The following is a 53,679-nucleotide window of genomic DNA, read 5'->3' as shown; positions in this document are numbered from 1 at the left end:
GCTCTGACCGTCTGCTGGAGGTGATCAATGCCATCAATAATCATTAAAACCGCCGATGAGCTCGCGCGCCAGCGCCATGCCGGCCAGCTGCTGGCATCGGTGTTTAACATGCTGGATACCTTTATCGTCCCCGGCGTGACGACGATGGAAATCAACGATCGAGTGGAAGATTTTATCGTCAACCAGCTGCACGCCCGCCCGGCCAGCAAGGGGCAATACGACTTTCCCTATGTGTTGAATACCTCGATTAACGATGTGGTCTGCCATGGGATCCCGAAGGCGACCGAGCATCTGCGCTCCGGGATGATCGTTAACGTCGATATCACCCTCGAGAAAGCGGGCATGATCGCTGACTCCAGTAAGATGTACCTGATAGGCGACGTTTCCCCGCTGGCTCGCCGGCTGGTAAAGACCACCTACGAAGCGATGTGGAAAGGCATTGAGGTGGTGAAACCCGGCGCGACGCTGGGCGATATTGGCCACGCTATTCAGCGCTGGGTCGAGGACCATGGCTACAGCGTGGTCAGAGAATACTGCGGTCACGGCGTCGGTCAGGAAATGCATGAAGAGCCGCAGGTGCTGCACTACGGCAGGCCCGGTGAAGGCGAGGTGCTGCGGGAAGGCATGGTATTCACTATTGAACCGATGGTGAACCAGGGCGACAGTCGTATCAAGACCAAAAAGGATGGCTGGACGGTGGTCACCCGCGATAAAAAACTCTCCGCGCAGTGGGAACACACCGTGGCCGTCACCGCCAACGGATTTGAGGTGCTGACGCTGCGCGACGACGAGCAGTCGCGGATCCGCTGAGTTTTCTTCTCCCGGTATATCGGCATAGCCGACATTTCTCGCTGGCGAGTACCGCCCTTCGTCAGCGCACTTTATCCCCTGGCCTCTATTGCCCCCCGCGTTCTCCACACCGCGCCGGGTGTGTCTGCTTTACTGCTCATAAAGTTAATCATAAAACGATAAAAATTTATTGTAAAACGATAAACACCAGGCTAACCTGCGCTCACTCTAACACCAGGGAGAAACGGTATTCCCTCACCTGGATGTCGTACCGCGTTAAGGAGAAAACATGCGCTGGAACAGCTATCGCCGGGACAGACAGATCATTGCCGCCGTGCTGGTTTTTACCGTCATCGTGGCGGCGGGGATCGCCCTGCAGCCCGGCTTTCATCCCCCCAGCTCCCGGACGACGGGGGATAAACAGCTGGTCTCGATATTAACGCCTCTGCTTAACGGCGCCCGCGGACAGGTCGCCGCCGCGCTGATTACCCCTCAGGGGGTGCGCTACGGCCTGTGGGGGAGCGAGTATACGACGCAGTATGAGATCGCCAGCCTGAGCAAAACCATGACCGCCAGCCTGCTGCTGGAGGCTATTCGCCGCGGCGAAGTCACCGCGCAGACGCCGGTGTCGGCGCTGGTCCCGGAGATTGTCAGCCCGGTGCGGGACGTTACCCTGGAGCAACTGGTTTCTCACCGTTCAGGACTGCCACCGCTCACCGCGTCGGTTGGGCAGCGGCTGGCTATTCTGAGCGACATTGCCCGGCGGCAGAATCCCTGGCGCTACGATCGACCCGCGCTGATCGCGATGATGAACCAGGCCACTCTGCAGCCGACGAAATGGTTTGATTATTCCAACGCCGGGTTTGCCCTGCTCGGACTGGCGCTGGAGCGGGCGTCTCATCGCGATTTTGCCACACTGATGGCGCAACGGGTCTTTGCCCCCGCCGGAATGCAGGACGCGGAAGTGGCCCGGCACAATACTCCAGCCTCGCCGACGTTTACCGTGGGCTGGTCAGCCTCTGGTTTCCCTCAGCAGCCATGGGTGATGGACGCCTTCGCCCCCGCCGGCGGCGTACGCGCCACGATTGTCGATATGGCGAAATATGCCCAGGCGCTGCTGGCAGGAAACCTGGCGGGCAGTGAAGGCATGCCCCCCCTGTTCGCCACCGATGATCCCGATTCCCGGGTGGGTTATGCCTGGTTCACTACCCGCGTCCGCGGACGGGAGATCGTCTGGCATGACGGGCAGAGTGGCGGCTTTGCGGCAATGATGGCCTTCGACCGACAGCGACAGACCGCGGTAGTGCTCCTCTCCGATACCGCCTGGCCGGTGATCGGGCCTGCCATCAAGCTCTTACTGGCTGCCACCCCTGATGAACAGGAGGCGCGTAATGAACGGAATTGATATCGTCTGGGCGCTGTTAACGCTGTTGTCGGTGATCCTGTTTATTTCCGGCGACTGGCTGGCGCAGCGAAAAATACGCCTGCTCAATTATGTTTTGCTGGTGACCGGGGTTATTTATCTCGCCGAGGTTTTCCAGACCCTGCAGAATCTCGGCAAAATGGGCTACCTGTTTCGGATGCTGACCTGGACCATCCAGGCATCGTTCATCACCCTCAGCCTCTACCGCGTCTGGACCCGTCCGTGGTTTACCAGCCGTCGACGCGGCGTCCGGGCGATGAGCGTTGTCTTCGCCGTGGCCCTTATGTCATGCTTGACGCGGCTGGTGCTTTAATTATTCTCATCAATCAGGAAGGTAAATTGTGAAGCAATCCAGAACCCGGCTGAGTCTGGCTATTATTAGCGGCATACTGCCCCTCTTTTTTATGCTCGCCCTGATCGTGCCGCTGTGGATTTTCTTTACCGGCGAACGATATTTTCTTTCCACCCTGCTGCACTTTGCTGAAGTGCCGTTAACCGACAACCCGGCCCAGGCGCCTGGGATGGCGAGACGTTTGTTGCTGCTGGCCCTGCTGTATCTTCCGGCCGGGCTGTTCGCGTTCGCTATCTGGCAGGGCATGAAGGTAACCCGTAGCGTCCGCCAGCGCAGCGTGCTCAGCCTCTCCCTGGCGCACAGCGTTCGTTACATCGCTCTGGCCATGGTGGGGATGGGGATCTTACTGCCGGTCTGCCGCTTTCTCATCCCGCTGCTCGCCTGGTGGCCGCAGCCTTATTACCAGGTGGTGTTTCTGCTCAGCGACGGGGTGCTGCTTCTGACAGGAAGCTTGCTGTTTGTGACATTTCACGCCATGCTCCACGGGATCCGTGCGGAAGAAGAGAATAAGGAGTTTATTTAACGATGGCTGTGGTGGTGAATCTGGACAAACTGCTGGTGGAAAAAAAGATGACGTCCAGGGCGCTGGCGGCCTTTGTTGGCATTACCGAACAGAATTTGTCGCTGCTCAAGTCAGGTAAAGTCAAAGGCATCCGCTTTGATACCCTGTCGCGCATCTGCGAGGCGCTCGAGTGTCAGCCTGGCGATATTCTGGCGTGGGAGCCCGACTGACCTCTCCCACCTGATGTCAACAGTCCTGTCAAGGAATTGCTCTGGCCGGCGAATCGTAAGAGAATAGCCGCTACACGCGACGATCTGATTACACGGGAGTTCATCATCAGCCATTCTCGTCGATTCCCCCTAGCCAGCAAAGTGGCGCTGGCAGGCGCGGCGCTCATCGCCGCCGGCATGCTGTTCAGCTGCACCAGTAAGGCCCCCAAATCCCTCGTCACGCCGCCGAAAAGCGCGGCCGTTAAAGCCGGTCAGACGCACCGGGAGCCGGTACGCGGCGTCTGGCTGACCACCGTCTCGCGCCTTGACTGGCCGCCGGTCGGGTCAATTATCGCCAGTACGCCGGAAAGCCGCATCACCCAGCAGAAGCTGGCGCTGCTCGCCAAACTCGATAATCTGCAGCGCCTGGGGATCAACACCGTCTTTTTCCAGGTGAAACCGGACGGTACGGCGCTCTGGCGGTCGGATATTCTGCCGTGGTCCGATATGCTGACCGGCAAAATCGGCGAATACCCCGGCTACGATCCGCTGCAGTTTATGCTGGATGAAGCGCACAAGCGCGGCATGAAGGTCCACGCATGGTTTAACCCTTACCGCGTCTCGGTCAACACCAAACCGTCGACGATTGCCGAGCTGAACAACACCCTCACTCAGGTGCCGGCCAGCGTGTTCGTCCTGCACCGTAACTGGATCCGCACCGCCAGCGATCGCTTTGTTCTCGACCCGGGTATTCCCGAAGCGCGTGACTGGATCACCAGCATTGTCGCTGAAGTGGTGCAGAACTACCCGATTGACGGCGTGCAGTTCGATGACTATTTCTACACCGAAACCGCTTCTTCCCCGCTTAACGACAACGAGACCTTCCGTCGTTACGGGCAGGGCTATGCCTCGAAGGGCGACTGGCGGCGGCATAACACTCAGCAGCTTATTGCCCAGGTCTCCGCGACCATTAAAAAACTCAATCCGAACGTCGAGTTTGGCGTGAGCCCGGCCGGGGTGTGGCGCAACCGCTCCCACGATCCGGCGGGGTCTGATACCCGTGGCGCGGCCGCCTATGATGAATCCTATGCCGATACCCGCAGCTGGGTGCAGCAGGGACTGCTCGACTACATCGCCCCGCAGATTTACTGGCCGTTTGCCCGCGATGCGGCGCGCTACGATGTGCTGGCCAACTGGTGGGCCGAGGTGGTCAAGCCGACGCATACCCGGCTGTATATCGGCGTGGCCCTGTACAAGGTGGGTGAACCGTCCAAAAATGAACCTGACTGGACGGTGGATGGCGGCGTGCCGGAGCTGAAAAAACAGCTCGACCTCAATGAGTCCCTGCCGCAGATCCAGGGCACCATCCTGTTCCGCGAAAACAACCTCAATCAGCCGCAGACCCGCCAGGCGGTTAACTACCTGCGCAGCCGCTGGGGGCCGCCGCAGAGCTAACCGCCAGCCGGCTTCGCTATCCCGCCTGCAGCCCTTGCTGCAGGCGGGCGTGCAGTTTCAGCATGTTCTCCGTGATGGCCCGCCAGACGTGGGCGGAAAAGTCCGACGGCAGCGTCCGGCGGGCGCTTTCGATGGCCTGCGGCACGCGGTCGGCAAACTCGCCCAGGATCGCCAGCATCTGCTCCCGGGGGAAGTTAACCGCTTTGGCGGTCGCCAGAAAATGACGCGGATAGATAGCGTTAATCTCCGTTTTCCGCCCTTTTGTGGCATTGAGCCCCATCGACAGCTTCAGGTCGCGCAGATGCAGTCCCGTCCCGCCCAGCACCGGAAATGCCGAAATAATGTCGTAGAACGGCGTGAGCCGGTAGCTGCCGCCGGGCAGCAAAAAGAGCGAGAAGTTCTTCGCATGCCCGTCCGTTGCCCCGGTCAGCCACTGGAACACCATGAACTTCATAAAGTCATAGCGATCTTTCAGGGCCTCACTGGAACCCAGCAGAAAGGTCATGATCGCGGCGATACCCGGCCCGCCGTCAGACTCATATTTCATCGACGACGGTATGCCGAATGCCTGACACAGATCCTCCTGCGGCAGACGCAGCAGCACGCGCCCCTCCTGCGCCCAGCGCCGGTCGAAGCGGGTCACCGCCAGCGCACGGATCCGCGGCGTGTTGATAATCTCCGCCTCCGGCACCGCCAGGCCCAACGCCCTGGCCAGCGCCAGGCACAAATATTCGTTATCCACGCTTTCACGCAGATCCAGCGTCGCATTGGGCTGCTTTATCTCGCCGATAGGCAGTTTAATGATATGGGTGGTCGGGGTGGTGCCCTGCGGAATACACCAGTGCTCGCCCATTCGCAGCAGCGCGGTTTTCTCCTGAGCGCCGGCCACCGAGATACGAAAATCGTCCTGGCCGGTCACCATTCCGAGAGGAATATCCGACTGGTAGGCGGTCAGCAAAGCGGTCAGCTGCGCCTCATCCAGCGTCTGCCAGCGCAACGCGGCAAGATGCGCCTCTTCCCCCGGCGGCAGCAGCGTCACCGCCCCTACGCTGTCCCGCCCGACCTCGGCCAGCAGATCGAACGGCTGTTTCGAACGCGCCTGATAGCGCCTGACGATCCGCTCGCGGACCTGCGGGCTGTCGGGCAGCAGGTTATCAAAATAGTGATACACCGCGTCGGCGGTGATATTGCCATACTGCAGCGGCAGCGAGAGGGAGAGCGGTCTGGCGCGCGGGCTGCGCAGCCACTCCTCATCATAGCGGAAACTGTGCGCCCCGTTGGCCTGGCGGGTTAAGGTTCCCACGCGCGCATTGTTCATCCAGGTGGTGAGCGTCGCCATTACCAGTCAAGATCCGTGGTGTTATCGGGAATCATCGCCGTCTCTGCCGGTTTGGCGTTCAGGGTCATCACCACCCCCAGCGACTGGAGGATCTTAAACAGGGTGGTTAAGGTGGTTTTGTCGGGGTGATTTTCAAAATTGGACAGCGTCGCCTGTTTAATGCCGATCCGGCTGGCCAGCGCCTCCTGAGTCCAGTGATTTTGCTGGCGCAGCAGTTTCAGGTAATTGGCCAGCTGAACCGGACTGTATATCTGCGGGGAATTCATCGCCTTGTTCCTCACCATCATTTATCCCCCTATCGGGATAAAACTGGTTTTATACCCTACAAGGGATAATGTCAAGTTTATCCCCTGGTGGGGATAGATCAATGATTATCCTTACGTAGGGATAAAGCAGAAGGGATGGCAGCCGGAGCAACGTGGTCTGCCCGGTGGCGGCTGCGCCTTACCGGGCCTACGGGATGTCGCTACCAGTTTCATCATCATCCAGGCCGGGCAAGCGTAGCGCCGCCCGGCAATGGCTGTCACTCGGGCAACGCGCAGCCGGGCTTAGCTGCCGCGGTAGGTCGACCATCCGCCCGGGGCGATCAGAAACGGCAGATGGAAATGGTCCTCTGCCGCCTCGCCAATGACAAAATCAATCTGCGCCCGGGTAAAGACGCTCTCGCGCCCGGCACGGGCAAACCACGCCCCGGTTTCCGCGGTTAAACAGTAGCGCCCCGCCGGCAGCGGCGCGGCGCTGAAGGTGACGATACGCCCCTGGGCGTTGGTCACCAGGTTCGCCAGGGTCTCGCCCTCCCGGCTCAGGCTGACCGCGACGCCTTCAGCCGGCGTGCCGGTGGAAATATCCAGAATATGGGTGCTCAGGGTGCTCATTCGCCAATCGCTCCTTCCAGTCTTAACATCGTAATTTCCCGCAGCTGGGCAAGCGCCTCAGCCACTTCTTCGTCAGCGGTATGCTGCAGCCGGCGCGTCAGCGCCTGCAGAATCTCTTCGCCGCTGCGCCCTTTGGCGCGGATTAAAAACACCCGGCCAAAGCGGGCTTCGTAGCGGGCATTCCCCTCCCGCAGGGCCTGCGCCAGTCTTTCATTATCGCTGTCCACCGCCGACTGCTCCTGGCGTGACATCGTCGCGTGCGCCTGGCTGCCGCTCGGTTTTTCGCCGATCCGCGGATGGGCGCTGAGCGCCGCGTTCAGATCGTTCTCTCCCCAGTCGCCCATCGCTTCCCGGGCGACCTGCAGCAGCGCTTCACGGTTGGCGAAGGGGCGCAAGTTCACCAGCTTATCGCTCCAGGCCGGGATCGCCACACAGGGAGCCAGCAGCTCCCCTGCCTCATCGCCACTCAGGCTGTTAAACTGACTCAGCGCGATCATCCTGACTCCTTATCGTTTTCGTCGCCGCCTGCTCCTGCGGCAGAACAAGGTTCAGCGCTATCGCCACCAGCCCACCGCTGGTGGCCGCGGAACCGAACAGATCGCCGACCATCGGCGGAAAATGGCTGAGAAACGCCGGCACCGACTCCACGCCAAGACCCGCACCAAACGCCAGTCCCACGATCAGCACATCGCGTCGGGTGAGCGGGTTCTGGGTAATGATCCGGATCCCGGCCGCCACCACGCAGCCAAACATCACCATCGTAGCGCCCCCCAGCACCGGCGCCGGGATCTGCCGCAACAGTTCGCCCACCGGCGGGAACAGCCCGAGCAGGATCAGAATTACGCCAATGTAGCGTCCGACATAGCGGCTGGCCACCCCGGTCATCTGGATCACGCCGTTGTTCTGCGCGAAAGTCGTGTTTGGAAAGGCGCTGAGCATTGCGGCCACCATGCAGCTGACGCCATCCGCCAGGATACCGCCCTTCAGCCGGTTGCGGAAAGCGCGATCGTCAACAGACTGTTGTGAAATCAGCGAGTTGGCCGTCAGATCGCCCACCGCCTCCAGAATACACACCAGCGACACCAGCGCCACCGGCAGAAATATCGCGCTGTTAAACTGAAAGCCAAACGGGAACAGCGTTGGCAGGCGAAACAGGGTATCGCCCAGGCTGTGAAGATGGAACTGACCGCTCAGCCCTGCCGCCACACAGCCCACGGCAATGCCCACCACCACCGAGGAGAGCCGCAGCCAGCGGTTTTTGGCGCAGCTCAGCAGGACGATAACGCCAAGGGTACCCGCCCCGAGCGCGATATTGCTCATGCTGGCGAAATCCTGCGCCTTTTCCCCACCGCACCAGTTAATGACGCTGACCTTGATCAGGCTGATGCCTATCAGCGCAATCACGCTGCCGGTAATAATAGGGGTAAAGATTTTCTTCAGCGGTTCGATAAAGCGGCTGACAATCACCGGCACCAGGGCGGCGACAAAGTTAACGCCAAACAGCATCGCCATAATATCCTGCGGCCCGCCGCCCTGCGCTTTCACCCACATCCCTCCGGCTACCGCCACGCCCAGAAAGGCGAAGCTGGTGCCCTGCATGCAGATCATCCCGGCGCCAATGCCCCAGACCCGGTTGGACTGCAGAAAGGTACCGATACCCGAAGCCAGCAGCGACATACTGATGAGATACGGCAGCCAGTCGCCAAGTCCGAGGGTGGCGCCGATGATCAGCGGCGGCGTGATGATCCCCACCAGACCCGCCAGCACATGCTGGAGGGCGCTAAAAAAGGCAGGAAGCGGTGGGATCCGCTGTTCAAGGCCGTAAAGCAGGCCGCTGTGATGTTCGTCAGACATGGTGTTATCCCGTAGCAAAGAGAAGTGCATGGGCTACTGCACAAAGCAGGCCAGAGACGACAAAAGCGCACGAATAAATTTATTAACACTTCAAAATCATCAACTTAAATTATTCGAATGATGCATCATTTCCCTCCGCTGCTGAACCAGGCTTATGAAACGATAGATTCTTAATGCAACATACAGAAACTTTTGATTCATAAAAAGGCAACCAATGCATCACATTGCACCGAGGTGGTGCGCCATGACCTGCCGCTGTGCCTCTGGCGGGCGGTTTTCCTCTCTTCGGCGAACTGGTACGCAAATTGCTGTAGTCAGTGCCTACATCTGGAGAAGGAGAAAAAAATGAAAGCAATCGTGATTGGCGCGGGCATCGGCGGCTTAAGTGCGGCAGTGGCGCTCAAACAGTCGGGGATCGACTGCGACGTCTATGAGGCGGTGAAAGAGATCAAACCGGTCGGCGCGGCGATTTCCGTATGGCCCAACGGCGTGAAATGCATGGCCCACCTCGGCATGGGCGATATCATGGAAACCTTCGGCGGACCGCTGCGCCGCATGGCGTATCGCGATTTCCGCAGCGGCGAGAACATGACCCAGTTCAGCCTCGCGCCGCTGATCGAACGCACCGGCAGCCGCCCCTGCCCGGTATCCCGCGCAGAGCTGCAGCGGGAAATGCTGGATTTCTGGGGACGGGAGCGCGTGCAGTTCGGCAAACGCGTCACCCGCTGTGAAGAAAACGCCGACGGCGTGACGGTGTGGTTTACCGACGGCAGCAGCGCCAGCGGCGATCTGCTGATTGCCGCCGACGGCAGCCATTCCGCGCTGCGTCCGTGGGTGCTCGGCTTTACCCCGGAGCGCCGCTACGCCGGCTACGTCAACTGGAACGGTCTGGTGGAAATAGATGAAGCGCTGGCGCCCGGCGATCAGTGGACCACCTTTGTCGGCGAAGGCAAGCGCGTCTCGCTGATGCCGGTCTCCGCTGGCCGGTTCTACTTTTTCTTTGATGTGCCGCTGCCGGCGGGTCTGGCCGAGGATCGTGACACCTTGCGCGCTGACCTCAGCCGCTACTTTGCCGGCTGGGCGCCGCCGGTGCAGAAGCTGATCGCCGCCCTTGACCCGCAGACCACCAACCGTATTGAAATCCACGATATCGAACCGTTCAGCCGCCTGGTGCGCGGTCGCGTCGCGCTGCTGGGCGACGCCGGACACAGCACCACCCCGGATATTGGCCAGGGGGGATGTGCGGCGATGGAAGATGCGGTGGTGCTGGGCGCCGTTTTCCGCCAGACCCGCGATATTGACGCCGCCCTGCGCGAATATGAAGCCCAGCGCTGCGATCGGGTTCGCGATCTGGTGTTGAAGGCGCGCAAGCGCTGCGATATCACCCACGGTAAGGATATGCAGCTCACCGAAGCCTGGTACCAGGAGCTGCGGGAGGAGACCGGCGAACGGATTATCAACGGCATGTGCGACACCATCCTCAGCGGGCCGCTGGGCTGACGGTCGCCATGGACTCAATCACCGCGCTCAGCGTCTGAATGGCCATCTGCGCGGGACGCGATAGCTGACGCGAGGGCGCGGTGCACAGCGCCAGAGTCAGCGGCCGCAGCAGCGTACTGCGCAGCGGGATAAAGGCCAGCTGTCCGCGCTGAACCTCGTCCAGCACGTCGAGCAGGCTGAGGAGCGTCACGCCGCTGCCGCGCAGCACCAGCGACTTAATGAGTCGAATATCATTGCAGCTGATGGTATTCTCCGGCGCAAAGTCATGGTGGCGATAGAGGAGCGCAACACGCTCATGAACAATCAGCGGCGCGCCGGGCACGATGTGCCGCTCCAGGCTGAGCTCGCCCAGAGACAGGGCCTTCGCCCCCGCCAGAGGATGGTCCGGGCGCATCACAATCCCCACCTCCAGTTCGGCAAAGGCCAGTACGCTGAGTCCGGCCTGCCCCTGCGGATCGAGGATCAAACCGACGTCCAGATCCGCCTGACGCACTTTCTGGCTGACGGTGTGGCTGTCGGCCACCTGCAGATCCAGCTCCAGCCACGGCCAGCTGGCTATGATCTCCGCCAGCGCGGCGGCGAAGCCGCCTTCCGCCAGCGCCTGCACCATGCCGACACTGACGCTCCCGCGCTTCATCCCCTGCAGCTCATCAAATTTTTGCCGGGTCTGACGAAACTCCTTCTGCCAGCGCAACAGATTGTCATACAGCAGTTCACCCGCAGTGGTCATCCGTAGTCCCTCCGGCAGCCGCTCGAACAGCGGTGTCCCGAAGGCCTCCTCGGCCTGCAGGATCTGGCGGTTAATCGCCGAGGCCGAGATATGCAGCTGCTCGGCGGCCCGACGCAGGCTGCCGCAGCGAGCCACGGCGATGAAATAGTGGGCGAAACGGGAAAATGGACTCATGGTGCCCCTGTACTCTTTTTTGCAACAGCAGAGTGAATTAATGGTGATGGATGTGAACACCCTAATATGACAACAATAATCTCACAACAATAAAACAATCACCGATGTGAGCAGGAAGAGAAATCATGAAGACAACCACCCCCACGCCCCCCGCCCATTGCACCTTCGATCCGGAAGACTGGCTGCGGCTGGCCCGCTGCTGGCACCCGGTGGCCCGCGCCTGCGATATTGGCGGCGCTCCGGTGAAAGCCACCCTGCTGGACGAACAGCTGGTTATCTATCGCATTAAAGGCCAGGTGGTGGTCGCCCGCGACGTCTGCCCGCACCGCGGCGTCCCGCTGACCCTGGGGTTTCATGAAGAAGAAGGCATCGTCTGCCCCTATCATGGCCTGCGCTTTGGCGAGGATGGCCGCTGCAACCGCATCCCCTCCAGTCCGGGGCAACCCATTCCGGCCAAACTGCATCTTACCAGCTTCGCCGTGGAGGAGCGTTACGGGCTGATCTGGACCTGCCTGGCCTGCGATCCGGACAATCCGCCTCCGTTACCGACCATGCCGCACTGGGACGACGCCGGCTTTCAGCAAATCAACTGTCCGGCCTTTGAAGTGAAGGGCTTTGCCGGCCGCCAGGTCGAAGGCTTTCTCGATGTCGCCCACTTCGCGTGGATCCACACCGAGACCTTCGCCGATCCGGACAACCAACAGGTGCCGGACTACACCCCGCAGGAGACGCCGTTCGGCTTTGTTGCCGACTACTGGAGCTCGGTAGGCAATTACCCGGCCAGCTCCGATTTCCGCGCGCCGGAAGGGTTCCAGTGGCTGCGTCACTTTGAAATGCATCTGCCGTTCACCGCCACGCTGACCATCCATTTCCCTGCCGATGCGAAGCTGGTGATCATGAACGCCGCCTCGCCGGTGTCGTCGCGCGTGACGCGAATGTTTGCCCCTATCGCCCGCAATTTTGACCTGCATGTGCCGGTGGAAGACGTTCATGCGTTCAACCTGCGGGTGTTTGAGGAGGACCGCCTGATGGTTGAGACCCAGCGCCCGGAGCGGCTGCCGCTGGATCTGACCCTGGAGGCGCATATTCCGGCAGACCGCAGCTCTATCGCCTACCGGCGCGGGCTGAAGAAGATGGGCTTTGGCGATTTCTTTCTGGTATGAGTGGAGGTCTTATGCGCGACATACTCCCGGTGGTGGTCGATGGCCTGTGGCGCCAGGGCGCGAAAAATCTGGCCGTTCGTCTGGTGAGCGCCGATGGGCAACCGCTGCCGGCGTGGGCGCCCGGCGCCCATATCGACCTCCATCTCCCCTGCGGGCTGATCCGTCAGTATTCGCTGACCGGCAGCCCGGCCGGACGGGATCACTATCTGCTCTGCGTCGCCCGCGAGGCGCAGTCGCGAGGCGGCTCCCGTTATATTCATGACACCCTGCGTCCGGGGCAGCCCTTGCTGATCTCTGCTCCGCGCAACCACTTTCCCCTGCACGGGGGCGGCCACGTGGTGCTCCTCGCCGCCGGGATCGGCATTACGCCGCTGCTGGCGATGGCCCATGCGCGGGCGGCGTCCGGCGCCAGCTTTACGCTGCACTATTACGTCAGCCGCGCGCAGGAGGCCGCCTTCGCCACCGAGATCGCCAGCCAGCTCACCGGCGGAACCTGCCTGATCCACAGCTCTGCCGACGGGCAGAGTCCGCGCCTGCGGCTGGCGCAGGATCTGGGCGCGCCGGACGCCGACACCCGAGTCTATTTCTGCGGACCGCCGGGGTTTATGGCCCAGGTGCGCGACACCGCGCTGGCGGCCGGCTGGGCGGAAACGCAACTGCGCAGCGAAGCGTTCCAGCCGACCGTCCCGACGGCGGCGTCGGCGGAGGACGGCACCTTCACCATCACCCTCGCCTCCACCGGTGAGCGCTGGCCGGTCCCGGGGGACAAAACCATCGCCCGGGTGCTGCAGGAGCATGGCGTTGAGGTGCCGCTCTCCTGCGAGATGGGGATCTGCGGCGCCTGCCTGACGCCGGTGCGGGAGGGAACGGTAGACCACCGGGATACCGTGCAGTCGGAGGCGGAAAAACAGGCCGCGGAGCAGCATATCGCGCTGTGCTGCTCCCGCAGTCTGTCGGCCAATTTAGTTATCGATCTCGCGGGATAAGCGGCCGGTCTCCGGCTGCTCGGCGCTGGCGACCGGTTTCACCCGCACGGCGGTGAAGACCACGACCATCGCGGTCAACAGTAGCAAACCGCTGCCGGTGAAGACGCCGCTGGCGCCATGCAGATCGAACACCGCCCCGCCGCCGGCGGCGCCGGCGCTGATGGCCAGCTGAATAGAGGCCACCAGCAGACCGCCTGCGCTTTCCGCCTCATCCGGCACCCGGCACGGTGGTGGCCAGCCAGGTGGACCAGGCCACCGGCACCAGACCGAAGGCAAATCCCCACAGGGCGACCAGCAACCCGTCGAGCACGGACAGATGGCCAAACGTCACCATCAGCAGCGCCAGGACGCTCATCATCAGCGGCACCAGTGCCAGGGTCAGACGCAGGCTGCGGCTCAGCAGATAGCTCGCCACCGAGGTGCCGACAAAGTTAGCGACACCGAAGCCGAGCAAAATCAGCGAAACGCCTTCAACGCTGGCCTGCGCGACGGTCTCAAGGAACGGTCGCAGGTAGGTGAAGAAGGCAAAATGGCCGCTGAAAATCAGGATCGACGCCAGCATGCCCCCCAGCATACCGGGACGGCGCAGCACCCTGAACAGCGTGGAGAAGGTGCCAACGCTTTCCGGCCGCATGGAGGGCAGCACCCACAGCTGCCAGAGCAGCGCCAGCAGGCTGGGTATCGCGCAGAGAATAAACACGTTGCGCCAGCCGATCAGCTCTCCGAGGTAGCTGCCGAGCGGCGCGGCCACCACCGTGGCGACAGACACCGCGGAAAAGATGATCGCCAGCGCTTTCGGCACATGGGCCGCCGGCACCAGACGCATCGCCGTGGCGGTGGACATCGCCCAGAAACCACCGATGGCGATCCCCAACAGCAGACGACCGAGCAGGAGAAACGCCAGCGAACCGGCAAAAGCGACCATCAGGCTGGAGACAATCTGCAGCACGGAAAAGAACATCAGCACCCAGCGGCGGTCGATATTGCGGGTGGCGGTGGCGATCAGCAGGCCGGTGACTAACGCCACTAACGCCGTGGCGGTCACCGCCTGCCCGGCCATCCCTTCGCTGACGCCGAGGCTGCTGGCCATCGGCGTTAACAGGCTGGCGGGCAGAAATTCAGCCACGATCAGGCCGAACACCCCGAGGGCCAGGGCATAGACGGCGCGCCAGGCAGGCCTGACGGGTGACAGGCTCGCGTCAGCAGCTATGCAGGAAGTCATATACATCTCTCCAGGTTTATTAACATCCTGGTCATCTTAGGGGCTTACCCCTGGACGATATATGATGCATACTCTTCAGTTATTGATTATTCGTCCGGAATTACCATGAGCCAGCCCACTATCGACCTGACCAGCGAACTGCTGCGCGGTATGCGCCTCTCCGGCGTGAATTACCGGCGCATCGAGACCTCCCGCCCGTTTGGCGTCGGCTTTAGCGCCGTGGCGGGCAAAGCCCAGTTCCATTTCATCAGCCGCGGGCCGGTGCTGCTGCGCATGGCCAGCGGAGAACAGTTCACCCTGGAGAGCGGCGACGCGCTGTTTATTCCCAACGGCGACGGGCACGCCCTGCTCTCCGATCCGCAGGCCGCGGTGGTGAATGTGGCGCAGCTGAACAGCGAAACGGTGTGCAGCACGGTAAGTTGTATCAACGCTGGCGGCCAGCCTGACTGCCCGGAGCGCGCCGTGATTTTCAGCGGTTGTATGGACTTTGAACTCGGCGGCATGCAGCCGCTGGTGAAGGCCATGCCCGAAGTGATGCGGGTGAGCTGCCTGCTCAACACCTGGCCGGAGATCCAGCCGCTGCTGGCGGCGATGGAGCGGGAATCGCTCACCCGCCAGGCGGGCTATGCCGGGATCCTCGCCCGACTGGCAGACGTGGTGGCCGCGCTGATTGTCCGCGGCTGGGTGGCCTGCGGGTGCGGTAACGCCACCGGCTGGGTGCAGGTCCTGCGCGATCCCCGGCTGGCGAAAGCGATCTACGCCATGCATCAGCGTCCGGGCGTTAACTGGAAAGTGGAAGATCTGGCGCGGGAGGCGGGGCTGTCGCGCTCTCTCTTCGCCGAGCGTTTTCTTGCCGCCACCGGCACCACCCCCGCCCGCTATCTCACCGAGCTACGTATGCGGCTGGCGGTGCAGTACATCACCCACGAAGGCCAGGCGCTTGAAAAAGTCGCCTTCAGCCTCGGGTATCAGTCGCTGGCGGCCTTCAGCCGGGCGTTCAAACGCATCACCGGCCAGCCGCCGGGGGCCCTGCGCGCGACGGTACGCTAGCGTCAGCCGTTATATAAAGCGATACACGCCGTTGCCGACGCGAAAGCGTTGCCCCTTAAGCGCCGGGTTGGCGACGCGAAACACCAGCTCGGTCAGCTGGTTGGCGGGTCCCTGGCGGAAAGTAAACCACTGGCCGCCCGCGTCCAGCCCCTGCTCTCCCTGTGACGGGAAGCCCAGCAGTGCCTGCCAGCGGTCGCGCACCGCCTGCGGATTGTCCACCTCGAACACCGCCTGCTCGAGCACAATGTCGCCCAGCGGATGAGGCACGTCCAGCCCCTGAGCGCGCAGCCGCGCCAGCCGGGTCTCGTCGTCTTCTCCCCACTGCAGCACAAAAGGAAAGACCAGCCCGTCGGTGTCGCCATCGATGGTGAAGATCCGCCAGCGGATGACATTGCCCTGCGGATCGTGGCGCTGGCCATCGACAATCGGTGACACCGCCAGCCCCTTGCGACGCAAGTGGTCATGGGTGGCGTCGATGTCGTCGCTGCGCAGCGCGACGCGAAACAGCGCTTCGTTCTCCGGCAGCAACCGCGCGGCATCCCGCGAGAGCAGAAATCTGTCCGTCGCGGCGCGCAGTTCGTCCGGGTCGGAAATGGCGAGGAATTCGATATAGGTCAGACCAAAATAGCTCAGCGCATTGCGGGTTCCCCACCCCGGATGGCGCCCGCCGACCGCCGCCAGCAGCTGCTGCCCGGCAAAGACTTCAATCGCCGCTTCCGGCTGATTCACAAACTGTACTGCGTGATCCCACTGCAAGGTGGCCATGATCTCTCCCGCGGTTGTGCCTGTTAAGACGTCTGCGGCAAAAGATAGTGCTGGGGTGAAGGCAATGGCAAACAAGAATTATGTATATTGAAAGCTGGATAAGTGATTTATATCAACGCGGTATGTTGAGTCTGACAGGCGATGAAACGGCGGGCTAACGAATTGCCCGCCGGCGGGATCAGACCGACCCTTCTTTCTCAATCACCAGAATACGCGCCGCCCCCTGGGGATGGGCGACATGCTCGCATCCCACCTCGGCGTAAAAGATATCTCCGGCGTTCAGCATGATCACCTGTTCCTCGCCGTCGACCTTCACATGCATCGCCACCTGACCATCCATCACGGCAAACACCTCCTGACCGTCGTTGATGTGCCAGATATAGGGTTGGTCGGTCCAGTGCAGGCGCACGGTGGTGCCGGAAAAATTGGCAATGTCCAGCGCGCCCCACGCGCGGTCGGCGGTGAAATCTTTACTGCTCCAGCTCTGCATGATGTTGTCCGGTGGTAAGGGTTATTTTTTCTGCCAGTTTGCCCAGGGATCCGCTTTCTCCGCCGGCGCATCGTCGTCGAGCGAAGCCAGATACATCGCCTCCACCTCTTTGCGCGCCCACGGCGTCCGGCGGAGAAATTTCAGGCTGGACTTAATGCTGGGATCGCTTTTAAAGCAGTTAATGTTGACCTGGCGGGCCATTTCCACCCAGCCGTAGCGCGCCACCAGGGCATTGAGCAGCGCTTCCAGCGTCACGCCGTGCAGGGGATCTTTTGAGCTGTGCATGAGGATACATCCGTTCCGCATTAAAAAAGTGCGCCCACCTTACTGACTCTCGGTGACGGGCGCAACGGCTTCAGTTCGCCCTTACGCCTTTATCTATTTAACGCAAAAGCATAGAACCCCGCGCGGACATAAATTAGAAAATAACGTTATTGGTTGCTTATCTGGCCCTGAGGCAAGCTGTGCTCAGCCCCGGACAGAGGAAATCACCATGCGCTGCTGTTGTGCCAGAACCCTGAACCTGAATCGACCCATAACTTATTATCCCGTTTTCGGAGAACACAATGAACGCGACCACCCTGCCGATTCTCGATCTGGCCCGCTACGCGGACCCCGCGGATAAAGCGGCCTTCCTGACCGACCTGCGTCACGCCGCCCGCGACATCGGCTTCTTTTATCTGATCAACCACGGTGTCGACGACGCGCTTCAATATGAAGTTCAGCGCCAGTCCCAGCGCTTTTTTGCGCTTGATGAGGCGCAAAAACAGCAGGTGGCGATGATCCACTCCCCCCATTTTCGCGGCTATAACCGCGCGGCTTCTGAGCTGACGCGCGGCCAGCCTGACTGGCGAGAGCAGTTTGATATCGGCGCCGAACGTCCGGCGCTGACCCTCAGCGACGACGCGCCGCGCTGGCAGCGCCTGCAGGGTCCGAATCTGTGGCCTGCCGCGCTGCCATCGCTAAAACCGGTATTACTTCACTGGCAACAGCAGATGACTCAGGTGGGGATCCGCCTGCTGCGCGCCTTTGCCGAAGCGCTGCAGCTCCCGGAGAATGCCTTTGACCGGCTTTACGGCGACCAACCCAACGAGCATATCAAGCTGATCCGTTATCCCGGCCAGCAGGAGACCCAGAGCAGCCAGGGCGTTGGCGCCCATAAAGATTCCGGTTTTCTCAGCTTCCTGCTGCAGGACGAGCAGAAAGGGCTGCAGGTTGAGGTGGCGCCCGGGCAGTGGATCGACGCCGTACCGCTGGCCGGCAGCTTTGTGGTCAATATTGGCGAATTGCTGGAGCTGGCCACCAACGGCTATCTGCGCGCTACCGTTCACCGGGTGGTGTCACCGCCGGCTCAGCAGCAGCGCCTCTCCATCGCTTTCTTCCTTGGCGCCCAGCTTGACGCGGTGGTGCCGGTTTATACCCTGCCGCCCGAGCTGGCGCGTGAAGCGCGCGGTCCGGACAGCGACCCGCACAATCCGCTGCTGCGCGATGTCGGCTGGAATTATCTCAAGGGCCGTCTGCGTTCCCATCCGGACGTGGCGGAACGCTACTATCAGGACGTTTTTCGCGAACGCGCCGAGCAATTGATCGTTTAACCATAACTAAAAAGGAACACACCATGAAATATGCTGCTTTTAAACTGGCAGGGGTCGCACTGTCTCTTTCTCTGGCATGGACGTCTGCCCAGGCCGCCGCGCTGCGCGTCGCCGCGGACCCGGTTCCCCACGCGGAGATCCTCAACTACATCAAAAAAATCGATCCCAGTCTCGATCTCAAGGTGGTGGAGCTGACCAGCGGGGTCAACGCCAATGAACTGCTGGCCAGTGGCGATGTGGATGCCAACTACTTCCAGCATGTCCCCTACCTGAAGGATCAGGAGAAAGCGCTGGGTAAAACCTTTGCCGTCGCGGCCACGGTTCATATTGAGCCGCTGGGGATCTACTCGCATAAGCATAAAGATTTCTCGTCGCTGCCGGAAAACGCCACGGTGGCGGTACCGAATAACACCACCAACCTGAGCCGGGCGCTGTTCCTGCTGCAGGCGCAGAAGCTTATTAAGCTGGACCCCAAATTTACCGACCCGGCCACCACCCTGGCGACGCCGAAGGATATTGTTGAGAACCCGAAACACCTGAAGATCCTGGAGATTGAATCGCCGCAGATCCCGCGCTCCCTCGACGATGTCGACCTGGCGGTGATTAACGGTAACTACGCGCTGGAAGCCGGTCTGGTGCCAGCGAAAGATGCCCTGGGGCTGGAAAGCGCCGAGCATAACCCCTACGCCAATATCCTGGTGACCACCCCGGCCCTGGCGAATGACCCGCGTATTAAGGCGCTGGCGAAAGACCTGACGTCGCCGCAGGTGGCGGAGTTTATCCGTAAAAACTACAACGGCTCGGTGATCCCGGTGGCCCCTCAGTCATGATCACCATCGAAGGGCTGAGCAAAACCTACGCCGGAACCGGCCGACCGGCGCTGAACGATATCGCGTTACAGATCCCGAAAGGGGCGATATACGGCATTCTCGGGCGCAGCGGCGCCGGCAAAAGTACGCTCATCCGCTGTCTCAATTTGCTGGAGCGGCCCACCTCGGGCCGCATTCTGGTGAACGGACAGGATATTACTCAGCTGAACAAGGCGGCGCTGCGGGATTATCGCCTGCGCACCGGGATGATTTTCCAGCACTTCAATCTGCTTCATGCCCGCACCGTCGCCGATAACATCGCGGTGCCGCTGGAGATTGCCGGGGTGCCGCGGGCCGCTCGCGAAGCGCGGGTGCGCGAACTGCTGGAGCTGGTGGATCTCAGCGAAAAGGCCGCCGCTTTCCCGTCGCAGCTTTCCGGCGGGCAAAAACAGCGCGTCGGCATCGCCCGGGCGCTGGCCGCCCGACCGGAGGTGCTGCTGTGCGACGAGGCGACCAGTGCTCTGGATCCCGAGACCACCGCCTCGGTGCTGGCTCTGCTGGCGGATATTAACCAGCGGCTCAATCTGACCATTGTGCTGATAACGCACCAGCTGGAGGTGGTGAAAACCATTTGTGACCACGCGGCGCTGCTGGAACAGGGCGAGATTGTCGAGAGCGGCAAACTCGCGGACCTGCTGGTGACCCCATGGTCGCGGCTGCGCCAGTCGCTGCTGCACGACCCGCAGGCTGAACAGGATTTTCTTACCCGTCACGGCGTTCAGGGGAGGCCATTATGCGGAGTAGCATGAGCTGGGAAGATTTGTGGCCGTTATTACTCGACGGCACGCTGGATACGCTCTATATGGTGGGCCTGGCGGCCCTGTTTACCGTGCTGATCGGGCTGCCCACCGGTGTGTTGTTATTTATTTCCCGCGCCAACGGGCTGGCGCCGATGCCGAAACTGAACGCGTTGTTAGGCGCGGTGATCAACATCGGCAGGTCGCTACCGTTTATCGTGCTGCTGATCGCCCTGATCCCTTTTACCCGGCTGATCGTCGGCACCACGCTGGGCAGCACCGCCGCCATCGTGCCGGTGACCATCGGCGCCTTTCCGTTCTTTGCCCGCCTGACGGAAAACGCGCTCGACGAGGTGGATTACGGAAGAATCGAAGCCATTCTGTCGATGGGCGGCAACGTCTGGCACGTGATTTTTAAATCCCTGCTGCCAGAAGCCCTGCCGACGCTGCTGGCCGGGATCACGCTGACTATCGTGATGCTGATTGGCTTTTCGTCGATGGCCGGGGTGATCGGCGGCGGCGGACTCGGCGACCTCGCCATCCGCTACGGCTATCAGCGATTCAATAATGAGGTGATGTTTGGCACAGTGCTGATCCTGGTGGCGATGGTTCAGGGCGTGCAGATGGCCGGCGATCGGCTGGTGCGCAGCCTGGCCCACCGCCGTTAGCCGTCAGTCATTAGTTCCAGCCGCTCTCTGCCGCCAGCTGGCGGACCAGACTGGCGGCGTCACACTCGCGGATCAACCCCACCCCCTGCCCGGCCCAGTGGGCGCCATACTCATGGACGCCCTGGGCTTTCGCGGCGGCGGCCAGCGCTTTGCCGATATCATACGCCAGCGGATAATCCGGCACGGCGCTCGTCGGACAGGCTTCCCCTAGCGCGCAGAAGGCATTAGCCAGACAGCGTGCCGGACGCCCGGATATCGCGGAGGTCAGCACCGTACGCCCGTCAAGGCTGTTGTGGATCGCCGCGCGATAGCCGGCGTCGGCGGCCGATTCCGGACACAGTAAAAACGCCGTACCGAGCTGTACGCCCTGCGCCCCCAACTGCATCACGCTAGCGATCCCCGCTCCGTCCATGATGCCCCCGGCGGCCACTACCGGGATGGTTAGTCGACGCCGCAGAAGTTGCACCAGGGTGAAGGTGCTCAGCTGCGCGTCAGGCTCCTGCGGAGCAAAGATCCCCCGGTGCCCGCCCGCCTCATAGCCCTGAGCGACCACCACGTCGATCCCCTGCTGTTCAATCAGCAGCGCCTCCTGGAGCGAGGTTGCCGTCGCCAGGGTGACAATCCCCTGCTGTCGCAGACGCTGGATCGTCTCACCTTCAGGAAGGCCGAAATGAAAGCTCACCACCGCCGGCGAGTGGTCGAGAAGCAGCTCCAGCATGGCGGTGTGGCCGATAAACGTCTGGTATATCTCCCTAAGCGATGCCGGAGGCGTACTGCCAAAGCGGGTAAAATGGGGGCGCAGCGTCTCTGCCCAGTCCGCTTCACGTGGGGCGTTGCGCCGCGGCGGCGCATGGCAAAATAAATTGACATTGAACGGCCGGTCCGTCAGCTGGCGGGTGGCGACGATCATCGCTTCCGCCTGGGAAACGGTTGCAGCGCCCAGCCCCAGCGAACCCAGCGCCCCGGCATTACTCACCGCAGCAGCCAGCGCAGGGGTGGAGACGCCCGCCATCGGGGCCTGGATCAGGGGGTAGTCAATATCAAGAAGCGAAAGCAGTGAATTTTGCATGAGTTCCTCGTAGATGAGTGATGCCGGAGGCTTACCATCTCTTTTAAAGATGATAAGATCAACATCATTATCATATTGAGAATAAAAATATGAACCACAGCACACTGCAGATTTTTATCCAGGTGGCCGACACGCAAAGCGTCACCCTGGCAGCAAAACGGCTTGGCCGCGCCCAGTCTAATATCACCACCCGTATTCAGCAGCTGGAAGAGGAGCTTGCCGTGGAACTTTTCGTCCGCGGCAACAAAAAAATGGTGCTATCGCCGGCAGGCGTTCAGTTTCTCAGCTATGCCCGGCGGATCCTGAGCCTGGCGGAGGAGGCAAAGCAGGCTCTGCATCCGACCACACCCGGCGGCAGCCTGCGGTTGGGCGCGATGGAGGCGACCGCCGCCAGCCGTCTGCCGCCGCTGCTTACCCGCTTCCAACAGCAATGCCCGCAGGTGGATGTCACCCTCAGCACCCGGCCGACCCGCCAGTTAGCCGAGGGGGTATTCACCGCCGCCCTCGATGCCGCGCTGGTCTGCCTGCCGCCAGGGCCGGATGGCCAACCGACATGCCCGCCCGGGCTGGAATCTGTCCCGGTGTTTCAGGAAACCCTGATGCTGGTCCGGCCGCAGGGCGCGGGCCCGCTGCGGTTCGCGGCATTTACCAGCGGCTGCAGCTATCGGGCGTTGGGAGAGCGCTGGCTGGCGGAGCAACAGGCGGCCGTCGAGGTGCATGAGGTTAGCTCCTATCACAGCATGCTGGCCTGCGTGGCCTCCGGGCGCTACGTCTGCCTGCTGCCGCAGAGCGTGCTGTCGCTGATGACGCTTCCCGAAAACTGTCTTAGCGAACCGCTGTGCGAGGCGACCACCCAGCTTATCTGGCGTCAGGGGTTCAGCACCTCCGCCCTCAGCGAGTGGCGCATCCTGTTGCAAAGCGCTGCGAACGGCTAAGCTAGAAGAGGATTCAGTGACACACGCGCAGGGGGCGACCCAGAGCTCTTGCCGACAAACGCAGAGGCGTTTTGCCGCTACAGTATCAACCCGAGCGACAACAGCGACAGAATCGCTTTTCGCCACAGGTCGCGGCTGTGACGCCGCTTTTTTGCCGGGTGGCGGCTGCGCCTGATCCGGCCTACGCCTTATGGGAGTCATTATGTCGTTCTGCCACATGCGCATCGCCAGACCGGTCAGCGAACTGGAGACCAGCGCCAGCATGTATTGTGCCGGGCTGGGGCTGCAGGAACTTGGCAGCTTTACCGATCATGAAGGATTTAGCGGGATTATGATCGGCTCCGCGGATGCCAGCTGGCATCTGGAATTCACCCACTGCCGCCACCATCCCGTTACCCCCTCGCCAGGAGATGAAGATCTGCTGGTGCTGTACTATCCGCAGCGTCAGGCCTGGGAGGCACAATGCAGCGCCATGGACGCCGCCGGGTTTCTGCGCGTCACGGCGTTCAACCCCTACTGGGAGGTCAACGGCGTCACTTTCGTCGACCGCGACGGCTATCGCACCGTGCTGCAAAACCGCGCCTGGGGCGTGGTGGGCGATGAGTCGCATGTGGCGGCGAGCTGACGATGATCGGGGCTGGCGTCAACCGCTGCAAAAGCAATTATTTACCTTCGGACAGACAACGTTCCCGTCGGTTACCGATAAAACGCCTTCCCGACTCGCCAGCCTTCTCGCGGCGCGCTATGCTAAACATCCCTATGTATTAACCCTTTATCCCTATGAGCACTTCCGTCAGCACCACGCAGCTTAATTTGCGCATCATTTCGATCGTTGTTTTTACCTGTATCTGCTATCTCTCCATTGGTCTGCCACTGGCCGTTCTACCGGGTTATATTCACTATCAGCTGGGCTACAGCACCTTTGTCGCCGGTATTGTGATCAGTCTGCAGTACATCTCCACGCTAATAAGCCGGCCGCACGCCGGGCGCTATACCGATATCTGGGGGCCGAAAAGAGTGGTTAGCCTCGGGATCGTCTGCTGTCTGCTTAGCGGCGCCTTCACGCTGCTGGCGGTAATGTTGCAGACGATGCCCATGCTGGCGATTGCCGCGCTGTTGGCGGGCCGGGTATTTCTTGGCGTCGGCGAGAGCTTTACCGCCACCGGAGCCACCCTCTGGGGGATCAAAACCGTCGGCGCGATCCATACGTCACGGGTGATCTCGTGGAACGGCGTGGCGACCTATGTGGCGATGGCGGTGGGCGCGCCGCTGGGGGTCACTCTTAACCACTATTTCGGCATCAGCGGCTTTGCCACGGTGGTGGTGATGGTCGCCGCCATCGGCCTGCTGTTCGCCCGCACGCGGCAAGACGTCAGCGTGACCGCCGGTGTCAGAGCGCCCTTTCACGCGGTGGTGCGCAAAATCTGGCCTTATGGCCTGGGGCTGGCCTTTGGCACCGTCGGTTTCGGCGTTATCGCCACCTTTATCACCCTTTACTTTGCCGCGCACAGCTGGCAGGGCGCCGCGTTTACCCTCTCGCTGTTCAGCGTCGGTTTTATCTGTGTTCGCCTGGTGCTGGGGAATACCATCACCCGCTATGGCGGAGTCCCGGTCTCCCTGGCCTGCTTCGTCATCGAATGTCTCGGTCTGCTGCTTATCTGGCTGGCGCCGTCAGCCTGGGTGGCGGGCATCGGCGCCTTCCTCACCGGCTCGGGTTTTTCGCTGGTCTTCCCGGCGTTGGGGGTTGAGGCGGTAAAACAGGTGGAAGAGCAAAACCAGGGGACCGCCCTCGGCACCTACTCGGCGTTCCTTGACCTCGCGCTGGGGCTGACCGGGCCGCTGGCCGGCTGGGTCGCCGGCTACTACGATCTCGCCACCCTGTATCTGCTGGCGGCGATCGTCGTCGTGTTCGCTTTCCTGCTGATTTTACGCGTACATCTGCAACAGCGGGCAGCGGTCAGGACGTAGCCAGGCCCGGCTCGCGGATCGCCGCGGGCTGCCGACACCGGCAAAAAACGAATCGGCAATTGACGACGATTCGGCTTCCGTGCCAACATCCCCCTCAGCGTCTGGCGACAGATGCAAGGACGGTGGCGGAAAACAACAGAGATCGCGCAACGATCCAGCCCGCCGCCGTAGTCCAATCCGAATCACTGACCCACACGGTGAATTCCTGATTCTGGCGGGAAACACAGACATGCACCAAAGTTTTAATCAGCGCGTTCATTTCTATTACTGCGTCCTGGTCGCGCTGAAGATGCACGGAAAGTCGAAAAAGTCGGGCGGTATCCGAGGAAAGAACAACTTTCTGCTGAAATGGCTGCGCCGGGCGCAGGATAACAACATTTTCCATCCCGATATCACCAGTGAAATCGAATGGCTGCGCGGGAAGATTATTCAGGCCGGCTACGATACCGATCTCGAGCCGATGCTGGATTTTGTTTACGCCACCGCCAGCCGCGCCGAAGCGCTGAAGAACGCCGAATAAGCCACTGCGCCCGCTGCGGGCGCAGATGCTGACCAATCCGCTTCCCCTCACAATGTGCCCATACCGCACGCGATAGCCTGCTGATGCCATTTTATCTGTGACAGTGTCACGCTGCCAGGTGCTGCAGGGGATCATTTCCCCTGACAGGCGGCCCTGGGCGTTCTATGCTTTGCCCTGTCTCCCTCACACAGGACAACGCCCGATGGCTGACTGGAATCCTTCGCTGTATCTGCAGTTTGACGCTGAGCGCACCCGCCCGGCGGCTGACCTGCTTTCCCGTATCGCTCACCTGCAGGTAGAGAGCGTCGTTGACCTCGGCTGTGGGCCGGGCAACAGTACCCGCCTGCTGCGTGCCGCCTGGCCGCTGGCGGCGATCGTCGGTATCGATAACTCCCCGGCCATGCTGGACCAGGCGGCGCGGGCCTTACCCGACTGTGAGTTCATCGAGGCCGATATCGCCAGCTGGCGGCCTGCGCAACCACCAGACGTGATCTATGCCAACGCCTCGCTGCAGTGGCTGGCGGATCATGAGACGCTGTTTCCGCATCTGGTGAATCAGCTGGCGGATAACGGTACGCTGGCGGTGCAGATGCCGGATAACTGGCAGGAGCCCTCCCATACTCTGATGCGTCAGGTCGCCGGCGAGCTGGGATTGCCGGACCGCGGCCGCCAGCCCTTGCTTCCGCCGGACGCCTGGTACGATCTGCTCACCCGACAGGGCTGTGAAGTTGATATCTGGCGCACCACCTATTTTCATCCGCTCGCTTCTCATCAGGCGATAGTCGACTGGCTGCAGGGCACCGGATTGCGACCTTATCTGACGGACCTCGATGAGCAGGCCAAAAGCGCCTTTCTGACCCGCTATTTGGCATTGTTGGCCGACCACTATCCGTTACAGTGTAACGGAATGGTGCTTCTACGCTTTCCACGTCTGTTTATCGTGGCGCGAAAAATAGCCGCCTGACGGTTGCCTTGAGCGTGGCGTAAAACATAACCAATACATAAGCAAGTCGAGCCAGCAAACATTCCTGTTTTTCAGGATCAATTATCCTGAACATTGCGATATTCAACACATTCCTCAGCGTGCGACAGTGACGACCACTTCAACCTGTAACGGGAGTCACCATGGATACCACCCCTGTCGATCGCCACTCGCTGGCTGCCATTGCGCCAAAACTGGCAGAACTGACCGAAACGGTGCTGTTTGGCGATATCTGGGCGCGCAGCGAGCTGTCGCCCCGGGAACGCAGCTTAATCACCCTCTCCGCCCTGACGGCGCTGGGCAAAACCGAGCAACTGCCCTGGCATATCGCCTACGGCTATCAAAATGGCCTGAGCCAGGAGGAAATTGTCGAATTATTTACCCACCTGGCGTTCTACGCCGGCTGGCCGGCGGCGGCCAGCGCCCTGACCTGCCTGAACGCGCAGGAGGCGCCATGCCTCTGACCCGAATTTCGCTTGGTACGGCATGGCGTCCCGCGGAGTTTGCTCAGCTGTCGGCGCTATTCCATGAGTGCCTGGTGGCGGAGTTTGCCGTGCCGCCGGCGGACAAATTTCAGTTTATCGAGCAGACCGCCGACGGGCAGCGCATTTACGACCCGCATTATCTTAGCGGCGGTCGCAGCGATCGCTTCGTGCTGTTTCATATTTTCGCCGGAAAACCGCGCCGCCGGGCGCAGAAACAGGGTCTCTATCGTCGGCTCTGCGCGCGGTTAGCCGATGAGATGGCGGTCAGCCCGCAGGACGTGATGGTGGTGATCCAGTTTAACCAGCTGGAGGACTGGAGTTTTAGCGCCGGCAAAATGGCGGGTGAATAAGTCAGGCGGCGCCTGCAGGGGCGCCGCGATTCAGGCTATTTAGTTGCTACCAGGCGAGATGATGCACCAGTGACAGATCCCAGGCCGTCGCCAATAGCGAAAGAAACATTATCAGATTGACCACTGTTTCGAGACGTTTTTCCATCGTTGCTTCTCCTGAGCCTGTTTCCCCTGTTATAGCGGGAAAAGCTTAACAGCATCTTATCGCTTCAGGAGTCAAGGGTGATCCTGTAGCGTACATAATCGTCAGCTGGGGTGAACTCATCATACAGGTGGCGGGCGGGATTATCACGGCGAGTATGCCAGTACAGACGTGACCAGCCTTGATCAGTCCCTTCGGTTTGCAGCGACTTAATCAGCGTTCTGGCAATGCCTTGTCCGCGGAAAGCTGGATCGACGAACAGATCCTCCAGATAGCAGATTGGCGTGGTGACCCAGGTGCCTTCGTGCAGAATGCAGATAGCGAATCCCACCACCGTATCATTCACCACTGCGACCCTGCCCAGCACGGGTGAGTTCACGTCCAGCATCCGCTGCCAGGTGCATTCGGTCACCTCTTCCGGCTGCGGACTGCCGTAGAAGTGGGTATAGCCTTCCCAGAGCTGAAGCCATTCGGCTTTGTCATGCGGCCGTACTTCCCGGATATCGATGACCATGCGAGTTTCCTTACAGATGAATGAATTAGCCTGCGAACATTGGCAGGAACCAGGTATTAAGGCCATTATTTTCCTGCGCAGATATTTGTTCAAGCGGCTTAACCATAATTCCCGCCTGCGCAGGGCGATTTGGCACTAAAAAGCCTTTTGCAGCGGGGCTGCTGACCGGCTTTATCGGGACAATAAAAAAGTATGTTGTAACTAATTTGAGTGCCAATAAACCCGGCCGCAGCCGGGTGAAGAGAAGAGACTTCGCTATCAGCAGAGCGGCCTGACGGCGTCGCGCATCCCGCGGGTCAGAATAGCGTCAAGGTCAGCGGCGACCTGATCCACCAGTCCGGGGATCTGGCTTAGATCCTGCTCCCAGTGGGACTCCACGCTGAGCACAGCGGAAACCAGCTCGCGGGTGCTTATCTGACCGTCGCGATGGCGGGCCCAGAGCGTCTGGTAGCGCGTCAGCCAGTCAGCATCATCCTGTACCGGATAGCTTGTCCCCTCCCGCTCTCCTCGGTAGAAGGCGATCAGCGCCGCCAGCGCGAAGGTCAGGCGCGGCGGCAGCGTGCCATGCGCCTTCTGCCCTGCCAGCAGCTGCGGCAGAATACGGGTGCGGTACTTGGTCATGCCGTTGAGGGCGATCGAGAGCAGCTGATGTTTGATATAGGGATTGCGGAAGCGCCCGGTCACGGCGCTGGCGAATGACACCAGCTCATCGCGCGGCAGGTCCAGCACCGGAATAATCTCGTCATAAATCGCTTTTTCGACAAACGCGCAAATCTCCGCGTCGTTCATCGCTTCGCCGACGGTATCGATTCCAGCCTGGAAGGCCACCGGCACCAGGGCGGTGTGCGCCCCGTTAAGGATCGCCACTTTGCGCTCTTTATAGGGCTTGATATCGTCGACGATACGCACATTCAGCGGCAGTTTATCGAGACGCAGCTCGCTGGCCAGCGAAGCGGGCCCCTGGATAACAAACAGATAGAAGTGCTCGGCGGTATCGAGGAAAGCATCTTGATAGCCGGTTTGCGCCTCAAGGGCCGCCACTTCATCGCGCGGATAGCCGGTCACAATGCGATCCACCAGGGTGGAACAGAAGGTGTTCGCCGAGGTGAGCCAGTTGATAAAGTCCTGCGGCAGCTGCCACTCGGTGGCATAGCGCAGGACCAGGGCCTGCAGCGCCTCACCGTTATAATCGATCAGTTCGCAAGGGATAATCACCCATCCCTTATCGGCTGCGCCGGCGAAATGCTGGTAACGCTCAAACAGCAGGCGGGTTAGTTTCGCCGGATAGCTGACCGGCGGCGCGTCGTCAAACCGGCCCCCGGCATGGTAGCTGATGCCTGCCTCGGTGGTATTGGAGAAGACAAACCGTATCTCCGGGTTATGCGCCAGACGTAAAAAAGCGTCGTAGTCAGCGTAAGCGCTGATTTCGCGGTTGACCGATCGGATCAACCGCGCGTCGCTAACCGCTTCGCCCTGCTCGTTGAGACCACGGATAATGGTGGTATAGAGGCCGTCCTGGGTGTTCAGAGACGGTGGAAAATCCGTGTCAATGGGGCGAACGACCACGATGCCCGCATTCAGGTCGGTATGCTCGTTGAGCAGGTCGATCTGCCAGTCAACGAATGCGCGCAGGAAGTTGCCTTCACCAAACTGGACGATACGGTCAGGGTACTGCGCGCCGGGGAAATCACGACGGTTTAATGTTTTCACAATGGGTTCCCTCTAATAGTAGTCATACAACCTGAGTAATTGGTCCAATAAGTTATCAGGTTTTACGACCACTGAAACCCTGTTTTGATCAAAGCATTCTGCAATAGCGGCCGTCAGGGCAGAAACTTATAGAACAGCGAGGTGGCAGTCATCTTGCCGTCTGGCATCAGCGCATAGCGCGGAATTTCCCCCACTTTTTCCCAACCGCAGCGAACATAGAACTGCTCCGCCCCGCTGCCGGTCGCCGTGTCCAGCACCAGCACTGTCTTCCCTTCCCGACGAGCGGTTTGCTCCAGCTCCGCCATCAGCGCGTTGGCAATACCCTGGCGGCGGGCATTTTGGTGAACCAAAAGTTTGGCGACATCCGCACGATGCGGCTGATTTTCCGGCTGCCTGATAATCAGCTGCACGGTGCCGACGGGGCGCGAGTCAGCGTCAAGGGCGGCCAGCACGATGCGCTCCCCGGCCGCCACACTGTCAGCGGTACGTTGCCAGAAGGTCGTCGCGGTTTGCAGACTGAAAGGCAGCATAAAGCTCACCGAGGCGCCGCCGTTAACGCAGCTGGCCAGGATATCGCTTAATGCCGGAAGATGATGAATAATATCGTCACGCGACAGCGTGCGCAGTGAAAAGGATGTGGTCATAAGAGCTCCCTGTTATCGACCACATCACTATGTTTTTAACCAAAAATTAACACAAGAGAGATCCTGATAGGATTTTCTTATGGCGCACTTTCGGTGAGCGCCGGCATACAGATGCGGTTACGGCCGGTCTGTTTGGCTTTGACCATTTCATCATCCGCCGCCAGCAGCAGCTGGTTAAACAGTTCGGTAATGCGGGCGTGGCCCACCTCGCGGGTCTCCAGTCCCATACTGATGGTCAGATGGATCGGGTTCTGACCGAGGCCGAAGGGTTGCGACTCCACACCGTGGCGGATCTTCTCCGCCAGCAGATAGCCCTGCTGAGCGCTGTCGACGACGGCGGCCACGGCAAACTCCTCGCCGCCGATACGGGCAACCATCCCCTGCTCGCCCACCAGGTGTCGAACCTGCTGGGCAAACTGGGTCAGCACGCAATCGCCGCCTTCATGGCCCAGAGCATCATTCACTCGCTTGAAGCCATCGATATCCAGCACCATCACCGTCAGCAGCTTATCCGCCTGCAGCGCCTGGCGCTTCAGCGCCTCGCTCAGCCCGGAACGAGAATAGACGCGGGTCTGGAAATCAAAATCAGCGCGCAGGGCCAGCTGCTTCACCAGCATGTTAATCGCCTCGACGCTGGAGGCGACGATCACCGGGCTTATCAGCATAGCCGCGATCCCCAGGCGGGTGGAGAACAGCTGCCACGGCTGCATTCGCGTATCCGGCGAAAAGTGAATTAACGAGTTGGCCACCAGCAGTATCTCGCCGATGCCGGTGAGAAAGGTCAACAGGCAGGTCAGCGGCAGCGGATAGCGCACGGCGCACCAGATCAGGGCCGGTAACGGGAAGGTAATGCTGCCGGCGCCGCCCACCGCCACGCCGAGGGCAATCGACAGCACCAGCGCCAGCGCTGGCAGCAGCTGGTGAAAGCGAAAACCGCTTAACGCGGATGGCAGCGTCAGGGTCAGAATAAACGGCAGGATAAGCACCGCCGTCGAGAACTGCTCGCTAAACCAGTCCGCCAGCTGGGGGATAAAGGTGGCGCGCTCGACGTCCACCGACCCCAGCGCGCCGACCGCTGCGCACAGCAACGCGGCTAACAGACAGAAACAGAATAAATTAAGCGCGTTAATCGGGCCTGGCATGGAATCGGCGCGTCGTTTATCCCACAGCACCAGCTGTGCCAGGGTCACAATAAAGACAATATTGGAGAAGTTAATCAGCAATGAGGCAAAGCCCATTCCCCAGCGCGAGGTTAATCCGTCATAGACCAGCATTGCCGCAAAGCAGACGGCATAAAAATAGCTGCGATTAAGCCATACGTAGCGCGCAAAAATCCCGGCCATCACGGCGTTGAGCGGCCAGAAGAAAGAGAGCTCCTGCACCAGACGCAGCATGGCGCCCAGAAAATGCAGCAGTAGCGTTAACGTAAATAAGACCAGTGCATCGCGCACGGGTTGTTCTTCACGAAACAGCGTAAATGACCGAATCGACAGTGAAGACATTCAGTAATTATCCGTCTAATTGTTTCAGGCAATTATTATGTTAATAGTTAGTTAGCGGATTATCATAACATGAGAATATTTATCAGGCATACTCCGGCGCCGATCAAATGCAAATTAGCGCACAGACGGCGCGTTCATCTGCAGCACCAGCCAGCGGTGGATCACCTGCACAATATAGCGCTGTTCCTGCTCGCTCAGCGCGCGGCCGTGGGGAATGGCGTGCCATTTTTCCAGGCAGCCGCGACAGCAGGTGGCGGTCGCGTGCTGGGCGATAAACACCGGGTGACCGCGCATCGGCGTCTGCTTGCCATCATTGGCCGGCGCGGCGGATGCCAGCCGCTGGCGAATGAAATCGGCGGCGTGCTGGTCGATGACCTCCGGTCCCTTATCGAGACAATATTGCCGCTCTTTCATCCCCAGCCGGAAGCGCGAACGAAACGTCGAGCGCGCCAGACGAGCAAACAACCGATCCTGATCGACCATCAGAACACCGACCTCCCCAGCCGCTGAGTCAGTTTCTCCAGCAGCGCCACCCCGGCCAGCGAGTTACCCGCCTCGTCAAGCTCCGGGCTCCACACCGCGATCGCCATCTCCTGCGGCACGATCGCCACAATTCCGCCGCCGACGCCCGATTTCGCCGGCAGCCCCACGCGCCAGGCGAACTCGCCGGCGTTCTGGTACATGCCGCTGGTCATCATCAGGGCATTCACCTGACGGGACTGGATAGGCGCGATAACCGGCTTTTCCAGGTGCGGGGCGATGCCGCGGTCGGCGAGGAAGAGAAAGGTTCGCGCCAGCTCGACGCAGCTCATCTCCAGCGAACAGTAATGAAAATAGTTCTGCAGCACGGTGGTGACGTCGTTATGGAAGTTGCCGAAGGATTTCATCAGCCAGGCGATAGCGGCGTTGCGCGCCGAATGTTCAAACTCAGAGCGGGCCACCAGCGGATCGTAGGCGATATCGGCCACGCCGCTGAGGCGGCGGACTATCTCCAGCATCCGCTGGCGCGGCGCGCTGAGCCGGCTCTGCAGCATGTCGCAAACCACCAGCGCCCCGGCGTTGATAAACGGGTTGCGCGGTTTACCCTGCTCGATCTCCAGCTGCAGCAGCGAGTTAAACGGCTGGCCAGAGGGATCTTTCCCCACCCGCTGCCAGATCTCTTCTTCCTGATAGTGGTTCATGGCCACCACCAGACTCAATACTTTGGAGATCGACTGGATGGAGAATCGTTCATGCGCATCGCCGGCGGCAAAATGTTGCCCGTCCACTGTACTGATAGCGATGCCAAGCTTGTCGCCGCTGACGCTGGCCAGCGCCGGAATATAATCCGCCACTTTACCGCGGCCAATCAGCGGCCTGATTTCTGCCAGAATGGCTTCCAGCATTGCGTTATTGATCACCGTCGCCACGCGCGGCTCCTTGCCCACCGTCGAATTTTGGTGGGCGAGTATAGCAGACGAGAACGACGGTCGTCAGGGGCAAACGCAGATTAGCGACGGTCTTTCCAGACGGTCTGCGCATTGCAGAACTCGTGCAGACCAAAATGCGACAGTTCACGACCAAAACCGCTCTTCTTCACGCCGCCGAAAGCCACCCGGGCGTCGCTGGCGCAGTAGCCGTTAAGGAAGACGCCGCCGCACTCCAGCTCGCGGGCAAAGCGCTGAGCCTGCGCCTCGTCGGTGGTGTAGACCGTTGCTGACAGGCCAAATTCGCTGTCGTTGGCGAGGGCCAGCGCGTGGTCCGCATCTCGGGCGGTGGTCAGGGTCGCCACCGGACCAAACAGTTCCTGGCGGAAGCCGGTCATTCCGGCGGTGACGTTGCCCAGGACCGTGGGCGCGTAGTAATTGCCCGCCCCTTCGATTTTCTCCGCCCCCAGCAGCAGGGTCGCGCCTTCATCGAGGGTCGCCGTGACCTGCTGGTGCAGTTCATCGCGCAGATCGAATCGCGCCATCGGCCCGACGTAATTCTGCTCGTCGCGCGGATCGCCCATCTTCAGCGCCGCGACGGCGTCGACAAATTTGCGGGTGAAGGCTTCGGCAATGCCGGCTTCGAGGATAAATCGTTTCGACGCGGCGCACACCTGGCCGCTGTTCTGATAGCGGCCGGTGACGGCGGCCTTTACCGCTTCATCCAGATCGGCGTCGTTCAGGACGATAAAGGGATCGGATCCCCCCAGCTCGAGCACGCATTTCTTCAGCGCTGCGCCCGCCTGAGCGCCAATCGCTTTTCCGGCGCGGACGCTGCCGGTGACGGTCACCGCCGCGATGCGGTCGTCATTGATAATCTGCGAAACGCCGTCATTGGTGGCATTGACCCAGCCAAAAACCCCCTCCGGCAGGCCGGCGGCGGCAAAAATTTCGCCCAGCAGACGGGCGCTGCCCATTACGTTAGGGGCATGCTTCAGCAGGTAGCTGTTGCCGGCCAGCAGGATCGGCACCGCGCCGCGCAGCACCTGCCAGACCGGGAAATTCCACGGCATCACCGCCAGAATGGCCCCCAGCGGACGATATTCGATCACCGCCTGGTTATTTTCCACCAGGGTGGCTTCGGTCGCCAGCATCGCCGGGCCATGTTCGGCATACCAGTCGCAGAGGTTGGCGGATTTCGCCAACTCGCCGCGAGCCTGAGCAATCGGTTTGCCCATCTCGAGCGTGATCGTCTGGGCCACCTCTTCACCGCGGGCGCGCAGCTCGGCCCCAATGCGGCGCAGCGCGTCGGCGCGTGCGGCGAGCGGCGTCTGACGCCACTGGCGATAACCCGCCGCGGCGAGAGCGATAGCCGCGTCGACCTCGCGTTCGCTGGCCCACGGCAGCGAGGAGACCACCTCACCGGTAGTCGGGTTGACGGATACGGCGTGCGTTGCAGATAAATTCATCGTTATTCTCTCTCTCGTTGCTTGCGAAGTGAGCGTATTCTGGCTTACCTTTCCATTCATTGAAAATGAATAATATTAAGCAACGCATTCACAAAAGAAGAATGGTATGGACCTGACTCAACTTGAGATGTTTAACGCTGTCGCCAGCACCGGCAGCATCACCCAGGCGGCGCAAAAAGTGCATCGTGTGCCGTCCAACCTCACCACCCGCATCCGCCAGCTGGAGGCTGATCTTGGCGTTGAGCTGTTTATTCGCGAGAACCAGCGGCTGCGCCTCTCCCCCGCAGGCCACAGCTTTTTACGCTACAGCCAGCAGATCCTCGCCCTGGTTGACGAGGCGCGAATGGTGGTGGCGGGCGACGAACCCCAGGGGCTGTTCTCTCTCGGTTCGCTGGAGAGCACCGCGGCGGTGCGGATCCCCACCACCCTGGCCCACTTTAATCAGCGTTACCCGAAAATTCATCTCGCCCTCTCCACCGGCCCCTCCGGGACGATGATCGACGGCGTGCTGGAGGGAGCCCTGAGCGCCGCGTTCGTTGATGGACCGCTGGTGCATCCGGGCCTGGAGGGGCTGCCGGTGTTCCCTGAAGAGATGATGATCGTCGCCCCCTACGGCCACGCGCCCATCGCCCACGCCAGCGAAGTGAACGGGGCAAATGTCTACGCTTTTCGCGCCAACTGTTCCTACCGCCGGCATTTTGAGAGCTGGTTCCATGCCGACAGAGCGACCCCGGGGAGGATCCACGAGATGGAGTCTTACCACGGGATGCTGGCCTGCGTGATCGCCGGCGCGGGCCTGGCGTTGATCCCGCGCAGTATGCTGGAAAGTATGCCCGGCCATCAGCAGGTATCCGCCTGGCCGCTGGCGGAAGAGTGGCGCTGGCTCACCACCTGGCTGGTGTGGCGCCGGGGCGCCAAAACCCGCCAGCTGGAGGCGTTTATAGCGCTGCTGAACGAAGATCGGCGAACAGCGGTTTCTCCATAAACACGCTGAGCGGATCGGGCTGGTAAGGGGCAAACGCGCAGCGGGTCTGATAGCCGTTGCGCGTATAGAGGGTGATGGCCGCATGCTGATGGATGCCGGTCTCCAGGCGCAGAGTATGGCAGTCGCGCTGCCGCGCTTTCTCCTCCAGGGCCGCCAGCAGCTTTTCTCCCAGCTGCTGTCCGCGGTGCTGCGGATCGATATAGACCCGCTTCATCTCGCCAAAACCTTCAGCGCTGAGGACAATGGCCCCGCAGCCAACGGCTTCGCCCTGCGGACTGCGAATCGCCAGGGCGATCACTGTCTCTGGCGGCAGCTGGCCGAGGTCCAGCAGATGGTTGCTCTCCGCCGGGTAGAGTGTCTCCTGCCAGGCGTCGAGGGCGGCAATCAGGGCGGTAAATTCGGCGTCGGTGGGGGCGATGTCGGTAACGGTATACATAGGTGAGCTCCTTTTTTTATGCCACTGTAGCGCGCCTCAGGACGGTTTCCGCCATAGCATTAACTTATATTGCCGCCAACCACTTGCGCTAACTCACTGAAACACAGTAATTTTATCCCCTGCCGTTCGTTTTTGAGAGCTGAATATGCACACCAAAGCCCGTAAAGTGATGATTATTGGCGCCGGCAACGTCGGCGCGTCGGCGGCCTACGCGCTGCTCAATCAGAGCATCTGCGAGGAGCTGATCCTCGTCGACATTAACCAACAGCGCGCCGAGGCACACGCTCAGGACCTCAGCGATGCCGCGGCCTATCGGCCGGGGATGATGACCATCTCTACCCGGGAGGCCAGCGACTGCGCTGATGTCGACATCGCGGTGATCACCGTCTCCGGCGGCGCGCTGCGTCCAGGCCAGAGCCGACTGGATGAACTGACCACCACCGCGAAGATAGTGAAGCGCATCGTGCCAACGATGATGGCCAATGGGTTTAACGGCATCTTTCTGGTAGCCACGAACCCCTGCGACATCATCACCTGGCAGGTATGGCAGCTCTCCGGCCTGCCGCGCAGCCAGGTGCTGGGCACCGGCGTCTGGCTGGATACCACCCGCCTGCGCCGTCTGCTGGCGCAGGAGCTGAACATTGGCGCCCAGAGCATCGACGCTTTTATCCTCGGCGAGCACGGCGACACTCAGTTTCCGGTTTGGTCGCACTCCTCGGTGTATGGCTCGCCGATAGCCGACCTCTACCAGCAGCGCACCGGCCGGCCGCTCGACCGCGAGGCGATGGCCGACAAAGTGCGTAAGCTGGGGTTTGAGATCTACGCCGGTAAAGGCTGTACGGAATATGGTGTGGCAGGCACCATCGCCGAGATCTGCCGTAATATTTTTACCGGCAGCCACCGCGCGCTGGCGGTCTCCTGCATTCTTGACGGTGAGTACGGGGTCTGCGGCGCGGCGGCTGGGGTGCCGGCGGTGCTGGCCCAGGGGGGCGTGGAGCAGATTATCGAACTGCGGCTGGCCGACGAAGAGCAGGCGAAGTTCAGCCAGTCGATTGCGGTAATCAAAGCCAATATCGCGCGTCTGCCCTGATGGCAGACGGCGACGTCTGGTTCAGTCGGCAATGATCAGCTGTGGGGAAAGGGTCACCAGCGCCTCGCGGGTCGCTTCCGGCAGGTGGCTGTCGGTAACGATTACCCTCGCAGATAAATCGTTCCGCGCAGATAGGTGGTGGCCTGGCCGCCGATCAGCACTCGGTCGCCCTGCCACTGGCAGCGCAGGTCGCCGCCGCGGGCGGAGCCCTGGCGCGCCATCATGGTGGTTTTCCCCAGTTTTTCGCCCCACCAGGGGATCAGCATGCTATGGGCGGAGCCGGTCACCGGATCCTCCGGCACCCCTTCACCCGGGCAGAAGAAGCGGCTGACAAAGTCATACTCCTCATCCGGCGCGCTGACGCAGATCATTTTGCCAAGCGTCTGCAGGCGCGCCATGTCCGGCCGCACCGCTTCAACCTGCTGACGATCCGCCAGCAGCACCAGATAATCGCGCCCTTCACGTACCTCGACGGCCGCCTCGAGTCCCAGTCCGGCCAGCAGGTCCGCCGGCGGGTTGGCCACCGGGGTGGTCGTCCACGCCGGGAAGTCGAGCGTCAGCCAGTCGCCGCTGCGGGTGACTCGCAGGTCGCCAACGAAGCGGGTGCTGAAGGTGATAGTCGCCGAGGGATGGTCGAGATATTCAAAAATAACGTGCGCCGCGGCCAGGGTGGCATGACCGCAGAGGTTGATCTCGTGCAGCGTGGTAAACCAGCGCAGCTCATAGCCTTCGTCGGTGCGGACGAAGAACGCCGTTTCGGACTGATTATGCTGTTGGGCCATTTTCAGCAGCACATCGTCGGCTAACCACTCGCTGAGGGGGCAGACGGCCGCGGCATTGCCACCGAAGTTTTTATCGCTGAAAGCATCGACCAGATAAAATTGAATTTCCTGCATACACTGTCCTTACTTTTTTTACTTTCCTTCAACATGACATAAAAGCGCCCCTCTGACACTATCCATAGCAAAATTAATTGCTTAACCGCGCCTGGCTGCTTGCAGTGAAATGAGAGGCAGATCACATAATGATTGTCTTTTCGCCAGCAAACGTTTTATGATCGGCGTCACATCTTCCCCTGAATCACCAGTCCAGAGCTTATGACTACGAATACGGTCTCACGCAAGGTAGCGTGGCTACGTGTCGTGACGTTGGCCATCGCCGCGTTTATTTTTAACACCACAGAATTCGCCCCGGTCGGTCTGCTGTCGGATATTGCCGACAGCTTCGGCATGGAAACTGCCCAGGTGGGCATGATGCTGACCATCTACGCATGGGTGGTGGCGTTAATGTCGCTGCCGTTTATGCTGCTGACCAGCAAAGTGGAGCGCCGGCGGTTGCTCATCGGCCTGTTTATTCTGTTTATCGCCAGCCATGTGCTGTCGTTCTTTGCATGGAATTTTGACGTGCTGGTCATCAGCCGCATCGGCATCGCCTTCGCCCATGCGGTGTTCTGGTCGATAACGTCGGCGCTAGCCATCCGCATGGCCCCCCCGGGCAAACGGGCGCAGGCGCTCAGTCTGATCGCCACCGGTACCGCGCTGGCGATGGTGTTTGGGATTCCGATCGGCCGCATCATCGGCCAGTATTTTGGCTGGCGAATGACCTTCCTGGCGATCGGCCTGGGCGCGTTAGCCACCCTGGTCTGCCTGGTGAAACTGCTGCCGACCCTGCCGAGCGAACACTCAGGCTCGCTGAAGAGCCTGCCGGTGCTGTTCCGTCGCCCGGCGCTGGTCAGCGTATACATTCTGACCGTAGTGGTGGTGACCGCCCATTATACCGCCTACAGCTATATCGAACCCTTCGTCCAGACGGTGGCGGGTCTGAGCGGCAATTTTGCCACCGTGCTGCTGCTGATCCTCGGCGGGGCCGGGATTATCGGCAGCATTCTGTTCGGCAAGCTCGGTAACCAGCACGCTTCGGGGCTGATAAGCCTCGCCATCGGCCTGCTGCTGGCCTGTCTGCTGCTGCTTCTGCCGGCCTCGCATAACCCGCACCACCTGATGCTGCTCAGCATCTTCTGGGGGGTGGCGATTATGATTATCGGTCTCGGCATGCAGGTGAAAGTGCTGGCCTCCGCCCCGGACGCCACCGACGTCGCCATGTCGCTGTTCTCGGGCATCTTTAATATCGGCATTGGCGCCGGCGCGCTGGTGGGCAGCCAGGTGAGTCTGCATCTCTCTATGGCCTCCATCGGCTATATCGGCGCTATCCCGGCGCTGGCAGGCCTGATCTGGGCCCTGCTGATCTTCCGCCGCTGGCCGGTATCGCTGGAAGAACACCAGCCGCACCACTCTTAATTCAGCCGCAAAAAAAGCCCGCCGGTATCGCTCCGGCGGGCTGTTGTCTCTCTGCGCATCACCGCAGTCAGGGATGCCAGGTCGAAATGATCTCCAGCACGCCATTAATAATAAATTGCACGCCCATGCAGACCAGCAGGAAGCCCATCAGTCGTGAGATGGCCTCAATGCCGCCTTTGCCTACCAGACGCATAATCGCCCCCGAACTGCGCAGGCAACCCCAGAGAATGATCGCCAACAGGGCAAAGATAATCGGCGGCGCCGCCAGCACCACCCACTCCGGGAAGTCCACCCCGTGTTTAACGGTCGAGGCGGAACTAATGATCATCGCGATGGTGCCCGGACCGGCGGTGCTTGGCATCGCCAGCGGCACAAAGGCGATATTGGCGGTCGGCTCATCCTGTAGTTCTTCCGATTTGATCTTCGCTTCCATCGAATCGTGGGCTTTTTGCTGGGGGAACAGCATACGGAAACCGATAAAGGCCACAATCAACCCCCCGGCGATTCGCAGCCCAGGTATTGATATGCCGAATGTATTCATCACCACCTGGCCGGCATACCATGACACCATCAGGATGGCGAAGACATACACCGAGGCCATCAACGCCTGCTTGTTACGCTCGGCGTTGTTCATATTGCCCGCCAGGCCGAGGAACAGCGCCACGGTAGTCAGCGGATTCGCCAGCGGTAAAAGCACCGCCAGGCCGAGCCCTATCGCTTTAAACAAATCGAACATAGTTAAATAAAGTCCCGTAAATATTCATTTTTTAAAGATGGTTTCAATCCGTGAGTATACCGGCTTCAACAATTCCAACGCCAGCCAGCTGATAAATCACTTTCGCCAAAAATTAACAAGCGTTAGAAAATTCACAAACAGTGACAAGCGTCGAATTTTTTTGTTTTAGCAAATCGTGGCATCGGCTAATTCATAATGTTGACTTATGATTGCCTGGGCAATAGTATCACTCGCAACTAAATCATTGCCTGGGCAACCATCATGAAAAATACCAGCGACCTGTTCAACGAGATGATTCCGCTGGGCCGCTTGATCCAGATGGTTAACCAGAAAAAAGATCGCCTGCTCAACGACTACCTCTCACCCATGGATATTACCGCGACCCAGTTTCGGGTGCTCTGTTCCATTCGTTGCGAGGTATGTATTACCCCCGTTGAGCTGAAAACCGTGCTTTCCGTCGACCCGGGCGCGATGACGCGTATGCTCGACCGCCTGGCGTGTAAAGGCTGGATTGAACGGTTACCCAACCCCGCTGACAAGCGCGGTGTGCTGGTGCAGTTGACGCCAGACGGCGCAGCCCTTTGCGAGCAGTGTCATCAGGTTGTGGGTCAGAAGTTACACCAGGAGTTAACAAAAAATCTGTCGGCGGACGAAGTCGCCATGCTTGAGCAACTCCTCAAGAAGGTCCTGCCGTAACAATAAGAAGAGGTAAGATGATGTCCAGACGTAATAATGACGCCATCACTATCCATAGTATTTTGTCGTGGATCGAGGATAACCTGGAATCGCCCCTGTCGCTGGAAAAAGTGTCTGAGCGCTCAGGTTACTCCAAGTGGCACCTGCAACGTATGTTTAAGAAAGAGACCGGCCATTCCCTCGGCCAGTACATCCGCAGCCGTAAGCTGACGGAGATTGCGCAAAAGCTCAAGCAGAGCAATGAGCCAATCCTGTACCTGGCGGAACGCTACGGTTTCGAATCGCAGCAGACCTTGACGCGAACGTTTAAAAACTATTTCGATGTTCCGCCCCACAAATATCGCATAACGAATGTACCTGGCGAATCCCGCTATCTGCATCCGCTAAATAACTGATGTTAATCGCCTGTAATATCAAAGACGTATTGAGGAAATCATGAAATTATTCGCTGCCGCAGCTATCGTCCTTCTGTCGCTGGCATCCAGCTTCAGCTTTGCGGAGCAAACCACCACGCCGGTGCGGCAAAACCAGCGTGACACAATGATTATCCCTTCGGACCATAACGACTCGCCGTTTGATTTCAATCATATGGCGGCCGGCAATGATAAATCTGACGAACTAGGCGTGCCGTACTACCAGCAGCACGACCTGTGATGCCATTACACGCATACTTGTGTATAGCCCCGTCTCCGGGGCTTTTTTTTACCCGCGCGCCATGCCCGGCCGCACCAGACGCAGACCGAAAACGTTGATATAGAGCCCGGCCATGATCAGCGCCGCCCCGGCGAGCTGCAGTCCGCTCAGCGTCTCCCCCAGCAGCAGCGCGGCGCTGGCCATCCCCACTACCGGCACCAGCAGCGACAGCGGCGCCACCCGCCAGGTTTCATAGCGCCCCAGCAGCGAGCCCCAGATACCATAGCCGACGATGGTGGCGATAAACGCCAGGTAAAGCAGCGAGAGAACCGTCAGCATATCGATCTGGCGTAGACTCGCCAGCATGAGCTGCGGGCCATCGATCAGCCACGAGGCAAACATAAACGGCAGCACCGGGATCAATGCGCTCCACACCACCAGCGACATGATCGGCGGCCGGGCGGCATGCGACATGATTTTTTTGTTGAAAATATTGCCGCAGGCCCAGCTGAGCGCCGCCGCCAGGGTCAGCATAAAACCCACCAGTGGGACATGCTCCCCGCCGAGGCTCCCCTCCACCAGCACCAGCACGCCGAAGATCGCCAGCGCGATCCCCGCCAGCTGCTTGCCCTGTAAGCGTTCGCCAAAGACGAAGGCGCCAAGAATGATGGTAAAAAAGGCTTGCGCCTGCAGCACCAGCGACGCCAGCCCCGCCGGCATGCCCAGGCCGATAGCGCAGAACAAAAAGGCAAACTGGCCAAAGCTAATGGTCAGGCCATAGCCCAGCAGCAGGCGCAGCGGAATGGCCGGCCGGGCGACAAACAGCAGCGCCGGGAAGGCGACCAGCATAAAGCGCAGGCCCGCCAGCATCAGCGGCGGCATATTGTGCAATCCCAGCTTAATCACCACGAAGTTAAGCCCCCACACCACCACTACCAGCAGCGCCAGCAGTCCATCTTTCCTCGTCATACCCTGCCTCTGTCGTTATTAGAATTTTTGTGAACAAAATCAAAGTAACCAAAAAGCGGTCGCCAGGATAGATCATTATTTTTGGCAGGTTCGGAAGTGCCTATCGCCACCGGGGCGACCTGTACAAGGCGTGATGGCCGTGTTATTTGTGATCGAAGACATAAAATTATAACAACATGACAGGCAAGGAAATCATGATCACCACACTCCGGCGCTCCACCATCGCGCTGCTGGCATCGTCGCTACTGTTGACTATCGGCCGCGGGGCCACACTGCCGTTTATGACCATCTACCTCACCCGACGCTATCAGCTGGAGGTGGATGTGATTGGCTACGCCCTGTCGCTGGCCCTCGTGGTCGGCGTGCTGTTTAGCATGGGCTTTGGCATCCTCGCGGACAAGTTCGACAAAAAGCGCTATATGGTGTGGTCAGTGCTGGTGTTTATCCTTGGTTTCAGCGCGATACCGCTGGTCAATAACGCTATCCTGGTGGTGATCTTCTTTGCGCTGATCAACTGCGCCTACTCGGTCTTTTCCACCGTGCTGAAAGCCTGGTTCGCCGACCGGCTGACGGCGGAGAAAAAAGCGCGCATCTTCTCGCTGAACTACACCATCCTCAACATCGGCTGGACCGTCGGACCGCCCATCGGCACGCTGCTGGTGATGCACAGCATTAATCTGCCATTCTGGCTGGCGGCAGCCTGCGCCGCCTTCCCGTTAGTGTTTATTCAGCTGTTTCTGCAGCGAGATGGCGCCGCCGCCGCCCAGCCAGGGGCTGCCGTCTGGACGCCTTCGGTGCTGCTGCGCGACCGCGCGCTGCTGTGGTTTACCTGTTCAGGGCTGCTGGCCTCCTTCGTCGGCGGCGCTTTCGCCTCCTGTATCTCGCAGTACGTACTGGTGGTCGCCAGCAGCGACTTCGCCGAAAAAGTGGTGGCCGTGGTGCTGCCGGTTAACGCCGCGGTGGTCGTCGCTCTGCAGTATGCGGTTGGCCGGCGACTGAGCGCCAGAAATATCCGCCCGCTGATGACCTTCGGCACCGTCTGCTTTGTGATCGGCCTCGTGGGCTTTATGTTCTCCGGCGCCAGCCTGTGGGCGTGGGGGATCTCGGCGGCAGTCTTCACCCTTGGCGAGGTGATTTATGCCCCCGGCGAGTATATGCTGATTGACCATATCGCCCCGCCGGGAATGAAGGCCAGCTACTTCTCCGCTCAGTCGCTGGGATGGCTGGGCGCGGCATTCAACCCGATGCTGACGGGGTTGATCCTCACCCATCTGCCGCACTGGTCGCTTTTTGTCATTCTTATCGGGGCGATTGTCGCCGCCTGGCTGATGATTTTCCGCGGGATCAATGCCCGCCCCTGGCAGCCGGATTCTCCGCTGGCCAACGCCTGACGCCAGCTGGCATGCGGCTGTCAGGTTGCTGTCAGGTTGCTGTCGGGTCGTTGTCGGGTCGCTGTCGTGGTGGCTGGCGGCCCGCTTTTCCATACTCCATCACAGGTTTACATCCGCAGAACGTTATGGAGCATACAAATATGAACAGCAACAATCAGGTCAAACAATTACGGCTGCAGCGCGCCTGGTCCCAGGAACAGCTGGCCGAAATGGCGGGTCTCAGCGTCCGCACGATCCAGCGCATTGAGAATGGCGAACGCCCGGGACTGGAGACCCTCAGCGCCCTCGCCGCGGTCTTTGAGGTGACGGTGGCCGAGATCGGCGGCGAAGCCTCGCGGGAGGGCGCGCCGGGCCCGGAAGCCTCGCTGGATCTGCGTATAGAGGAAGCGAAAGCGCGGGTGCAGCAGGAGAGCCGCTTTTTTCGTTCGCTGTCGGTGGCGCTGGTGGTCTGCGTGCTGCTGGCGCTGCTCAACCGGTACACTAACCCGCAGTACACCTGGTCCGGCTGGGTCGCCCTGATCTGGGGCGCTCTGCTGGCGGTGAGAGGATTACGCCTGTTCGTGTTCGGCGAATGGATCAAAAACTGGCGCCAGGCGCGCCTGCAGCGGCTGCTGCGTAAATAGCAAGGAAACCGGCGGCGCGAACGCCGCCGGTCCGTTCAGATAGTCACCAGGGCGCGTACGCCGTCGGTTTCCATATCTCCGCCCTTGCCCTGCTGGACGATGGCGCCGCGCGACATCACCAGGTAGTGGTCCGCCAGCCCGGCGGCAAAGTCATAGAATTGTTCCACCAGCAGGATGGCCATATCCCCGCGGCTCGCCAGCTGACGGATCACCTCGCCAATCTCTTTGATGACCGAGGGCTGGATCCCCTCGGTGGGCTCATCGAGGATCAGCAGCTGCGGACGGCCGGCCAGCGCCCGGCCGATCGCCAGCTGCTGCTGCTGGCCGCCGGATAAGTCACCGCCCCGCCGCTGCTTCATGGTCTTGAGCACCGGGAAAAGCTGGTAAATCTCCTCCGGCACCTGCTGCGCCTCGCGGGCGGGAAAGCGCGATAGCCCCATCAGCAGGTTTTCCTCCACCGTCAGGCGCGGAAAAATCTCGCGTCCCTGAGGGACGTAGGCCACCCCGGCCTGTACCCGCTGGTGCGGTTTACGGTGGGTAATGTTCTGATCCTGCCAGCGTACCTCACCGCTGCGCGCCGGGATCAGCCCCATCAGACATTTCAGCAGGGTGGTCTTGCCGACGCCGTTGCGCCCCAGCAGGCAGGTGACTTCGCCCTGGCGGGCGGAAAAATCCACCCCACGCAAAATATGGCTGCCGCCGTAGTATTGATGTAGCTGACTCACCTGTAACATTGGCGCTCCTTAACGTCCCAGATAAACTTCAATGACCTGCTCATTGGCCTGCACCTCCCGCAGCGATCCCTCCGCCAGCACCTGGCCCTGATGCAGGACCGTCACCCGGTCGGCGATAGTCTCGACAAATCCCATGTCGTGCTCCACCACCATCAGGGAGTGCTGTCCGGCCAGCGTACGAAACAGCTCCGCTGTATATTCGGTTTCCGCATCGGTCATGCCGGCCGCTGGCTCATCAAGCAGCAGCAGATGCGGCTCCTGCACCAGCAGCATGCCGATCTCAAGGAACTGTTTCTGGCCATGGGAAAGCAGCCCCGCCTGGCGGTAGCGTTCGCCGTCAAGACGCAGCAGGCGCAGCACCTCATTCAGTCGATCGTCCTGTTCACTGCTCAGCCGGGCGCGCAGGCTGGCCCACACCGATTTATCTCCCTTCATCGCCAGGGCGAGATTTTCCGCCACCGTCAGCGCTTCGAAGACCGTCGGCTTCTGAAACTTGCGCCCGATGCCCTGGCGGGCGATGGCCACCGGTTCGAGGGTGGTCAGATCCACCGACTGGTCATAGATCGCTTTGCCGCTCTGCGGCCGGGTTTTGCCGGTGATCACATCCATCAGGGTGGTCTTGCCCGCGCCGTTGGGGCCGATCACACAGCGCAGCTCGCCGACGCCAATCGCCAGCGACAGGTCCGTCAGCGCCCGGAAACCATCAAAGCTGACGTTAATGTTCTCCAGCTGCAGTACCGGGTCGGTTTGCGCACGAAAGCGATCGCCGGGCAGCTGGCGGGTAAACAGTCCTTCATCCGGTTGCATTAGCGGTCTCCTCGACGCAGCAGACCCATCACCCCGCGGGGTAAAAACAGGGTTACGATGATAAAGATGAGGCCGAGAAACAGCTGCCAGTACTCCGGCATCGCCACGGTGAAAATGCTCTTCGCGCCGTTGACCAGCCCGGCGCCAAGCACCGGGCCAATCAGTGTGCCGCGCCCGCCGAGCGCCACCCAGATGGCGGCCTCGATGGAGTTGGTCGGCGACATTTCGCTGGGGTTGATGATCCCCACCTGCGGGACATATAACGCCCCCGCCAGGCCGCAGAGTACCGCCGACAGCGTCCACACCAGCAGCTTGAAGCCGCGCGGGTCGTACCCGCAGAACATCAGGCGGTTCTCGGCATCCCGCACCGCGGTGAGGATCCGACCAAACTTACTCTGCGCCAGCGCCGAGCCCAGCCACAGGGTCAGCAACAGCAGCAAAACCGTGGCCATAAACAGGGTGGCGCGGGTGCCGGTGGCGGTGACCGGAAAACCCAGCAGCGTGGTAAAACCGGTGAAACCGTTGTTGCCGCCAAACCCGGTCTCGTTGCGAAAGAACAGCAGCATACCGGCATAGGTCAGGGCCTGGGTCATGATCGAGAAATAGACCCCTTTGATCTTCGAGCGAAAGGCAAACCAGCCGAAAACCAGGGCCAGCAGACCGGGAACCAGCACCACCAGCGCCATCGCCCAGGCGAAATGCTGCGTGCCCCACCAGAACCAGGGCAGTTCGCTCCAGGAGAGAAAAGACATAAACGCCGGCAGACCGTCGCCCGCCGCCTGGCGCATCAGGTACATGCCCATAGCGTACCCGCCGAGGGCAAAGAAAATCCCGTGCCCCAGCGACAGCATACCCGCGTAGCCCCAGACCAGATCCAGCGCCACCGCCACAATGGCGTAGCAGAGGATTTTACCGCTCAGGGTCAGCAGCCAGCTCGGCACCGCCAGCGGATGGGAGGCCGGCAGCAGTGCCAGAAATGGCATGCTCAGCAGCCCCAGCACCAGCAGGATCCCCAGCCAGCGCAGAGGCCGCGGCGCGCGCTGCGCCAGCGTTAAGGTAACAGGTTGGCTCATCAGTCAATCACCCTCCCTTTCAGCGCGAACAGACCCTGCGGGCGTTTCTGAATAAACAGAATAATCATCACCAGGATCAGGATCTTGCCCAGCACAGCGCCCATTTGCGGCTCGAGAATTTTGTTGAAAATGCCCAGCCCAAAGGCCGCCGCCACGCTGCCGGCCAGCTGGCCGACGCCGCCCAGGACCACCACCAGAAACGAGTCGATGATGTATCCCTGACCCAGTTCAGGCCCGACGTTGCCGAGCTGTGACAGCGCCACGCCGCCCAGCCCGGCAATACCGGAGCCGAGGCCAAAGGCCAGCATATCCACCCGCCCGGTAGGTACGCCGCAGCAGGCGGCCATCGCCCGGTTCTGCGTCACGGCGCGGACGTTCATGCCGAGACGGGTGCGGTTCAGGATGAGCCAGGTAAAGCACAGCACCAGCAGGACGAACGCCAGCACCGCCAGCCGGTTCCACGGCAGGATCAGGTTCGGCAGGACCTGCACGCCGCCGGAGAGCCAGGCGGGGTTTGCCACCTCGACGTTCTGCGCGCCAAACAGCATGCGCACCAGCTGGATAAGCATCAGGCTGATCCCCCAGGTGGCGAGCAGCGTCTCCAGCGGCCGACCATACAGATGACGAATAATGGTGCGCTCCAGCGCCATGCCGATCCCGGCGGTCACCAGAAACGCTACCGGCAGCGCGACCAGCGGATAAAAGGCCAGCCACTGCGGCGCGAGCTGCGCCAGCGCCTGCTGAACCAGCCAGCAGCTGTAGGCGCCAATCATCAGCATCTCGCCGTGGGCCATGTTAATCACCCCCAGCAGGCCGTAGGTGATCGCCAGCCCCAGCGCGGCCAGCAGCAGCACCGAGCCCAACGACAGCCCCATAAAGGCCTGGCCCAGCAGATCGCCGAGCAGCAGACGATGTTTGATCTTTTTCAGGCTGTCGCTGGCCGCCTCGCGCACCGCCGCATCCGGCTCATGCTGGGCATCGGTAAAGGGGATCAGGAGCGCCTGGGTTTCCGGGTCCGCGGAATGGCCCAGCAGCGTCACGGCGGCCAGCCGCGCGCTGGCCTCAGGCTGAGTCAACTGCAGCCGCGCCAGCGCCACCTCCAGCAGGCCCCGCACATTATCATCGCTTTCCGCCTTCAGCCGCTGCTGCAGCAGCGCGGCCATGGCCGGGGTCGCTTCCCGCTGTAGCGTTCGTGCGGCGGACGCTCGCTCTGTGACGTTGTCACTTAAAATAAGATGGCTGGCCAGCGCGCCGGCAGCCAGATTGCGCAGCCGGTTGGTCAGACGCACCGGTCGGGTTTCGCCCTGGGGCGCGGCGACGGCACCCAATGGCTGTAATCCGCCCTGTCGGGTGCGGAAAGCATGTTTTCCGTCGTCCATCACCAGGCTCTCGGTGGTCAACGCCCGCAGCAGCGGCAGACGATCCGCCTGCGGCGCTGCCGCCCACTGGGTCAACAGCTGCGCCTGCTGGCTGCGGCTGGCGGCAACGAAGTCGTCCGCCTCCGCGGCCTGTGCCCGCCATGGCAGCAGGATCAGCAGTAGCGTCAACACACTCATGAGACGCAATGCGTTCATGTCGTTCTCCTCTTGTCAGCGGCCGACGGACGCGACGTTCCCGCTCCGTCGGCCCTGGCGCTTACTGGCTGACGGTTTTCATCGGATGGTCAGGTTTCTTATCATTACCGGGGATCCACGGGCTCCATGGCTGCGCGCGGACGGGCTCATCGGTCTGCCAGACCACGTTGAACTGGCCGTTGCCTTCAATTTCACCGATCATCACCGGCTTATGCAGATGGTGGTTGGTGGCATCCATCGTCAGGGTGAAACCGGACGGCGCTTTGAAGGTTTGTCCGGCCATAGCGTCGCGCACTTTGTCCACGTCGGTGATGCCGGCTTTGGTCACCGCCTGCGCCCACATATGCAGACCCACCCAGGTCGCCTCCATCGGATCGTTGGTCACCACCGTATCGGCATTCGGCAGCTTGTGCGCTTTGGCGTAAGCGCGATAATCGGCGACAAAGGCTTTGTTGGTCGGGTTATCGACCGACTCAAAGTAGTTCCATGCCGCGAGGTTGCCGACCAGCGGTTTGGTATCGATGCCGCGCAGCTCCTCTTCCCCCACCGAGAAGGCCACCACCGGCACGTCGGTCGCTTTCAGCCCCTGGTTAGCCAGCTCTTTATAGAACGGCACGTTGGAATCGCCGTTAATGGTAGAGACCACCGCCGTTTTGCCGCCGGCGGAGAATTTTTTGATATTGGCGACGATGGTCTGGTAATCGCTATAGCCGAACGGGGTGTACACTTCTTCGATATCTTTGTCCTGGATCCCTTTGGCATGCAGGAAGGCGCGAAGGATCTTGTTGGTGGTGCGCGGATAAACGTAGTCGGTTCCCAGCAGGAAGAAGCGTTTGGCGCCGCCGCCGTCCTCGCTCAGCAGGTATTCCACCGCCGGGATGGCCTGCTGGTTAGGCGCCGCGCCGGTATAGAAGACGTTGGGGGACATCTCTTCCCCTTCGTACTGTACCGGGTAGAACAGCAGGCCGTTCAGCTCCTCAAACACCGGTAGCACCGATTTACGCGAGACCGAGGTCCAGCAGCCAAACACCACCGCCACCTTATCCTGGGCCAGCAGCTGGCGCGCCTTCTCGGCGAACAGCGGCCAGTTGGAGGCCGGGTCGACCACCACCGGCTCCAGCTTCTTGCCCAACACCCCGCCTTTGGCGTTGATGTCGTCGATGGCCATCAGGGCGACGTCCTTCAGCGGCGTTTCGGAAATCGCCATCGTCCCGGAGAGCGAATGCATGATCCCGACTTTAATAGTGTCGGCGGCATAGGCCTGGAAGGAGAGACCCATAGCCATAACAGAGGCGGAGAGTGCAAAAGCTTTTAATAACGTTCTTCGTTGCATGATTCACTCCTGAGTAGCGCAAAAATAAAGAATTAACAGCTAACCAGAGGTGATAAGGCAAAAACGGTGCCAGGTTGTGAGAACAGTGGGATGCGGCGCAGGCGGACGGCGGAGGCGAAGGAGATGGCAGCGTTGCCTCATCACGGTGCAACGCTGCGCTAAGAAAGCAATTACCAGACGTCGGCGGCGATGGCGGTCACCAGACGGACTTTTTGCCACTGCTGGTCTTCGCTGAGGGCGTTACCCTCTTCCGTCGAGGCGAAACCGCACTGCGGACTCAGGCAGATCTGCTCGAGCGGAACATATTGCGCCGCCTCAGCGAGGCGCGCTTTTACCCCCTGCGGGTTCTCCAGCTCGCCGTTTTTGGTGGTGATAAGCCCGAGGACCACCTGCTGATGGCCGGGACGAATAAAGCGCAGCGGAGCGAAATCTCCGGAGCGGTCGTTGTCATACTCGAGGAAGAAGGCATCGACATTGACGCCGCCAAACAGCACCTCGGCCACCGGCTCGTAACCGCCCTCCGAGATCCAGGTTGAGCGGAAGTTGCCCCGGCAGACGTGCAGGCCCACCGTCAGATCGGCCGGCTTGCCCTCCAGCGCCTGGTTCAGCACCCGGGCATAAATGCGCGCCAGCGCATCTGGATCGTCGCCGCGCTCGCGCACCTGCTGACGCTGGGCATCGGAACAGAGATAGGCCCAGACGGTATCGTCCAGCTGCAGATAGCGGCAGCCGGCGTCATAAAACGCACGGATCGCGTCGCGCCAGGTGGTGGCCAGGTCGTCGAAGTAGTCGCTGAGATCCGGGTAAACGGTGGCATCAATATCTTTCCGACCGCCGCGGAAGTGGAGCACGCTCGGGCTGGGAATGGTCATCTTAGGCTGCGCGTCGCCGCTGATGCTTTTCAGATAGCGGAAATCCTCCAGCATTGGGTGGTCGCCAAACGCCAGCTTGCCGGTAACGCGCACGCCGTGCGCTTTGGTCTGCACGCCGTTGAACTGGATCCCCTGCTCGGCATCGTAACGCTCAACGCCTTGCAGGCCGTCGAAGAAATCAAAATGCCACCATGCGCGACGAAACTCGCCGTCGGTAACCACGTGCAGGCCGCAGTCGCACTGCTGCTGGACCAGGTGACGGATAGCGTTATTCTCAATCTCGCGCAGCTGACCGGCGTCGATGAGCCCCTCAGCCAGCTGCTGACGCGCCTGTTTGATGCTGTCCGGGCGCAAAAAACTGCCGACGATGTCTGCGCGGAACGGGGCCTGTTGACGTTGCATGCTGTCTCCTTAGCGGTGGGCGCGTTAGTTGCCCACCGTGATAGTTCATTATTTGAATTTTTAGACTTCTGGATGGCTATATGTCCAGATACTGGCATGCAGGCCGGCGGGCCGCAAACGAGAATATTTCATGGGACATGAAAAATATTCATTTACCGGCGACAAACGCATAGCCCTCATCTTCCCAGCCGGTGATCCCGCCGAGCATCATTTTCACCGGCCGCCCCAGTTCGGCCAGCTTTAGCGCGGCAACGTCGGCACCGTTGCAGTGCGGCCCGGCGCAATAGACCACAAACAGGGTCTCCGCCGGCCAGGCCGCCATTCTCTCGGCGCTGATCTGGCTGTGCGGGAGATGCAGCGCGCCGGGCAGGTGGCGCCTGGCGAAGGCCTCCTCGCTGCCGACCACGTGCAGCAGGACAAAGTCGACCTCGCCGGCACGCTGGGCGCTGTGCACATCGGCGCAGTCGGTCTCGAGATGCAGCTTATGGCGGAACCAGCGGATAGCCTCGGCGGAGGTGGCGGGGGTAAATTGGGTTACTACACTCATGGCGTCTTCTCCTTGTCTGTGATAACACTACTTTACTGACGCCCATCACCCTTATCTGCCGGCAACCATGACAGAAAACGCTAACATCCTGACAACCCCTTCGGTGACACTGTCACCTCACCGCGTGGTGGCCCTCGCCTACGATGGCCTGTGCACGTTTGAGTTTGGCGTGGCCGTGGAGATCTTCGGCCTGCCGCGCCCGGAAATGGGCGAGCGCTGGTACCAGTTCGCCGTCGCCGCCGTCGATGAAGGGCCTCTGAGAGCCACCGGCGGAGTCCGGTTGATGACCGACGGCGGCCCTGAGCTTCTCGCCCAGGCGCAGACCATCGTGGTCCCCGGCTGGCGCGGCATCGATGCCCCGGTCCCCGAGGCGCTGTGCGCCGCCCTGGCCGCCGCTCACGCGCGCGGGTGCCGGATTATTTCCATCTGTTCCGGGGTGTTCGTTCTCGCCGCCGCCGGGTTGCTCAATGGCCGCCAGGCGACAACCCACTGGCGCTACACCGCCGCGCTGCAGTCCCGTTTTCCGCAGATCCAGGTGGTGGAGGATGTCCTGTACGTGGGTGATGATTTGCTGATGACCTCCGCCGGCAGCGCGGCGGGGATCGACCTCTGTCTGCATCTGGTGCGCGAGGATTTCGGCAGCGAGGCAGCGAATGTGGTCGCCCGCCGCCTGGTGGTCTCTCCCCATCGCGACGGCGGTCAGGCGCAGCAGGTCCTGCGTCCGGTGGCCCGCAGCCGGGAGAGTCTACGCCTTGGCCAGCTGTTTGATTATCTGCACCAGCATCTCGCCGCCAGCCACACCGTCGCCTCCCTCGCACAGCGCGCCGGCATGGGGACGCGCACCTTTTTGCGCCGCTTTGAAGAGGCCACTGGTAAAACCCCCGCCCGCTGGCTGCTGGAGGAGCGTCTGCTGCGCGCCCGTCAGCACCTGACGGAGAGCACGATGGGCATCGACCAGATCGCTGAGTACTGCGGCTTTGCCAGCGCTGGCACCCTGCGCCACCATTTTCGCCAGCGCTTCGCGCTAAGCCCACTGCAGTACCGTAAACAGTTTGCAACTTCTCCGATTGCAAAATCGTCCCAGCCACGGACAATAGACGGCCACAGTAAACCGGTCGCCAGGATGGTCGATGATGAAGAAAGAGTGTCGGGTAGTAATCTATAAAGAGGGCCTGCTGGGCAGCCTGTTTTTTGGCGAAGCCAAAGCCGACCCTGACAAAATGAGCCAGTTTCTCAGTAGCTATACCCGCGAAGGCTGGGAGGTAAAAACCATGTCGGTGGAGCGACGCCGTACCGCCCTGTTCTGGTCGCGGGAAGCGTATCTGTTTGTGCTTGAACGGCCCCTCTGACGGCGCCTGCGCCTGGTTTAACCGCTTAAGCCAGGCGTTGCCCGGCATCCGCGCTCAGGGCTGGCGGATATAGCCCTGCTCCTGCATGTTGCGCATGCCCTCCTCGCTGGCGCAGACCATCCCGGTGGTCAGCATGGCAAAACCAAAGCGCTGATAGAATGGGATTTTATCGGCCACCGCATAGATAAAGATTTTGCCGAAGGGCAGCAGCTGCTCCCGGATGGCCAGCATTAGCTGTTGTCCGTAACCCTGCCCCTGGCGGTCGGGGACGATCGCCACATCCGACAAATAGCTGCTCCAGGTGCAGTCGCTGATGGCCCGCGCCACGGCAATCAGCTGACCGTGCTCATAGCCAAACCAGCAGAAGGTGCTATGGAGAAACGCCTGCTCCAGCTGCTGAACATCACGTTCATTCAGCCCGGCCTCGGCGACGATGGTCCTCACCCGCCGCCAGTCTATCCGCCCAATCGCCTCTTTCCCCTCAATCACCATCATGACCTTGACTCCCGTTGTGTTCGGCATCTATCCCGAAAGACAGATGTAGCATGCCGCCGCAGGGGATGCCAGGCGAAAAAACGAACGGAACAAAGCGGGAAACGGAGGAAGGCAAAAAAAAACCGCCATGTGACTGGCGGTAAATCAATGCTTGCATGGATAGATTGTATTTTGCATTTTTCGCAGGCAGAGGA

At 60.8% G+C, this 53,679-nt stretch carries 61 protein-coding genes and 2 pseudogenes (1 of these 63 cut by a window edge); 32 read left to right on the top strand and 31 right to left on the bottom strand.

What is annotated here, in order from left to right; translation table 11 throughout:
• The 7 genes from CE636_RS28180 to CE636_RS28145 all read left to right on the top strand — a co-directional run.
• Positions 1-47, top strand: partial view of a ParD-like family protein gene (locus CE636_RS28180; protein ID WP_002904808.1) — the 3' end only. Its footprint begins 172 nt before the window's first position; only the last 47 of its 219 coding nucleotides appear in the window; its start codon lies off the left edge, out of view; the stop codon is at positions 45-47.
• A complete protein-coding gene (gene map, locus CE636_RS28175; RefSeq protein WP_017900385.1) occupies positions 28-810 on the top strand; it encodes a type I methionyl aminopeptidase in 783 nt (260 codons plus the stop codon). Before CE636_RS28180 ends, map begins: the two co-directional genes overlap by 20 nt.
• Positions 811-1,078: 268 nt before the next feature.
• Positions 1,079-2,194, top strand: coding sequence for a serine hydrolase domain-containing protein (locus tag CE636_RS28170; protein WP_017900384.1), 1,116 nt, complete (start codon positions 1,079-1,081; stop codon positions 2,192-2,194).
• Positions 2,181-2,525 (top strand): hypothetical protein, encoded by a 345-nt coding sequence (locus CE636_RS28165; protein WP_017900383.1) that lies wholly within the window; start codon positions 2,181-2,183, stop codon positions 2,523-2,525. Before CE636_RS28170 ends, CE636_RS28165 begins: the two co-directional genes overlap by 14 nt.
• 28 nt (positions 2,526-2,553) lie before the next feature.
• Complete coding sequence (locus CE636_RS28160; protein WP_004205916.1) at positions 2,554-3,087, top strand: DUF2975 domain-containing protein; 534 nt, start codon at positions 2,554-2,556, stop codon at positions 3,085-3,087.
• Positions 3,088-3,089: 2 nt separating this feature from the next.
• Positions 3,090-3,296 carry a helix-turn-helix domain-containing protein gene (locus CE636_RS28155; protein ID WP_004205917.1) on the top strand — a complete coding sequence of 69 codons (207 nt, stop codon included), beginning with the start codon at positions 3,090-3,092 and terminating at the stop codon, positions 3,294-3,296.
• 141 nt (positions 3,297-3,437) lie between these two features.
• On the top strand, positions 3,438-4,730 hold the full coding sequence (locus CE636_RS28145) for a glycoside hydrolase family 10 protein (protein ID WP_017900382.1): 1,293 nt from the start codon (positions 3,438-3,440) through the stop codon (positions 4,728-4,730).
• A gap of 16 nt (positions 4,731-4,746) precedes the next feature.
• On the opposite strand, the gene CE636_RS28140 is transcribed toward CE636_RS28145, so the two are convergent.
• The 5 genes from CE636_RS28140 to CE636_RS28120 all read right to left on the bottom strand — a co-directional run bounded on the left by CE636_RS28140 (position 4,747) and on the right by CE636_RS28120 (position 8,798).
• Complete coding sequence (locus CE636_RS28140; protein ID WP_017900381.1) at positions 4,747-6,069, bottom strand: type II toxin-antitoxin system HipA family toxin; 1,323 nt, start codon at positions 6,067-6,069, stop codon at positions 4,747-4,749.
• The gene (gene hipB / locus CE636_RS28135) at positions 6,069-6,335 is read right to left on the bottom strand and encodes a type II toxin-antitoxin system antitoxin HipB (RefSeq protein WP_004205921.1); all 267 of its coding nucleotides are present in this window, start codon (positions 6,333-6,335) and stop codon (positions 6,069-6,071) included. Before hipB ends, CE636_RS28140 begins: the two co-directional genes overlap by 1 nt.
• A 282-nt stretch (positions 6,336-6,617) precedes the next feature.
• Positions 6,618-6,944: a hydroxyisourate hydrolase gene (gene uraH, locus CE636_RS28130; RefSeq protein ID WP_017900379.1), complete on the bottom strand. Its 327-nt coding sequence runs from the start codon at positions 6,942-6,944 to the stop codon at positions 6,618-6,620.
• Positions 6,941-7,441 carry a 2-oxo-4-hydroxy-4-carboxy-5-ureidoimidazoline decarboxylase gene (gene uraD / locus CE636_RS28125; RefSeq protein ID WP_017900378.1) on the bottom strand — a complete coding sequence of 167 codons (501 nt, stop codon included), beginning with the start codon at positions 7,439-7,441 and terminating at the stop codon, positions 6,941-6,943. Before uraD ends, uraH begins: the two co-directional genes overlap by 4 nt.
• Positions 7,419-8,798, bottom strand: a complete 1,380-nt coding sequence (locus CE636_RS28120; RefSeq protein ID WP_017900377.1) for a nucleobase:cation symporter-2 family protein — start codon at positions 8,796-8,798, stop codon at positions 7,419-7,421. The genes uraD and CE636_RS28120 overlap by 23 nt, the downstream gene beginning before the upstream one ends.
• A 345-nt stretch (positions 8,799-9,143) precedes the next feature.
• On the opposite strand from CE636_RS28120, the gene hpxO reads away from it, so the two are divergent.
• Positions 9,144-10,298 carry an FAD-dependent urate hydroxylase HpxO gene (gene hpxO / locus CE636_RS28115; RefSeq protein ID WP_017900376.1) on the top strand — a complete coding sequence of 385 codons (1,155 nt, stop codon included), beginning with the start codon at positions 9,144-9,146 and terminating at the stop codon, positions 10,296-10,298.
• Here the strand turns inward: hpxO and hpxR are convergent.
• A complete protein-coding gene (gene hpxR, locus CE636_RS28110; protein WP_008804925.1) occupies positions 10,279-11,202 on the bottom strand; it encodes a LysR family hpxDE operon transcriptional regulator HpxR in 924 nt (307 codons plus the stop codon). The two genes, hpxO and hpxR, sit on opposite strands and share 20 nt — an antisense overlap.
• A 125-nt stretch (positions 11,203-11,327) precedes the next feature.
• Between hpxR and hpxD the strand changes: the two genes are divergently transcribed.
• Both hpxD and hpxE read left to right on the top strand, forming a co-directional pair.
• Positions 11,328-12,365 carry a molybdenum cofactor-independent xanthine hydroxylase subunit HpxD gene (gene hpxD / locus CE636_RS28105; protein ID WP_017900375.1) on the top strand — a complete coding sequence of 346 codons (1,038 nt, stop codon included), beginning with the start codon at positions 11,328-11,330 and terminating at the stop codon, positions 12,363-12,365.
• Positions 12,366-12,376: 11 nt separating this feature from the next.
• Complete coding sequence (hpxE, locus tag CE636_RS28100) at positions 12,377-13,351, top strand: molybdenum cofactor-independent xanthine hydroxylase subunit HpxE (protein ID WP_017900374.1); 975 nt, start codon at positions 12,377-12,379, stop codon at positions 13,349-13,351.
• On the opposite strand, the pseudogene CE636_RS28095 reads toward hpxE, so the two are convergent.
• Positions 13,328-14,573, bottom strand: a pseudogene (locus CE636_RS28095) (MFS transporter). The gene hpxE and the pseudogene CE636_RS28095 overlap by 24 nt on opposite strands.
• Positions 14,574-14,678: 105 nt before the next feature.
• Here CE636_RS28095 and CE636_RS28090 point away from each other — a divergent pair.
• Positions 14,679-15,623: an AraC family transcriptional regulator gene (locus CE636_RS28090; RefSeq protein ID WP_004205934.1), complete on the top strand. Its 945-nt coding sequence runs from the start codon at positions 14,679-14,681 to the stop codon at positions 15,621-15,623.
• A gap of 9 nt (positions 15,624-15,632) precedes the next feature.
• Here the strand turns inward: CE636_RS28090 and CE636_RS28085 are convergent, their stop codons facing one another.
• The 3 genes from CE636_RS28085 to CE636_RS28075 all read right to left on the bottom strand — a co-directional run bounded on the left by CE636_RS28085 (position 15,633) and on the right by CE636_RS28075 (position 17,163).
• Positions 15,633-16,388, bottom strand: coding sequence for a VOC family protein (locus CE636_RS28085; RefSeq protein WP_017900373.1), 756 nt, complete (start codon positions 16,386-16,388; stop codon positions 15,633-15,635).
• Between the two features lie 178 nt (positions 16,389-16,566).
• Entirely contained in the window at positions 16,567-16,878 is a 312-nt protein-coding gene (locus CE636_RS28080; RefSeq protein ID WP_004205936.1) for a cupin domain-containing protein, read from the bottom strand.
• Positions 16,879-16,899: 21 nt separating this feature from the next.
• Complete coding sequence (locus CE636_RS28075) at positions 16,900-17,163, bottom strand: VF530 family DNA-binding protein (protein WP_025999254.1); 264 nt, start codon at positions 17,161-17,163, stop codon at positions 16,900-16,902.
• 281 nt (positions 17,164-17,444) lie between these two features.
• Between CE636_RS28075 and CE636_RS28070 the strand changes: the two genes are divergently transcribed.
• From CE636_RS28070 to CE636_RS28055, 4 genes are read left to right on the top strand one after another with little or no spacing between them, the layout of a single operon-like run.
• Positions 17,445-18,473: an isopenicillin N synthase family dioxygenase gene (locus CE636_RS28070; RefSeq protein ID WP_017900371.1), complete on the top strand. Its 1,029-nt coding sequence runs from the start codon at positions 17,445-17,447 to the stop codon at positions 18,471-18,473.
• A 23-nt stretch (positions 18,474-18,496) separates the two neighbouring features.
• Positions 18,497-19,303, top strand: a complete 807-nt coding sequence (locus tag CE636_RS28065) for a MetQ/NlpA family ABC transporter substrate-binding protein (protein ID WP_004205939.1) — start codon at positions 18,497-18,499, stop codon at positions 19,301-19,303.
• Positions 19,300-20,091 carry a methionine ABC transporter ATP-binding protein gene (locus CE636_RS28060; RefSeq protein WP_008804932.1) on the top strand — a complete coding sequence of 264 codons (792 nt, stop codon included), beginning with the start codon at positions 19,300-19,302 and terminating at the stop codon, positions 20,089-20,091. The genes CE636_RS28065 and CE636_RS28060 overlap by 4 nt, the downstream gene beginning before the upstream one ends.
• Positions 20,088-20,747, top strand: coding sequence for a methionine ABC transporter permease (locus CE636_RS28055; protein WP_004217626.1), 660 nt, complete (start codon positions 20,088-20,090; stop codon positions 20,745-20,747). The genes CE636_RS28060 and CE636_RS28055 overlap by 4 nt, the downstream gene beginning before the upstream one ends.
• Positions 20,748-20,757: 10 nt before the next feature.
• Here the strand turns inward: CE636_RS28055 and CE636_RS28050 are convergent, their stop codons facing one another.
• The gene (locus CE636_RS28050; protein ID WP_032447045.1) at positions 20,758-21,816 is read right to left on the bottom strand and encodes an NAD(P)H-dependent flavin oxidoreductase; all 1,059 of its coding nucleotides are present in this window, start codon (positions 21,814-21,816) and stop codon (positions 20,758-20,760) included.
• A gap of 89 nt (positions 21,817-21,905) precedes the next feature.
• Between CE636_RS28050 and CE636_RS28045 the strand changes: the two genes are divergently transcribed.
• From CE636_RS28045 to CE636_RS28015, 7 genes are all read left to right on the top strand, one after another.
• Positions 21,906-22,751, top strand: a complete 846-nt coding sequence (locus tag CE636_RS28045) for a LysR substrate-binding domain-containing protein (protein WP_017900370.1) — start codon at positions 21,906-21,908, stop codon at positions 22,749-22,751.
• 202 nt (positions 22,752-22,953) lie between these two features.
• Positions 22,954-23,376: a VOC family protein gene (locus CE636_RS28040; protein ID WP_004205943.1), complete on the top strand. Its 423-nt coding sequence runs from the start codon at positions 22,954-22,956 to the stop codon at positions 23,374-23,376.
• A 155-nt stretch (positions 23,377-23,531) separates the two neighbouring features.
• Positions 23,532-24,719, top strand: coding sequence for an MFS transporter (locus CE636_RS28035; protein ID WP_004205944.1), 1,188 nt, complete (start codon positions 23,532-23,534; stop codon positions 24,717-24,719).
• Positions 24,720-24,948: 229 nt separating this feature from the next.
• Positions 24,949-25,239 carry a hypothetical protein gene (locus CE636_RS28030; RefSeq protein ID WP_004205945.1) on the top strand — a complete coding sequence of 97 codons (291 nt, stop codon included), beginning with the start codon at positions 24,949-24,951 and terminating at the stop codon, positions 25,237-25,239.
• A 202-nt stretch (positions 25,240-25,441) separates the two neighbouring features.
• Positions 25,442-26,203 carry a trans-aconitate 2-methyltransferase gene (gene tam / locus CE636_RS28025; RefSeq protein ID WP_017900369.1) on the top strand — a complete coding sequence of 254 codons (762 nt, stop codon included), beginning with the start codon at positions 25,442-25,444 and terminating at the stop codon, positions 26,201-26,203.
• Positions 26,204-26,364: 161 nt separating this feature from the next.
• Positions 26,365-26,685, top strand: coding sequence for a carboxymuconolactone decarboxylase family protein (locus tag CE636_RS28020; RefSeq protein ID WP_017900368.1), 321 nt, complete (start codon positions 26,365-26,367; stop codon positions 26,683-26,685).
• Positions 26,676-27,056, top strand: a complete 381-nt coding sequence (locus CE636_RS28015; RefSeq protein WP_004205951.1) for a tautomerase family protein — start codon at positions 26,676-26,678, stop codon at positions 27,054-27,056. The genes CE636_RS28020 and CE636_RS28015 overlap by 10 nt, the downstream gene beginning before the upstream one ends.
• 209 nt (positions 27,057-27,265) lie before the next feature.
• On the opposite strand, the gene CE636_RS28005 is transcribed toward CE636_RS28015, so the two are convergent.
• The 7 genes from CE636_RS28005 to sad all read right to left on the bottom strand — a co-directional run bounded on the left by CE636_RS28005 (position 27,266) and on the right by sad (position 34,443).
• Positions 27,266-27,712: a GNAT family N-acetyltransferase gene (locus tag CE636_RS28005; protein WP_017900367.1), complete on the bottom strand. Its 447-nt coding sequence runs from the start codon at positions 27,710-27,712 to the stop codon at positions 27,266-27,268.
• 258 nt (positions 27,713-27,970) lie between these two features.
• Positions 27,971-29,422: a tagaturonate reductase gene (locus CE636_RS28000; RefSeq protein ID WP_017900366.1), complete on the bottom strand. Its 1,452-nt coding sequence runs from the start codon at positions 29,420-29,422 to the stop codon at positions 27,971-27,973.
• 113 nt (positions 29,423-29,535) lie between these two features.
• Positions 29,536-30,066 (bottom strand): GNAT family N-acetyltransferase, encoded by a 531-nt coding sequence (locus CE636_RS27995; RefSeq protein WP_017900365.1) that lies wholly within the window; start codon positions 30,064-30,066, stop codon positions 29,536-29,538.
• A gap of 77 nt (positions 30,067-30,143) precedes the next feature.
• Complete coding sequence (locus CE636_RS27990) at positions 30,144-31,568, bottom strand: GGDEF domain-containing protein (protein ID WP_017900364.1); 1,425 nt, start codon at positions 31,566-31,568, stop codon at positions 30,144-30,146.
• Between the two features lie 114 nt (positions 31,569-31,682).
• Positions 31,683-32,051 carry a DUF4186 domain-containing protein gene (locus tag CE636_RS27985; protein ID WP_004205959.1) on the bottom strand — a complete coding sequence of 123 codons (369 nt, stop codon included), beginning with the start codon at positions 32,049-32,051 and terminating at the stop codon, positions 31,683-31,685.
• Positions 32,051-32,977 (bottom strand): glutaminase B, encoded by a 927-nt coding sequence (gene glsB, locus CE636_RS27980; RefSeq protein WP_004205960.1) that lies wholly within the window; start codon positions 32,975-32,977, stop codon positions 32,051-32,053. The genes CE636_RS27985 and glsB overlap by 1 nt, the downstream gene beginning before the upstream one ends.
• An 80-nt stretch (positions 32,978-33,057) precedes the next feature.
• Positions 33,058-34,443: a succinate-semialdehyde dehydrogenase gene (gene sad, locus CE636_RS27975; RefSeq protein ID WP_017900363.1), complete on the bottom strand. Its 1,386-nt coding sequence runs from the start codon at positions 34,441-34,443 to the stop codon at positions 33,058-33,060.
• Between the two features lie 106 nt (positions 34,444-34,549).
• Here sad and ptrR point away from each other — a divergent pair, with 106 nt between their 5' ends.
• Positions 34,550-35,428, top strand: coding sequence for a putrescine utilization regulator PtrR (gene ptrR / locus CE636_RS27970; protein WP_017900362.1), 879 nt, complete (start codon positions 34,550-34,552; stop codon positions 35,426-35,428).
• Here the strand turns inward: ptrR and CE636_RS27965 are convergent.
• Entirely contained in the window at positions 35,382-35,864 is a 483-nt protein-coding gene (locus tag CE636_RS27965) for a GNAT family N-acetyltransferase (RefSeq protein ID WP_017900361.1), read from the bottom strand. The two genes, ptrR and CE636_RS27965, sit on opposite strands and share 47 nt — an antisense overlap.
• Before the next feature lie 145 nt (positions 35,865-36,009).
• Here CE636_RS27965 and CE636_RS27960 point away from each other — a divergent pair, with 145 nt between their 5' ends.
• The gene (locus CE636_RS27960; protein ID WP_017900360.1) at positions 36,010-36,954 is read left to right on the top strand and encodes an L-lactate dehydrogenase; all 945 of its coding nucleotides are present in this window, start codon (positions 36,010-36,012) and stop codon (positions 36,952-36,954) included.
• A gap of 21 nt (positions 36,955-36,975) precedes the next feature.
• Here CE636_RS27960 and CE636_RS27955 read toward each other — a convergent pair.
• Positions 36,976-37,056, bottom strand: a pseudogene (locus tag CE636_RS27955) (DeoR/GlpR transcriptional regulator); the annotation flags it as partial.
• On the bottom strand, positions 37,056-37,850 hold the full coding sequence (locus CE636_RS27950; protein WP_017900359.1) for a PhzF family phenazine biosynthesis protein: 795 nt from the start codon (positions 37,848-37,850) through the stop codon (positions 37,056-37,058). The gene CE636_RS27950 and the pseudogene CE636_RS27955, both read right to left, overlap by 1 nt.
• 201 nt (positions 37,851-38,051) lie before the next feature.
• On the opposite strand from CE636_RS27950, the gene CE636_RS27945 reads away from it, so the two are divergent.
• Entirely contained in the window at positions 38,052-39,251 is a 1,200-nt protein-coding gene (locus tag CE636_RS27945; protein WP_004205967.1) for a sugar transporter, read from the top strand.
• A gap of 67 nt (positions 39,252-39,318) precedes the next feature.
• On the opposite strand, the gene CE636_RS27940 is transcribed toward CE636_RS27945, so the two are convergent.
• Positions 39,319-39,987 (bottom strand): MarC family NAAT transporter, encoded by a 669-nt coding sequence (locus CE636_RS27940; RefSeq protein WP_004205969.1) that lies wholly within the window; start codon positions 39,985-39,987, stop codon positions 39,319-39,321.
• A 261-nt stretch (positions 39,988-40,248) separates the two neighbouring features.
• Between CE636_RS27940 and marR the strand changes: the two genes are divergently transcribed.
• Genes marR through marB form a run of 3 tightly spaced genes read left to right on the top strand, consistent with a single transcriptional unit; the run spans position 40,249 to position 41,337 of the window.
• The gene (gene marR, locus CE636_RS27935) at positions 40,249-40,683 is read left to right on the top strand and encodes a multiple antibiotic resistance transcriptional regulator MarR (protein WP_017900358.1); all 435 of its coding nucleotides are present in this window, start codon (positions 40,249-40,251) and stop codon (positions 40,681-40,683) included.
• 20 nt (positions 40,684-40,703) lie between these two features.
• Positions 40,704-41,078 (top strand): MDR efflux pump AcrAB transcriptional activator MarA, encoded by a 375-nt coding sequence (marA, locus tag CE636_RS27930; RefSeq protein ID WP_002904397.1) that lies wholly within the window; start codon positions 40,704-40,706, stop codon positions 41,076-41,078.
• Positions 41,079-41,118: 40 nt separating this feature from the next.
• Positions 41,119-41,337: a multiple antibiotic resistance protein MarB gene (marB, locus tag CE636_RS27925; protein ID WP_017900357.1), complete on the top strand. Its 219-nt coding sequence runs from the start codon at positions 41,119-41,121 to the stop codon at positions 41,335-41,337.
• 48 nt (positions 41,338-41,385) lie between these two features.
• Here the strand turns inward: marB and eamA are convergent, their stop codons facing one another.
• Positions 41,386-42,285, bottom strand: a complete 900-nt coding sequence (eamA, locus tag CE636_RS27920) for an O-acetylserine/cysteine exporter (RefSeq protein WP_017900356.1) — start codon at positions 42,283-42,285, stop codon at positions 41,386-41,388.
• A 194-nt stretch (positions 42,286-42,479) separates the two neighbouring features.
• Between eamA and ydeE the strand changes: the two genes are divergently transcribed.
• Positions 42,480-43,676, top strand: coding sequence for an efflux MFS transporter YdeE (gene ydeE, locus CE636_RS27915; protein WP_004205975.1), 1,197 nt, complete (start codon positions 42,480-42,482; stop codon positions 43,674-43,676).
• A 140-nt stretch (positions 43,677-43,816) separates the two neighbouring features.
• Positions 43,817-44,299 (top strand): helix-turn-helix domain-containing protein, encoded by a 483-nt coding sequence (locus tag CE636_RS27910; RefSeq protein WP_004205976.1) that lies wholly within the window; start codon positions 43,817-43,819, stop codon positions 44,297-44,299.
• A 35-nt stretch (positions 44,300-44,334) separates the two neighbouring features.
• On the opposite strand, the gene urtE is transcribed toward CE636_RS27910, so the two are convergent.
• The 7 genes from urtE to CE636_RS27875 form a co-directional block, all read right to left on the bottom strand.
• The gene (urtE, locus tag CE636_RS27905; protein ID WP_017900355.1) at positions 44,335-45,033 is read right to left on the bottom strand and encodes an urea ABC transporter ATP-binding subunit UrtE; all 699 of its coding nucleotides are present in this window, start codon (positions 45,031-45,033) and stop codon (positions 44,335-44,337) included.
• Between the two features lie 9 nt (positions 45,034-45,042).
• Positions 45,043-45,840, bottom strand: coding sequence for an urea ABC transporter ATP-binding protein UrtD (urtD, locus tag CE636_RS27900; RefSeq protein WP_004205978.1), 798 nt, complete (start codon positions 45,838-45,840; stop codon positions 45,043-45,045).
• Positions 45,840-46,913 carry an urea ABC transporter permease subunit UrtC gene (urtC, locus tag CE636_RS27895; protein ID WP_017900354.1) on the bottom strand — a complete coding sequence of 358 codons (1,074 nt, stop codon included), beginning with the start codon at positions 46,911-46,913 and terminating at the stop codon, positions 45,840-45,842. Before urtC ends, urtD begins: the two co-directional genes overlap by 1 nt.
• Entirely contained in the window at positions 46,913-48,487 is a 1,575-nt protein-coding gene (gene urtB / locus CE636_RS27890; protein ID WP_017900353.1) for an urea ABC transporter permease subunit UrtB, read from the bottom strand. Before urtB ends, urtC begins: the two co-directional genes overlap by 1 nt.
• 61 nt (positions 48,488-48,548) lie before the next feature.
• Positions 48,549-49,820, bottom strand: a complete 1,272-nt coding sequence (urtA, locus tag CE636_RS27885) for an urea ABC transporter substrate-binding protein (protein ID WP_017900352.1) — start codon at positions 49,818-49,820, stop codon at positions 48,549-48,551.
• Between the two features lie 170 nt (positions 49,821-49,990).
• On the bottom strand, positions 49,991-51,094 hold the full coding sequence (locus CE636_RS27880; protein ID WP_004205982.1) for a cobalamin-independent methionine synthase II family protein: 1,104 nt from the start codon (positions 51,092-51,094) through the stop codon (positions 49,991-49,993).
• Between the two features lie 148 nt (positions 51,095-51,242).
• On the bottom strand, positions 51,243-51,641 hold the full coding sequence (locus tag CE636_RS27875) for a rhodanese-like domain-containing protein (RefSeq protein WP_017900351.1): 399 nt from the start codon (positions 51,639-51,641) through the stop codon (positions 51,243-51,245).
• A gap of 67 nt (positions 51,642-51,708) precedes the next feature.
• Here CE636_RS27875 and ftrA point away from each other — a divergent pair, with 67 nt between their 5' ends.
• Positions 51,709-52,806: a transcriptional regulator FtrA gene (gene ftrA, locus CE636_RS27870; RefSeq protein WP_017900350.1), complete on the top strand. Its 1,098-nt coding sequence runs from the start codon at positions 51,709-51,711 to the stop codon at positions 52,804-52,806.
• Positions 52,775-52,990 (top strand): DUF4177 domain-containing protein, encoded by a 216-nt coding sequence (locus tag CE636_RS27865; RefSeq protein ID WP_004205985.1) that lies wholly within the window; start codon positions 52,775-52,777, stop codon positions 52,988-52,990. Before ftrA ends, CE636_RS27865 begins: the two co-directional genes overlap by 32 nt.
• 54 nt (positions 52,991-53,044) lie before the next feature.
• Here the strand turns inward: CE636_RS27865 and CE636_RS27860 are convergent, their stop codons facing one another.
• Positions 53,045-53,485: a GNAT family N-acetyltransferase gene (locus CE636_RS27860; RefSeq protein ID WP_017900349.1), complete on the bottom strand. Its 441-nt coding sequence runs from the start codon at positions 53,483-53,485 to the stop codon at positions 53,045-53,047.
• Positions 53,486-53,679 lie beyond the last annotated feature (194 nt).

It is taken from the genome of Klebsiella sp. LY (assembly GCF_004010915.1).
Lineage (GTDB): Bacteria > Pseudomonadota > Gammaproteobacteria > Enterobacterales > Enterobacteriaceae > Klebsiella > Klebsiella quasipneumoniae.
Note: the sequence above shows the minus strand (reverse complement) of the source record. Positions and strands in the feature narration are given on the sequence as shown.

What these genes read in the sequence shown, in the direction of transcription:
- map (WP_017900385.1), top strand. Translation starts at nt 28, where the DNA reads ATGCCATCAATAATCATTAAAACCGCCGATGAGCTCGCGCGCCAGCGC.
- CE636_RS28170 (WP_017900384.1), top strand. Translation starts at nt 1,079, where the DNA reads ATGCGCTGGAACAGCTATCGCCGGGACAGACAGATCATTGCCGCCGTG.
- CE636_RS28165 (WP_017900383.1), top strand. Translation starts at nt 2,181, where the DNA reads ATGAACGGAATTGATATCGTCTGGGCGCTGTTAACGCTGTTGTCGGTG.
- CE636_RS28155 (WP_004205917.1), top strand. Translation starts at nt 3,090, where the DNA reads ATGGCTGTGGTGGTGAATCTGGACAAACTGCTGGTGGAAAAAAAGATG.
- CE636_RS28140 (WP_017900381.1), bottom strand. Translation starts at nt 6,069, where the DNA reads ATGGCGACGCTCACCACCTGGATGAACAATGCGCGCGTGGGAACCTTA.
- hipB (WP_004205921.1), bottom strand. Translation starts at nt 6,335, where the DNA reads ATGAATTCCCCGCAGATATACAGTCCGGTTCAGCTGGCCAATTACCTG.
- uraH (WP_017900379.1), bottom strand. Translation starts at nt 6,944, where the DNA reads ATGAGCACCCTGAGCACCCATATTCTGGATATTTCCACCGGCACGCCG.
- uraD (WP_017900378.1), bottom strand. Translation starts at nt 7,441, where the DNA reads ATGATCGCGCTGAGTCAGTTTAACAGCCTGAGTGGCGATGAGGCAGGG.
- CE636_RS28120 (WP_017900377.1), bottom strand. Translation starts at nt 8,798, where the DNA reads ATGTCTGACGAACATCACAGCGGCCTGCTTTACGGCCTTGAACAGCGG.
- hpxO (WP_017900376.1), top strand. Translation starts at nt 9,144, where the DNA reads ATGAAAGCAATCGTGATTGGCGCGGGCATCGGCGGCTTAAGTGCGGCA.
- hpxR (WP_008804925.1), bottom strand. Translation starts at nt 11,202, where the DNA reads ATGAGTCCATTTTCCCGTTTCGCCCACTATTTCATCGCCGTGGCTCGC.
- hpxD (WP_017900375.1), top strand. Translation starts at nt 11,328, where the DNA reads ATGAAGACAACCACCCCCACGCCCCCCGCCCATTGCACCTTCGATCCG.
- hpxE (WP_017900374.1), top strand. Translation starts at nt 12,377, where the DNA reads ATGCGCGACATACTCCCGGTGGTGGTCGATGGCCTGTGGCGCCAGGGC.
- CE636_RS28090 (WP_004205934.1), top strand. Translation starts at nt 14,679, where the DNA reads ATGAGCCAGCCCACTATCGACCTGACCAGCGAACTGCTGCGCGGTATG.
- CE636_RS28085 (WP_017900373.1), bottom strand. Translation starts at nt 16,388, where the DNA reads ATGGCCACCTTGCAGTGGGATCACGCAGTACAGTTTGTGAATCAGCCG.
- CE636_RS28080 (WP_004205936.1), bottom strand. Translation starts at nt 16,878, where the DNA reads ATGCAGAGCTGGAGCAGTAAAGATTTCACCGCCGACCGCGCGTGGGGC.
- CE636_RS28075 (WP_025999254.1), bottom strand. Translation starts at nt 17,163, where the DNA reads ATGCACAGCTCAAAAGATCCCCTGCACGGCGTGACGCTGGAAGCGCTG.
- CE636_RS28070 (WP_017900371.1), top strand. Translation starts at nt 17,445, where the DNA reads ATGAACGCGACCACCCTGCCGATTCTCGATCTGGCCCGCTACGCGGAC.
- CE636_RS28065 (WP_004205939.1), top strand. Translation starts at nt 18,497, where the DNA reads ATGAAATATGCTGCTTTTAAACTGGCAGGGGTCGCACTGTCTCTTTCT.
- CE636_RS28060 (WP_008804932.1), top strand. Translation starts at nt 19,300, where the DNA reads ATGATCACCATCGAAGGGCTGAGCAAAACCTACGCCGGAACCGGCCGA.
- CE636_RS28055 (WP_004217626.1), top strand. Translation starts at nt 20,088, where the DNA reads ATGAGCTGGGAAGATTTGTGGCCGTTATTACTCGACGGCACGCTGGAT.
- CE636_RS28050 (WP_032447045.1), bottom strand. Translation starts at nt 21,816, where the DNA reads ATGCAAAATTCACTGCTTTCGCTTCTTGATATTGACTACCCCCTGATC.
- CE636_RS28045 (WP_017900370.1), top strand. Translation starts at nt 21,906, where the DNA reads ATGAACCACAGCACACTGCAGATTTTTATCCAGGTGGCCGACACGCAA.
- CE636_RS28040 (WP_004205943.1), top strand. Translation starts at nt 22,954, where the DNA reads ATGTCGTTCTGCCACATGCGCATCGCCAGACCGGTCAGCGAACTGGAG.
- CE636_RS28035 (WP_004205944.1), top strand. Translation starts at nt 23,532, where the DNA reads ATGAGCACTTCCGTCAGCACCACGCAGCTTAATTTGCGCATCATTTCG.
- CE636_RS28030 (WP_004205945.1), top strand. Translation starts at nt 24,949, where the DNA reads ATGCACCAAAGTTTTAATCAGCGCGTTCATTTCTATTACTGCGTCCTG.
- tam (WP_017900369.1), top strand. Translation starts at nt 25,442, where the DNA reads ATGGCTGACTGGAATCCTTCGCTGTATCTGCAGTTTGACGCTGAGCGC.
- CE636_RS28020 (WP_017900368.1), top strand. Translation starts at nt 26,365, where the DNA reads ATGGATACCACCCCTGTCGATCGCCACTCGCTGGCTGCCATTGCGCCA.
- CE636_RS28015 (WP_004205951.1), top strand. Translation starts at nt 26,676, where the DNA reads ATGCCTCTGACCCGAATTTCGCTTGGTACGGCATGGCGTCCCGCGGAG.
- CE636_RS28005 (WP_017900367.1), bottom strand. Translation starts at nt 27,712, where the DNA reads ATGGTCATCGATATCCGGGAAGTACGGCCGCATGACAAAGCCGAATGG.
- CE636_RS27995 (WP_017900365.1), bottom strand. Translation starts at nt 30,066, where the DNA reads ATGACCACATCCTTTTCACTGCGCACGCTGTCGCGTGACGATATTATT.
- CE636_RS27990 (WP_017900364.1), bottom strand. Translation starts at nt 31,568, where the DNA reads ATGTCTTCACTGTCGATTCGGTCATTTACGCTGTTTCGTGAAGAACAA.
- CE636_RS27985 (WP_004205959.1), bottom strand. Translation starts at nt 32,051, where the DNA reads ATGGTCGATCAGGATCGGTTGTTTGCTCGTCTGGCGCGCTCGACGTTT.
- sad (WP_017900363.1), bottom strand. Translation starts at nt 34,443, where the DNA reads ATGAATTTATCTGCAACGCACGCCGTATCCGTCAACCCGACTACCGGT.
- ptrR (WP_017900362.1), top strand. Translation starts at nt 34,550, where the DNA reads ATGGACCTGACTCAACTTGAGATGTTTAACGCTGTCGCCAGCACCGGC.
- CE636_RS27965 (WP_017900361.1), bottom strand. Translation starts at nt 35,864, where the DNA reads ATGTATACCGTTACCGACATCGCCCCCACCGACGCCGAATTTACCGCC.
- CE636_RS27960 (WP_017900360.1), top strand. Translation starts at nt 36,010, where the DNA reads ATGCACACCAAAGCCCGTAAAGTGATGATTATTGGCGCCGGCAACGTC.
- CE636_RS27950 (WP_017900359.1), bottom strand. Translation starts at nt 37,850, where the DNA reads ATGCAGGAAATTCAATTTTATCTGGTCGATGCTTTCAGCGATAAAAAC.
- CE636_RS27945 (WP_004205967.1), top strand. Translation starts at nt 38,052, where the DNA reads ATGACTACGAATACGGTCTCACGCAAGGTAGCGTGGCTACGTGTCGTG.
- CE636_RS27940 (WP_004205969.1), bottom strand. Translation starts at nt 39,987, where the DNA reads ATGTTCGATTTGTTTAAAGCGATAGGGCTCGGCCTGGCGGTGCTTTTA.
- marR (WP_017900358.1), top strand. Translation starts at nt 40,249, where the DNA reads ATGAAAAATACCAGCGACCTGTTCAACGAGATGATTCCGCTGGGCCGC.
- marA (WP_002904397.1), top strand. Translation starts at nt 40,704, where the DNA reads ATGTCCAGACGTAATAATGACGCCATCACTATCCATAGTATTTTGTCG.
- marB (WP_017900357.1), top strand. Translation starts at nt 41,119, where the DNA reads ATGAAATTATTCGCTGCCGCAGCTATCGTCCTTCTGTCGCTGGCATCC.
- eamA (WP_017900356.1), bottom strand. Translation starts at nt 42,285, where the DNA reads ATGACGAGGAAAGATGGACTGCTGGCGCTGCTGGTAGTGGTGGTGTGG.
- ydeE (WP_004205975.1), top strand. Translation starts at nt 42,480, where the DNA reads ATGATCACCACACTCCGGCGCTCCACCATCGCGCTGCTGGCATCGTCG.
- CE636_RS27910 (WP_004205976.1), top strand. Translation starts at nt 43,817, where the DNA reads ATGAACAGCAACAATCAGGTCAAACAATTACGGCTGCAGCGCGCCTGG.
- urtE (WP_017900355.1), bottom strand. Translation starts at nt 45,033, where the DNA reads ATGTTACAGGTGAGTCAGCTACATCAATACTACGGCGGCAGCCATATT.
- urtD (WP_004205978.1), bottom strand. Translation starts at nt 45,840, where the DNA reads ATGCAACCGGATGAAGGACTGTTTACCCGCCAGCTGCCCGGCGATCGC.
- urtC (WP_017900354.1), bottom strand. Translation starts at nt 46,913, where the DNA reads ATGAGCCAACCTGTTACCTTAACGCTGGCGCAGCGCGCGCCGCGGCCT.
- urtB (WP_017900353.1), bottom strand. Translation starts at nt 48,487, where the DNA reads ATGAACGCATTGCGTCTCATGAGTGTGTTGACGCTACTGCTGATCCTG.
- urtA (WP_017900352.1), bottom strand. Translation starts at nt 49,820, where the DNA reads ATGCAACGAAGAACGTTATTAAAAGCTTTTGCACTCTCCGCCTCTGTT.
- CE636_RS27880 (WP_004205982.1), bottom strand. Translation starts at nt 51,094, where the DNA reads ATGCAACGTCAACAGGCCCCGTTCCGCGCAGACATCGTCGGCAGTTTT.
- CE636_RS27875 (WP_017900351.1), bottom strand. Translation starts at nt 51,641, where the DNA reads ATGAGTGTAGTAACCCAATTTACCCCCGCCACCTCCGCCGAGGCTATC.
- ftrA (WP_017900350.1), top strand. Translation starts at nt 51,709, where the DNA reads ATGACAGAAAACGCTAACATCCTGACAACCCCTTCGGTGACACTGTCA.
- CE636_RS27865 (WP_004205985.1), top strand. Translation starts at nt 52,775, where the DNA reads ATGAAGAAAGAGTGTCGGGTAGTAATCTATAAAGAGGGCCTGCTGGGC.
- CE636_RS27860 (WP_017900349.1), bottom strand. Translation starts at nt 53,485, where the DNA reads ATGATGGTGATTGAGGGGAAAGAGGCGATTGGGCGGATAGACTGGCGG.